Origin of the sequence: Methanothermobacter thermautotrophicus (assembly GCF_014889545.1) — an archaeon.
In the GTDB taxonomy this organism is placed as follows: domain Archaea; phylum Methanobacteriota; class Methanobacteria; order Methanobacteriales; family Methanothermobacteraceae; genus Methanothermobacter; species Methanothermobacter thermautotrophicus_A.
The window spans coordinates 1-53,358 of the sequence record NZ_QKOF01000001.1 but is presented as its reverse complement, the minus strand read 5'-3'; the positions used below and the strand labels follow the sequence as shown (position 1 = coordinate 53,358).

At 49.3% G+C, this 53,358-nt stretch carries 75 protein-coding genes, 2 tRNA genes and 1 pseudogene (1 of these 78 only partly in view); 10 read left to right on the top strand and 68 right to left on the bottom strand.

Features of this window, described 5'->3' with window-relative positions:
* From DNK57_RS00385 to DNK57_RS00145, 49 genes are all read right to left on the bottom strand, one after another.
* On the bottom strand, nt 1-738 hold the 5' portion of the coding sequence (locus DNK57_RS00385) for an isopentenyl phosphate kinase (protein WP_192961088.1). 63 nt of this gene lie to the left of the window's left edge; the window shows 738 of its 801 coding nt (coding positions 1-738); it begins with the start codon at nt 736-738; its stop codon lies off the left edge, out of view.
* A 21-nt stretch (nt 739-759) separates the two neighbouring features.
* Nucleotides 760-1,671, bottom strand: coding sequence for a mevalonate kinase (gene mvk / locus DNK57_RS00380; RefSeq protein WP_192961087.1), 912 nt, complete (start codon nt 1,669-1,671; stop codon nt 760-762).
* Between the two features lie 10 nt (nt 1,672-1,681).
* Entirely contained in the window at nt 1,682-2,521 is an 840-nt protein-coding gene (amrB, locus tag DNK57_RS00375) for an AmmeMemoRadiSam system protein B (RefSeq protein WP_192961086.1), read from the bottom strand.
* Nucleotides 2,522-2,531: 10 nt separating this feature from the next.
* Complete coding sequence (gene rpsB, locus DNK57_RS00370; protein ID WP_010875684.1) at nt 2,532-3,128, bottom strand: 30S ribosomal protein S2; 597 nt, start codon at nt 3,126-3,128, stop codon at nt 2,532-2,534.
* Nucleotides 3,129-3,147: 19 nt separating this feature from the next.
* Complete coding sequence (gene eno, locus DNK57_RS00365) at nt 3,148-4,404, bottom strand: phosphopyruvate hydratase (protein WP_192961085.1); 1,257 nt, start codon at nt 4,402-4,404, stop codon at nt 3,148-3,150.
* Between the two features lie 51 nt (nt 4,405-4,455).
* Nucleotides 4,456-4,635 (bottom strand): DNA-directed RNA polymerase subunit K, encoded by a 180-nt coding sequence (locus DNK57_RS00360; RefSeq protein WP_192961084.1) that lies wholly within the window; start codon nt 4,633-4,635, stop codon nt 4,456-4,458.
* Between the two features lie 57 nt (nt 4,636-4,692).
* A tRNA-Pro gene (locus tag DNK57_RS00355) sits at nt 4,693-4,815 on the bottom strand.
* Nucleotides 4,816-4,983 carry a DNA-directed RNA polymerase subunit N gene (locus tag DNK57_RS00350; RefSeq protein WP_013295349.1) on the bottom strand — a complete coding sequence of 56 codons (168 nt, stop codon included), beginning with the start codon at nt 4,981-4,983 and terminating at the stop codon, nt 4,816-4,818.
* A 58-nt stretch (nt 4,984-5,041) separates the two neighbouring features.
* The gene (locus DNK57_RS00345; protein WP_192961083.1) at nt 5,042-5,443 is read right to left on the bottom strand and encodes a 30S ribosomal protein S9; all 402 of its coding nucleotides are present in this window, start codon (nt 5,441-5,443) and stop codon (nt 5,042-5,044) included.
* Nucleotides 5,444-5,458: 15 nt separating this feature from the next.
* On the bottom strand, nt 5,459-5,881 hold the full coding sequence (locus tag DNK57_RS00340; RefSeq protein WP_192961082.1) for a 50S ribosomal protein L13: 423 nt from the start codon (nt 5,879-5,881) through the stop codon (nt 5,459-5,461).
* A gap of 9 nt (nt 5,882-5,890) precedes the next feature.
* Entirely contained in the window at nt 5,891-6,256 is a 366-nt protein-coding gene (locus DNK57_RS00335) for a 50S ribosomal protein L18e (protein ID WP_192961081.1), read from the bottom strand.
* Nucleotides 6,257-6,258: 2 nt separating this feature from the next.
* Nucleotides 6,259-7,053, bottom strand: coding sequence for a DNA-directed RNA polymerase subunit D (locus tag DNK57_RS00330; RefSeq protein ID WP_192961080.1), 795 nt, complete (start codon nt 7,051-7,053; stop codon nt 6,259-6,261).
* A 1-nt stretch (nt 7,054) separates the two neighbouring features.
* On the bottom strand, nt 7,055-7,447 hold the full coding sequence (locus tag DNK57_RS00325; protein ID WP_192961079.1) for a 30S ribosomal protein S11: 393 nt from the start codon (nt 7,445-7,447) through the stop codon (nt 7,055-7,057).
* A 17-nt stretch (nt 7,448-7,464) separates the two neighbouring features.
* A complete protein-coding gene (rpsD, locus tag DNK57_RS00320) occupies nt 7,465-7,980 on the bottom strand; it encodes a 30S ribosomal protein S4 (RefSeq protein WP_192961078.1) in 516 nt (171 codons plus the stop codon).
* Between the two features lie 16 nt (nt 7,981-7,996).
* On the bottom strand, nt 7,997-8,446 hold the full coding sequence (locus DNK57_RS00315; RefSeq protein WP_013295342.1) for a 30S ribosomal protein S13: 450 nt from the start codon (nt 8,444-8,446) through the stop codon (nt 7,997-7,999).
* A 90-nt stretch (nt 8,447-8,536) separates the two neighbouring features.
* Nucleotides 8,537-8,621: transfer RNA gene (locus DNK57_RS00310), tRNA-Ser, on the bottom strand.
* A 61-nt stretch (nt 8,622-8,682) separates the two neighbouring features.
* The gene (locus DNK57_RS00305) at nt 8,683-9,642 is read right to left on the bottom strand and encodes an RNA-guided pseudouridylation complex pseudouridine synthase subunit Cbf5 (RefSeq protein ID WP_192961171.1); all 960 of its coding nucleotides are present in this window, start codon (nt 9,640-9,642) and stop codon (nt 8,683-8,685) included.
* A 30-nt stretch (nt 9,643-9,672) separates the two neighbouring features.
* A complete protein-coding gene (locus DNK57_RS00300) occupies nt 9,673-9,900 on the bottom strand; it encodes a 50S ribosomal protein L14e (protein ID WP_192961077.1) in 228 nt (75 codons plus the stop codon).
* Complete coding sequence (gene cmk, locus DNK57_RS00295; protein WP_192961076.1) at nt 9,900-10,418, bottom strand: (d)CMP kinase; 519 nt, start codon at nt 10,416-10,418, stop codon at nt 9,900-9,902. Before cmk ends, DNK57_RS00300 begins: the two co-directional genes overlap by 1 nt.
* Nucleotides 10,418-10,684 carry a 50S ribosomal protein L34e gene (locus tag DNK57_RS00290; RefSeq protein WP_013295338.1) on the bottom strand — a complete coding sequence of 89 codons (267 nt, stop codon included), beginning with the start codon at nt 10,682-10,684 and terminating at the stop codon, nt 10,418-10,420. The genes cmk and DNK57_RS00290 overlap by 1 nt, the downstream gene beginning before the upstream one ends.
* 18 nt (nt 10,685-10,702) lie before the next feature.
* On the bottom strand, nt 10,703-11,269 hold the full coding sequence (locus tag DNK57_RS00285) for an EMC3/TMCO1 family protein (RefSeq protein WP_192961075.1): 567 nt from the start codon (nt 11,267-11,269) through the stop codon (nt 10,703-10,705).
* Nucleotides 11,270-11,287: 18 nt separating this feature from the next.
* Nucleotides 11,288-11,845: an adenylate kinase gene (locus DNK57_RS00280; RefSeq protein ID WP_192961074.1), complete on the bottom strand. Its 558-nt coding sequence runs from the start codon at nt 11,843-11,845 to the stop codon at nt 11,288-11,290.
* 21 nt (nt 11,846-11,866) lie between these two features.
* Complete coding sequence (gene secY / locus DNK57_RS00275) at nt 11,867-13,237, bottom strand: preprotein translocase subunit SecY (RefSeq protein ID WP_192961073.1); 1,371 nt, start codon at nt 13,235-13,237, stop codon at nt 11,867-11,869.
* A 15-nt stretch (nt 13,238-13,252) separates the two neighbouring features.
* Nucleotides 13,253-13,693 (bottom strand): uL15m family ribosomal protein, encoded by a 441-nt coding sequence (locus tag DNK57_RS00270; protein WP_192961072.1) that lies wholly within the window; start codon nt 13,691-13,693, stop codon nt 13,253-13,255.
* Nucleotides 13,694-13,706: 13 nt separating this feature from the next.
* Nucleotides 13,707-14,165 (bottom strand): 50S ribosomal protein L30, encoded by a 459-nt coding sequence (gene rpmD, locus DNK57_RS00265; RefSeq protein ID WP_192961071.1) that lies wholly within the window; start codon nt 14,163-14,165, stop codon nt 13,707-13,709.
* 12 nt (nt 14,166-14,177) lie between these two features.
* Nucleotides 14,178-14,822, bottom strand: a complete 645-nt coding sequence (rpsE, locus tag DNK57_RS00260; RefSeq protein ID WP_192961070.1) for a 30S ribosomal protein S5 — start codon at nt 14,820-14,822, stop codon at nt 14,178-14,180.
* Between the two features lie 2 nt (nt 14,823-14,824).
* Nucleotides 14,825-15,403 carry a 50S ribosomal protein L18 gene (locus DNK57_RS00255; RefSeq protein WP_192961069.1) on the bottom strand — a complete coding sequence of 193 codons (579 nt, stop codon included), beginning with the start codon at nt 15,401-15,403 and terminating at the stop codon, nt 14,825-14,827.
* 11 nt (nt 15,404-15,414) lie between these two features.
* A complete protein-coding gene (locus DNK57_RS00250; RefSeq protein ID WP_192961068.1) occupies nt 15,415-15,861 on the bottom strand; it encodes a 50S ribosomal protein L19e in 447 nt (148 codons plus the stop codon).
* A gap of 111 nt (nt 15,862-15,972) precedes the next feature.
* On the bottom strand, nt 15,973-16,299 hold the full coding sequence (locus DNK57_RS00245) for a 50S ribosomal protein L32e (RefSeq protein ID WP_192961067.1): 327 nt from the start codon (nt 16,297-16,299) through the stop codon (nt 15,973-15,975).
* Nucleotides 16,300-16,312: 13 nt separating this feature from the next.
* Complete coding sequence (locus DNK57_RS00240; RefSeq protein ID WP_192961066.1) at nt 16,313-16,846, bottom strand: 50S ribosomal protein L6; 534 nt, start codon at nt 16,844-16,846, stop codon at nt 16,313-16,315.
* 8 nt (nt 16,847-16,854) lie between these two features.
* Complete coding sequence (locus DNK57_RS00235) at nt 16,855-17,247, bottom strand: 30S ribosomal protein S8 (RefSeq protein WP_048060728.1); 393 nt, start codon at nt 17,245-17,247, stop codon at nt 16,855-16,857.
* Nucleotides 17,248-17,261: 14 nt separating this feature from the next.
* Nucleotides 17,262-17,414 (bottom strand): 30S ribosomal protein S14, encoded by a 153-nt coding sequence (locus DNK57_RS00230; protein WP_010875659.1) that lies wholly within the window; start codon nt 17,412-17,414, stop codon nt 17,262-17,264.
* Between the two features lie 2 nt (nt 17,415-17,416).
* Entirely contained in the window at nt 17,417-17,923 is a 507-nt protein-coding gene (locus tag DNK57_RS00225) for a 50S ribosomal protein L5 (protein ID WP_192961065.1), read from the bottom strand.
* A complete protein-coding gene (locus DNK57_RS00220; protein ID WP_192961064.1) occupies nt 17,924-18,652 on the bottom strand; it encodes a 30S ribosomal protein S4e in 729 nt (242 codons plus the stop codon). It lies immediately after the preceding gene.
* 2 nt (nt 18,653-18,654) lie between these two features.
* Nucleotides 18,655-19,008, bottom strand: a complete 354-nt coding sequence (rplX, locus tag DNK57_RS00215) for a 50S ribosomal protein L24 (RefSeq protein ID WP_192961063.1) — start codon at nt 19,006-19,008, stop codon at nt 18,655-18,657.
* A 10-nt stretch (nt 19,009-19,018) separates the two neighbouring features.
* On the bottom strand, nt 19,019-19,417 hold the full coding sequence (locus tag DNK57_RS00210; RefSeq protein ID WP_010875655.1) for a 50S ribosomal protein L14: 399 nt from the start codon (nt 19,415-19,417) through the stop codon (nt 19,019-19,021).
* Nucleotide 19,418: 1 nt separating this feature from the next.
* Complete coding sequence (locus DNK57_RS00205; protein ID WP_192961062.1) at nt 19,419-19,739, bottom strand: 30S ribosomal protein S17; 321 nt, start codon at nt 19,737-19,739, stop codon at nt 19,419-19,421.
* Between the two features lie 10 nt (nt 19,740-19,749).
* Nucleotides 19,750-20,031: a ribonuclease P protein component 1 gene (rnp1, locus tag DNK57_RS00200; protein ID WP_192961061.1), complete on the bottom strand. Its 282-nt coding sequence runs from the start codon at nt 20,029-20,031 to the stop codon at nt 19,750-19,752.
* Nucleotides 20,032-20,039: 8 nt separating this feature from the next.
* Complete coding sequence (gene yciH, locus DNK57_RS00195) at nt 20,040-20,345, bottom strand: stress response translation initiation inhibitor YciH (RefSeq protein ID WP_010875652.1); 306 nt, start codon at nt 20,343-20,345, stop codon at nt 20,040-20,042.
* Between the two features lie 12 nt (nt 20,346-20,357).
* Nucleotides 20,358-20,552 (bottom strand): 50S ribosomal protein L29, encoded by a 195-nt coding sequence (gene rpmC / locus DNK57_RS00190; RefSeq protein WP_010875651.1) that lies wholly within the window; start codon nt 20,550-20,552, stop codon nt 20,358-20,360.
* A gap of 47 nt (nt 20,553-20,599) precedes the next feature.
* Complete coding sequence (locus tag DNK57_RS00185; RefSeq protein ID WP_192961060.1) at nt 20,600-21,367, bottom strand: 30S ribosomal protein S3; 768 nt, start codon at nt 21,365-21,367, stop codon at nt 20,600-20,602.
* Between the two features lie 3 nt (nt 21,368-21,370).
* Nucleotides 21,371-21,832, bottom strand: a complete 462-nt coding sequence (gene rplV, locus DNK57_RS00180; protein ID WP_192961059.1) for a 50S ribosomal protein L22 — start codon at nt 21,830-21,832, stop codon at nt 21,371-21,373.
* A gap of 12 nt (nt 21,833-21,844) precedes the next feature.
* Entirely contained in the window at nt 21,845-22,255 is a 411-nt protein-coding gene (gene rpsS, locus DNK57_RS00175) for a 30S ribosomal protein S19 (RefSeq protein ID WP_115892756.1), read from the bottom strand.
* A gap of 16 nt (nt 22,256-22,271) precedes the next feature.
* Entirely contained in the window at nt 22,272-22,997 is a 726-nt protein-coding gene (locus DNK57_RS00170; protein WP_192961058.1) for a 50S ribosomal protein L2, read from the bottom strand.
* Between the two features lie 22 nt (nt 22,998-23,019).
* On the bottom strand, nt 23,020-23,280 hold the full coding sequence (locus tag DNK57_RS00165; RefSeq protein ID WP_048060727.1) for a 50S ribosomal protein L23: 261 nt from the start codon (nt 23,278-23,280) through the stop codon (nt 23,020-23,022).
* Between the two features lie 22 nt (nt 23,281-23,302).
* Nucleotides 23,303-24,067 (bottom strand): 50S ribosomal protein L4, encoded by a 765-nt coding sequence (gene rpl4p, locus DNK57_RS00160; protein ID WP_192961057.1) that lies wholly within the window; start codon nt 24,065-24,067, stop codon nt 23,303-23,305.
* A gap of 12 nt (nt 24,068-24,079) precedes the next feature.
* Nucleotides 24,080-25,093, bottom strand: coding sequence for a 50S ribosomal protein L3 (rpl3p, locus tag DNK57_RS00155; protein ID WP_192961056.1), 1,014 nt, complete (start codon nt 25,091-25,093; stop codon nt 24,080-24,082).
* Between the two features lie 19 nt (nt 25,094-25,112).
* A complete protein-coding gene (locus DNK57_RS00150) occupies nt 25,113-25,919 on the bottom strand; it encodes a putative RNA uridine N3 methyltransferase (protein WP_192961055.1) in 807 nt (268 codons plus the stop codon).
* Between the two features lie 181 nt (nt 25,920-26,100).
* Entirely contained in the window at nt 26,101-26,721 is a 621-nt protein-coding gene (locus DNK57_RS00145) for an METTL5 family protein (RefSeq protein ID WP_192961054.1), read from the bottom strand.
* Between the two features lie 242 nt (nt 26,722-26,963).
* On the opposite strand from DNK57_RS00145, the gene DNK57_RS00140 reads away from it, so the two are divergent.
* Nucleotides 26,964-28,439 (top strand): acetyl-CoA carboxylase biotin carboxylase subunit, encoded by a 1,476-nt coding sequence (locus DNK57_RS00140; RefSeq protein ID WP_192961053.1) that lies wholly within the window; start codon nt 26,964-26,966, stop codon nt 28,437-28,439.
* A gap of 4 nt (nt 28,440-28,443) precedes the next feature.
* Nucleotides 28,444-29,229: a biotin--[acetyl-CoA-carboxylase] ligase gene (locus tag DNK57_RS00135; RefSeq protein WP_192961052.1), complete on the top strand. Its 786-nt coding sequence runs from the start codon at nt 28,444-28,446 to the stop codon at nt 29,227-29,229.
* An 85-nt stretch (nt 29,230-29,314) separates the two neighbouring features.
* On the opposite strand, the gene rtcA is transcribed toward DNK57_RS00135, so the two are convergent.
* The 6 genes from rtcA to DNK57_RS00105 all read right to left on the bottom strand — a co-directional run bounded on the left by rtcA (nt 29,315) and on the right by DNK57_RS00105 (nt 34,144).
* Nucleotides 29,315-30,328: an RNA 3'-terminal phosphate cyclase gene (gene rtcA, locus DNK57_RS00130; protein ID WP_192961051.1), complete on the bottom strand. Its 1,014-nt coding sequence runs from the start codon at nt 30,326-30,328 to the stop codon at nt 29,315-29,317.
* 37 nt (nt 30,329-30,365) lie between these two features.
* The gene (locus DNK57_RS00125) at nt 30,366-31,496 is read right to left on the bottom strand and encodes a TIGR03576 family pyridoxal phosphate-dependent enzyme (protein ID WP_192961050.1); all 1,131 of its coding nucleotides are present in this window, start codon (nt 31,494-31,496) and stop codon (nt 30,366-30,368) included.
* Nucleotides 31,497-31,514: 18 nt separating this feature from the next.
* Nucleotides 31,515-32,030 (bottom strand): TIGR00288 family NYN domain-containing protein, encoded by a 516-nt coding sequence (locus DNK57_RS00120; RefSeq protein WP_192961049.1) that lies wholly within the window; start codon nt 32,028-32,030, stop codon nt 31,515-31,517.
* A 94-nt stretch (nt 32,031-32,124) separates the two neighbouring features.
* A complete protein-coding gene (locus DNK57_RS00115; protein WP_192961048.1) occupies nt 32,125-32,451 on the bottom strand; it encodes a hypothetical protein in 327 nt (108 codons plus the stop codon).
* 220 nt (nt 32,452-32,671) lie between these two features.
* The gene (locus tag DNK57_RS00110; RefSeq protein WP_226890885.1) at nt 32,672-33,487 is read right to left on the bottom strand and encodes a DUF6282 family protein; all 816 of its coding nucleotides are present in this window, start codon (nt 33,485-33,487) and stop codon (nt 32,672-32,674) included.
* A 60-nt stretch (nt 33,488-33,547) separates the two neighbouring features.
* The gene (locus tag DNK57_RS00105; RefSeq protein ID WP_192961047.1) at nt 33,548-34,144 is read right to left on the bottom strand and encodes a FumA C-terminus/TtdB family hydratase beta subunit; all 597 of its coding nucleotides are present in this window, start codon (nt 34,142-34,144) and stop codon (nt 33,548-33,550) included.
* Between the two features lie 207 nt (nt 34,145-34,351).
* On the opposite strand from DNK57_RS00105, the gene DNK57_RS00100 reads away from it, so the two are divergent.
* The gene (locus DNK57_RS00100; RefSeq protein ID WP_192961046.1) at nt 34,352-36,163 is read left to right on the top strand and encodes a DUF2070 family protein; all 1,812 of its coding nucleotides are present in this window, start codon (nt 34,352-34,354) and stop codon (nt 36,161-36,163) included.
* A gap of 111 nt (nt 36,164-36,274) precedes the next feature.
* Here the strand turns inward: DNK57_RS00100 and DNK57_RS00095 are convergent, their stop codons facing one another.
* On the bottom strand, nt 36,275-36,568 hold the full coding sequence (locus DNK57_RS00095; protein WP_192961045.1) for an EMC6-like membrane protein: 294 nt from the start codon (nt 36,566-36,568) through the stop codon (nt 36,275-36,277).
* A 268-nt stretch (nt 36,569-36,836) separates the two neighbouring features.
* Here DNK57_RS00095 and rqcH point away from each other — a divergent pair, with 268 nt between their 5' ends.
* Nucleotides 36,837-38,795 carry a ribosome rescue protein RqcH gene (gene rqcH, locus DNK57_RS00090; protein ID WP_192961044.1) on the top strand — a complete coding sequence of 653 codons (1,959 nt, stop codon included), beginning with the start codon at nt 36,837-36,839 and terminating at the stop codon, nt 38,793-38,795.
* Nucleotides 38,796-38,853: 58 nt separating this feature from the next.
* On the opposite strand, the gene DNK57_RS00085 is transcribed toward rqcH, so the two are convergent.
* The 5 genes from DNK57_RS00085 to DNK57_RS00065 are packed head-to-tail and all read right to left on the bottom strand — an operon-like array spanning nt 38,854 to nt 42,242.
* On the bottom strand, nt 38,854-39,141 hold the full coding sequence (locus DNK57_RS00085; RefSeq protein WP_192961043.1) for a Zn-ribbon domain-containing protein: 288 nt from the start codon (nt 39,139-39,141) through the stop codon (nt 38,854-38,856).
* Nucleotides 39,125-39,493 (bottom strand): DUF2073 domain-containing protein, encoded by a 369-nt coding sequence (locus DNK57_RS00080; RefSeq protein WP_010877500.1) that lies wholly within the window; start codon nt 39,491-39,493, stop codon nt 39,125-39,127. The genes DNK57_RS00085 and DNK57_RS00080 overlap by 17 nt, the downstream gene beginning before the upstream one ends.
* A gap of 9 nt (nt 39,494-39,502) precedes the next feature.
* A complete protein-coding gene (locus DNK57_RS00075) occupies nt 39,503-40,123 on the bottom strand; it encodes an Era-like GTP-binding protein (RefSeq protein ID WP_192961042.1) in 621 nt (206 codons plus the stop codon).
* 23 nt (nt 40,124-40,146) lie between these two features.
* Nucleotides 40,147-40,839 carry a metal-dependent hydrolase gene (locus DNK57_RS00070; protein WP_192961041.1) on the bottom strand — a complete coding sequence of 231 codons (693 nt, stop codon included), beginning with the start codon at nt 40,837-40,839 and terminating at the stop codon, nt 40,147-40,149.
* Nucleotides 40,839-42,242, bottom strand: coding sequence for a hypothetical protein (locus DNK57_RS00065; RefSeq protein WP_192961040.1), 1,404 nt, complete (start codon nt 42,240-42,242; stop codon nt 40,839-40,841). Before DNK57_RS00065 ends, DNK57_RS00070 begins: the two co-directional genes overlap by 1 nt.
* A 136-nt stretch (nt 42,243-42,378) precedes the next feature.
* Between DNK57_RS00065 and DNK57_RS00060 the strand changes: the two genes are divergently transcribed.
* On the top strand, nt 42,379-42,558 hold the full coding sequence (locus DNK57_RS00060) for a class III signal peptide-containing protein (RefSeq protein WP_192961039.1): 180 nt from the start codon (nt 42,379-42,381) through the stop codon (nt 42,556-42,558).
* A gap of 14 nt (nt 42,559-42,572) precedes the next feature.
* Here the strand turns inward: DNK57_RS00060 and DNK57_RS08925 are convergent, their stop codons facing one another.
* Nucleotides 42,573-42,722, bottom strand: coding sequence for a hypothetical protein (locus DNK57_RS08925; RefSeq protein ID WP_226890878.1), 150 nt, complete (start codon nt 42,720-42,722; stop codon nt 42,573-42,575).
* A complete protein-coding gene (locus tag DNK57_RS00055; RefSeq protein WP_226890876.1) occupies nt 42,719-43,120 on the bottom strand; it encodes a hypothetical protein in 402 nt (133 codons plus the stop codon). The genes DNK57_RS08925 and DNK57_RS00055 overlap by 4 nt, the downstream gene beginning before the upstream one ends.
* 163 nt (nt 43,121-43,283) lie before the next feature.
* Here DNK57_RS00055 and DNK57_RS00050 point away from each other — a divergent pair, with 163 nt between their 5' ends.
* Together DNK57_RS00050 and DNK57_RS00045 are read left to right on the top strand one after the other, a co-directional pair.
* A complete protein-coding gene (locus DNK57_RS00050) occupies nt 43,284-43,469 on the top strand; it encodes a class III signal peptide-containing protein (protein ID WP_192961038.1) in 186 nt (61 codons plus the stop codon).
* A gap of 12 nt (nt 43,470-43,481) precedes the next feature.
* Nucleotides 43,482-43,655 (top strand): class III signal peptide-containing protein, encoded by a 174-nt coding sequence (locus DNK57_RS00045; protein WP_192961037.1) that lies wholly within the window; start codon nt 43,482-43,484, stop codon nt 43,653-43,655.
* Nucleotides 43,656-43,663: 8 nt separating this feature from the next.
* On the opposite strand, the gene DNK57_RS00040 is transcribed toward DNK57_RS00045, so the two are convergent.
* From DNK57_RS00040 to DNK57_RS00025, 4 genes are all read right to left on the bottom strand, one after another.
* Complete coding sequence (locus tag DNK57_RS00040; protein ID WP_192961036.1) at nt 43,664-45,685, bottom strand: STT3 domain-containing protein; 2,022 nt, start codon at nt 45,683-45,685, stop codon at nt 43,664-43,666.
* On the bottom strand, nt 45,682-47,766 hold the full coding sequence (locus DNK57_RS00035) for an STT3 domain-containing protein (RefSeq protein WP_192961035.1): 2,085 nt from the start codon (nt 47,764-47,766) through the stop codon (nt 45,682-45,684). Before DNK57_RS00035 ends, DNK57_RS00040 begins: the two co-directional genes overlap by 4 nt.
* A gap of 11 nt (nt 47,767-47,777) precedes the next feature.
* Nucleotides 47,778-48,305 carry an inosine/xanthosine triphosphatase gene (gene yjjX / locus DNK57_RS00030; protein ID WP_192961034.1) on the bottom strand — a complete coding sequence of 176 codons (528 nt, stop codon included), beginning with the start codon at nt 48,303-48,305 and terminating at the stop codon, nt 47,778-47,780.
* A gap of 82 nt (nt 48,306-48,387) precedes the next feature.
* The gene (locus DNK57_RS00025) at nt 48,388-48,882 is read right to left on the bottom strand and encodes a phosphopantetheine adenylyltransferase (RefSeq protein ID WP_192961033.1); all 495 of its coding nucleotides are present in this window, start codon (nt 48,880-48,882) and stop codon (nt 48,388-48,390) included.
* 134 nt (nt 48,883-49,016) lie between these two features.
* Here DNK57_RS00025 and DNK57_RS00020 point away from each other — a divergent pair, with 134 nt between their 5' ends.
* The 3 genes from DNK57_RS00020 to DNK57_RS00010 are packed head-to-tail and all read left to right on the top strand — an operon-like array spanning nt 49,017 to nt 52,634.
* The gene (locus DNK57_RS00020; RefSeq protein WP_192961032.1) at nt 49,017-50,573 is read left to right on the top strand and encodes a radical SAM protein; all 1,557 of its coding nucleotides are present in this window, start codon (nt 49,017-49,019) and stop codon (nt 50,571-50,573) included.
* A 38-nt stretch (nt 50,574-50,611) separates the two neighbouring features.
* Complete coding sequence (gene gntC / locus DNK57_RS00015; protein WP_192961031.1) at nt 50,612-51,736, top strand: guanitoxin biosynthesis PLP-dependent (S)-gamma-hydroxy-L-arginine cyclodehydratase GntC; 1,125 nt, start codon at nt 50,612-50,614, stop codon at nt 51,734-51,736.
* Nucleotides 51,729-52,634, top strand: a complete 906-nt coding sequence (locus DNK57_RS00010) for a cation diffusion facilitator family transporter (protein WP_320056824.1) — start codon at nt 51,729-51,731, stop codon at nt 52,632-52,634. The genes gntC and DNK57_RS00010 overlap by 8 nt, the downstream gene beginning before the upstream one ends.
* A gap of 115 nt (nt 52,635-52,749) precedes the next feature.
* Here DNK57_RS00010 and DNK57_RS09335 read toward each other — a convergent pair.
* Nucleotides 52,750-53,120: pseudogene (locus tag DNK57_RS09335) on the bottom strand (DUF6790 family protein).
* Between the last annotated feature and the right edge of the window lie 238 nt (nt 53,121-53,358).

The following is a 53,358-nucleotide window of genomic DNA, read 5'->3' as shown; positions in this document are numbered from 1 at the left end:
TCCTGGCACTGCAGCATTAATTATCTCAGATTCCACACCCTTCTCTGCAAGCAGAAGGAGTTCCCTTATCTTACCAACCATTCCACCAGTGACGTCGGTGTTCAGTGTCCCGTCCAGGGATTCCAGGTCATCGATGGATTTTATAACATCAAGGAGCCTTGCATCGGGGTGCTTCTTCGGGTTCCTTGTGTAGACACCATCCACATCTGTTCCAAGTATGACCCTCTCAGGCATCAGCCTCATGGAGAAGTGGTTTATCAGCTGGTCCCCTGATATCACTGAAAATTTCACCCTGCTGTCTGTGTCAAGTACAACGTCCCCATAGACCACTGGAACCATACCCTCATGGAGGTATGATCTGATCATTGAGATATCAGCATCGCTTATGCGGCCACCATGGGCCCTTATGAAGGCTGATGGCTGCATTGAAACTGCTGGAATTCCCTCAGCAAGGAGCGCGTCGCATACATGACTGTTGAGCTTTTTAACCCAGTTCTGGGTCAGTGCAAATCCAAACCGTCGGCGTTTGAGGTCCTCTTCATTCTCTATCTCTGAGCCTATCCTGTACTCCCCTGCAAAGGGGTGGCCGAAGGATCCTGCGCCGTGCACTATCATCAATGATGATGGTGAAGCGTTAGCTATCTCTGAGGCTATCCTCTCAAGGTTATCCCTGTCTATTGCAGGTTCCTCAGAGTCCTTCCTGGTAATTACACTTCCACCAAGCTTGAGAATGATCATTACATATGCACCCTGTGAATATTAGATGAGTCCCTCAGGTGAAAAACTGGCCTTCATGGCCTTCCAGTTCCTGTTAAGGGCCCTGACAACATCATCCATGCATCCGGGGCAGTGGGCTATTATGCTCCCGCCACCGCCGGCACCCGTGATCTTTGAACCCGCTGCCCCTGCATTCCTTGCCTCATAGACCATCATTGAAAGTTCACGTGTGGATACGCCCATGGAGTCCAGCAGCCCCTGGTTGAGGTTCATGAGCTCCCCAATGGGCTCTGTGTTGTTCCTGAGGAGTTCCCTGTATGCTGTGTTGGTGATGTCCTCAACTGTGTCCATTATCCGCCCCATGATATCCGGAAATCTCCTGAACCTCTCTGCCACCCCGGCAACCATCCTGGCTGTTTCCCCGGAGTAGTCAAGGTGGGCTATGACAAGGTCCCCCAGGTCGGCCTCAAACTTATTCACCCTCCTCTGGCTGTCAAGGTACACCAGGCCCCCATAGGTGCTGATGGCCGTGTCAAGGGGGCTTGCGGCTCCCTGTACATCAACCTCCACCCTGTGGGCCCTGGCGGCTGTCTCCCCGGGTCCATGGTCCCTTCCATGGTACCTGTCGAGGGCGCCTATCATTGCAACGGTGAGTGCAGCCGACGATCCAAGGCCTGAACCTGCGGGTATCTCCATCTCCACGAGTATATCAAGGGGTGATGAGTCATGGTAAAGCTCGAGGCACCTCCCGATGTAGTCCAGGATGCCACCGGCTGGTCTATCTGAAATGTGTTCTATACCAAGGGAGGGGATGGTTACATGGGTGCTGCTGGATTCACTTACGGTTACAGTCACCCTGCGGTCTATGGCAGCTGCAATTGCCGGTTTGCCGTAGACCACCGCGTGTTCACCAAAAAGAATGGCCTTGGCAGGTGCGGATGCCGACGACTTCAATTTTTCACCTTTATCTCAGGACAAGTGAGGCGTAGCCCACCACCGAACTGCGGTCACCGGTAACATCCCCGCTTGTTGCATAGCTCAGCAGGTTGCATTCTGTGGCTCCAAGAATCCTTGAGGCTATTATGGTGGCCGCCACAGGCCCATAACCGCACATGGTTGCGTTTAGTTCAGTGATAACACCGTACATGCCTGTATCATCCATGGCAGTTATCCTTTCAATGATTCTCCTGTCGGTGGCCTCAGCAAGGTCCTGTGGACTGTAGTGTGTGAAGTCTGTGCTTGCGATGATGGCTGCATCCCTTCCGGTCTCCCTGATGGCTGATGCGACTGCATGTCCAACATCAGCAGCCGTCTCATGGTCCTGCATCCACATGGTAACCGGTACTATTCTGAAATCACCTGTGAAGTACTGGACGAAGGGTACATGAACCTCACAGCTGTGCTCGGCGAGGTGTGCTGTCTCATCCGGGTCGATGATCCCTGATTCCCCTACAATTGCCCCTGCAAGCTCTGAGTCGATCTCCACTGTACCTAGGGGCGTCTCCCATGCACCCCTGTGCATAAGCGATACACCTGACCCCATCCCTGTGTGGTTAGGGCAGAGTATCACGAGGGTCTCGGATATCCCATCGGATACCAGCTCATGGTAGGCGTGGGCTGCCACGGGTCCCGAATACATGTAACCTGCGTGGGGGGCGATCACCCCCTTTATCATCCTTGCGGACCCCATCACCGGGAGGGTGCCGGGGCCAAGTTCATGTTTAAAGCACCACTCGATGCGCCTTCTGAGGGCCCCTGGGTCCCGTTCATAGAAAGCTCCCGCCACTGCAGGTCTCCTTATCATGTGATCACTTCTAGATCTTCAGTTCAAACTCCGTTGGAGGTATGTCCAGGTCCTCATCCTCCTTGAGTATTCCCTTCTCACGGAGGAACTGCCTTGCCAGTAACCAGTAAACCAGTGCTATGGCCTTACGTCCCTTGTTGTTGACGGGTATTGCTATGTCTACATTCCCGAGGAGGTTTTCAGTGTCACAGAGGGCCACCACAGGTATGCCTATCTGTTTGGCCTCGATTATTGCCTGTGAATCGGATCTTGGATCTGTGGCGACCAGGACCTCAGGTTCAATGAACTTTGCATAGTTGGGGTTTGTGAGTGTGCCTGGTATGAACCTTCCAGGTATGGTCCTTGCACCTGTAACTTCACCGAATTTCCTCACAGGTTCCTGTCCATACTGCCTTGTTGAAACGGCGAGGATGTCATCAGGTTCATACTTTGAAAGGAACTTGGAAGCTGCGATTACCCTGTCATTGGTCTTCCTTATGTCGAGGACGTAGAGTCCGTCTGATCTCACGCGGTAAATGTACTTCTCCATATCAGCTGTTTTCTGCTGTGTTCCAATGTGCAGTCCTGCTGCAAGGTATTTGTCCAGTGGTATTAGTAGTTCTGACAATCTATCACCTCAAATAAGTTTAATCTTGAAATGGCAGGTCAGCCATCCTTGAATATGGAATCTCTTCCTGTATGCGTATGAGTTCGTTGAGTTTGGCTATCCTCTCACCGCCTATTGCACCGGTCTTTATGAGGGGTGCTCCGAAGGCCACTGCAAGGTGGGCTATTGTATCATCAGTTGTCTCACCGGACCTGTGTGAAACCACAGGGGTGTACCTGTTCTCGAGGGCCAGTTTGACTGTGAGGTAGGTGTCTGTGAGGGTGCCTATCTGGTTGGGCTTGATGATTATGGCATTGGCTGCGCCCATCTCTATGCCCTCCCTGAGTATCTCCCTGTTGGTCACGAAGACATCGTCACCACATATTATGCAGCGATCACCGACCAGGGATGTTAGCTCGGCGAAGCCCTCGAGGTCTCCCTCATGGATGGGGTCCTCAATGAAGTACATGTTATATGTTTCAATTATCTCCCTGACAAACTCTATCTGTTCACCGGTGTCCCTCTGGATGTTCTCCTGCATGTAGACGTACTTCTCGATTTCAGGGTCCCAGAATTCGCTGGCTGCAAAGTCCAGTGAGGGTCTCACCTCAACACCGAGTTCATCTGTGACCTCCTCACAGGCCGTGGTCTGTATCTCCAGTGCGTCAATGTTTGACAGGCTGGGCACCCATCCGCCCTCATCGCCCTTACCGCCTGCAAAGGATGGGTCCTTCTTCTGTATGAGCTCCCTTATCCTTTTATGTACTGCTGCATTTGTGAAAACAGCCTCTGTTATGTCCTCAGCACCCACAGGTACAACAAGGAACTCCTGTATGTCGGGGGCGTTTTTTCCTGCGTGGGCCCCACCGTTTATCATGTTACCCAGGGGGTAGGGTATGGATGTTGCAAGGTTCCCTCCGAGGAACCTGTAGAGGGGCATGTTGTAGGATGATGCGGCTGCCTTTGCAGTTGCCATTGAAACAGCCACCACAGTGTTACCTCCCAGGGATGAGAGGTTTTCGGTCCCATCAATCTCCTTCAGGACAAGGTCTATGTCCTGGAGGTCCACTGCATCCATTCCTATGAGTTCTGATGAGATTATATCCTCAACCTCTGTTATTATCTCATCAACCCCCCCTGATGGGAAGGCCGCGACTTCCCTGGAACCTGTACTTGCACCGCTGGGGGCTGCAGCCCTTCCAAAGCCGTTCCAGGTTATAACATCAACCTCAACCGTGGGGTTTCCCCTGCTGTCAAGAATTTTTCTCACTCTAACATCTTCAATAATACTTTCCATTAAAACACCTCACAATAAACTCCAGACTGAAAAATAGTGGTTTATTAGAGTTTATTTGTCTCTTCTAACATCCAGTGGCATAACCTTCTTTTCAAGTTCCTTTCTGGCTATGTCAACAGGGTCCAGTGACTCCCTGATCTCAACGAGTGGCCTTGCGCCCATCGATATCTGGAGTGCTCTGGCACCTATCAGCCTAGCCCTTTCAAAACGTGTGAGTTTTTTTGACGCCATATGCATATGCCTCCAAGAAAAACTTAAAATAGAGGTTCTTGGATTTTTTTGGTTTGATGGGACCGCCGAGATTTGAACTCGGGTCTCCAGCGTTCCGGTGCTGACCATCCCCGTTCCAGTTGAAAAGTCCGGAAACTTCTTCAATGGCTGGGAGGATGGACCAAGCTACCCTACGGTCCCCTACCATGTCTCAACATGTGAAATTAACATCCGTCTGCAGCAGTACCTCTTGAGGCCCAGGTCATCAAGCACGTCCTTGGGGTCCTCTCCATCAGCCACTCTCTTCTGATACTCATTGAAATAGGCTGATACCGGTTTTCCGCAGCTTAAACATCTTACTGGAATCATACTGAATCATTCTACTCTTTAGTTTATAAAATAAAAATATATAAAGTTATCGATTGATCTACCTGTAACTCTTCTGTCTCCTTGCACGGGCGCCGCGGCCACCGTACTTCTTGGGCTCTGAACGTCTGGGGTCTCCCACCAGCATTGTTCTGTCGTACTGTACAAACTTCTCCTTGAGGTCCATGTCGCTGGTCCAGTCCACGAGTCCCCTGGCGATGACCATCCTTGCAGCCTCTGCCTGTCCAACGATGCCTCCACCAACGACCCTGACGTTTATGTCAACATCATTTACAATGTCGCCGGCAAGCTTCAGTGGTTCCATGATCTTGAGCCTTGCAAGTTCAGGTGTGTAGAGTTCAACAGGGACCCTGTTGATCCTCACTCTACCCTTACCTTCCCTGATGGTCCCCCTTGCAATGGCGGTTTTCCTTTTGCCGCTTGTGTGAATAACCTTCTTCATGATTACACTCCCTATCTAGAATTTAGCACCCAGAAGTTCTGAGATCTCTCCAAGTTCCATGCCCTTCTTTATGTTTCCTGCCTTTGCATCGGGTATTTCAATCATTTCCTCGTCCTTGAATTCGCGGGGAATACCCACATAGGCCTTCAGGCCCTTGAAGGCTTCTCTTCCCTTCGATTTCTTGTAGGGTAACATGCCCCTGACTGTCCTTCTGAATATGTCATCGGGCCTTCTGGGGTACTTGGGACCCATCCTCCGGGGGTTGGATATGCTGGCCCTGTCGATCCTCTGCTTGTACTTGCTGTATGCCCATTCCTTTGAACCTGTGATTACGATTTTCTCGGCATTTAAGACAATCACTTCCTCCCCCTCAAGGAGCTTCTTGCTGACGACACTTGCCAGTCTTCCAAGGATATGTCCTTCTCCATTGATGATCATGAGCAACACCTATTCTATTATCTTTATGTTCTTAATGGCCGGGGTCTCTTCAACAATTTTTCCGAGTGTCAGGCACTCTCCGCCGGCCCTCTCGATCTTATCCCTTGCTGTCTGTGAGAATGACAGGGCAACAACCTGGACCCTGTGGTCAAGGTTCCCGCTTCCAAGGACCTTTCCAGGCACTAGAACCGTTTCATCCTCATCTGAGTGCCTGTTTATCTTTGAAATATTGACTGCGGCCCTGTTCCTTGTGGGCCTCTCGAGTCTCCTTGCAACATCCTTCCAGATTGCTGCGCCCTCCTGGGATGATTTTTTCCTGAGATTACGTATGAGTTTTATAAGATTGGGATTCGTCTTGGTAATCTTCCTTACCATGGTTAGCCTCCTTCACAAAATGTTATTACCCGCTCTGCCTTGTCCCTGAGGATGTCACATGCCTTGAGGAGGACATCCCTTGGGTCAACTGATCCGTCGGTCTCTATCCTGAATATGAACTTGCCTTCCTCGTATCCCACATCTATGGCCCTCTTATCACATGCCCTGACACAGCTCTTACACATCGAGCAGTTCTCAACGTCAATAACCATTGGCTTACCTGACTCCTCTCCAAGAACATCCCTCGGACATGCCTCGATGCATTCAAGGCACTCGTCACAGTCTTCAGTGAACTCTATCTTCGGGTAGTACTTGTATGCGCATGCTGTTGTGGGCTCCCATTTCGCATGTTCCATTCCCACACCCAGCTGTGCGACAGCCTCCAGTTCAAGCTCGTCATCATCTTCAAGCTTCACAAGGGGGATGTCAGGGTAAACCGGTTTAACTGCGGGTGTCTCTGAGACAAGGTCACCTGAGTAAACAACACCCGGGCCCTCCTTCCTGAGGGTGAGGGATACACTGCACTCTGAGCAGTACTCCTCACAATCGCACTCCTCAGGCATTTTAAGGGATTCAGCAAATTCAGGGTCAGCTGCAAGGGGTACAAGTCCCAGTCTGTGGGCCAGTACCTCATCGAACATCTTGGCGTCGTTCCGGTACATGTTAACGTATTCAATCGCCAGTTTGGGGACCTCCATCATGCAGATCCTCCTTATGGCATTTATGAATGGAACTGTGACGCCGCTGACCACAAAGACCATTTCGGTATCAGTTTTTTCCTTAAGAGCAATATCCATTTTAGACCCTTCTTCCCCTCTTACCTCCAGGCCTGCCTGTTCCATCGTGAGGTATGGGAGTTACATCCTCAATTTTACCTATCCTCATTCCAGCCCTTGCCAGCGCCCTTATGGCTGCCTGTGCACCAGGTCCAGGTGTCCTTGGACCGTTTCCACCAGGAGCCCTGACCTTTATGTGGAGTCCAGTGATGCCCTTCTCCTTTGCATCGTCAGCTGCCCTCGTTGCAGCCTCCATTGCAGCGAAGGGTGAGGACTCCTGACGGTCCGCCCTCACGACCTTACCACCGGACCACTGTGTTATGGTCTCTGCACCGGTTATGTCTGTTATGGTGATTATCGTGTTGTTGAATGATGAGTAAATGTTTGCAATTCCCCATTTTTCCTTCTCAGCCATGTTATCTCTCCCTGAAATTATTCAGCGTCCTGGGCTGCTTCGATCTGTTTTTTCATTGGGGATGATGGGTAGAACCCTATCTTATCCTCTTCTCCCCTTTTAACTATGTATCCAGGGGCGTCGATTTTCCTTCCGTCAAGGGCTATGTGGCCGTGGATGACCATCTGTCTGGCCTCCTTCACGGTCCTTGCAAGTCCCCTCTTGTGGACCAGTGTCTGGAGTCTCCTCCTGAGAACGTCCTCCACTGTCAGGTCAAGGACGTCCTCAAGTTTGGCGCCCTCGTTGAGTATTCCTGTTCTGACCAGGTGACCCAGGAGCTGTTCCCTCTCCTTTTTGGTGTGTTCACTGGCCATACCGAGGAGGTACCTTGCGTCCCTCCTGTATCTCCTCACCATTGTCTCTGCTTTCCAGACTTCCTTCTTGTTCTTGAGGCCGTACTTTGCCACGAGCCTGTTTTCTTCCTTTATCCTTTCAGCGTTCCATGGGTGAGGTGGAGTATCATACTTTTTCCTTGCCTTACGTGGGTGTCCCATTTTAACATCTCCTTAACTATCTCTTCTTCCTTCTCACACCAACTGAGGAGCCTTTCCTGAATGTTGACTTTGTCCTCTGTCCCCTGACAGGTAGTCCAAGTTCGTGTCTTCTTCCCTTGTAGCTCCTTGTTTTCCTCATCCTGTTGAGATCCTCTCTGAGGCACATGTCAAGGTCAGATTCTATGAGGTGCTTGTCCTCGCCTGTCTCGTAATCGTTACGCCTGTTAATCATCCATGATGGGATGTTGTACTTTGCGGGGTTCTTTATTGCCTCTTCAAGCCTCTCTATTTCTTCATCGGAGAGGTAGCCTATTCTCTGATTGAGATCGTATCCTGCTGACATGATTATTGCCCTTGAAAGAGCCTTGCCAACGCCCTTTATACTTGTAAGGGCATTTTCCATGGTCTTATTACCATCAATGTCCTTTCTGGCAATACGAACCATATGTTTGAATTCTTCTTCCATTCATTAACCTCCAGTAAGAGTGAATTCGCGGGACGGGGGTTTGCGAATTCTTCATAAGAGTCGTAGGTGCAACAGGGTTGCATTAACCGACGCCGGGACTGGGATTTGAACCCAGGAGGAGCAAAGCTCCACAAGATTTCCAGTCTTGCGCCTTACCTGGCTAGGCTATCCCGGCACACGATGTATCATATAACTGTATATTATGACATCTATTTAAGTATTGCTGCCGTCAGTTTCTAGCGCCACATCCTCGGGTAGGTCCCCGGTTCCATGAAGACCTTGCGGGTTTCAATAACAAGACCTCCATCTGCAGCTGCAATATCCAGTGCAGACATGGATGCCTCGCCAACACCCACCAGTTCACCCTTGAGGGTCATGATGGCGACTGTGTCCCCCCTTGCTATGCTGTCATCAAGGCCGGCTATGCCGCCACGTGCAAGATCAGCGCCATGGCATATGGCGTCAACCGCCGAGTCCATGATAACCACGCGGGGTAGGTGACCCACGGCAAACTCCATGGGCAGGATGCACTCCCTCAGGAATGTTTCATCTCCATCCTCAACCCAGAACTGGTAGGCGTCCTTGAGGTCATGGAGTGTCACAAGGCCCCCCTCTGTGAAGGGTCCCACGACTGTGCGTCTGAGTTCAGCCATGTGGGCGCCCACACCAAGGGCCTCGCCAACATCGTGGCAGTACTTCCTCACATAGGTCCCTGCCTCACAGGCTATCCTGAAAAGGACATCCTGACCATCCACCTCCAGTATATCCACACGGTAGATGGTTCTGACACGGAGATCCCTTTTAACCGCTGATTTCAGTGGGGGTATCTGGAATATCTTTCCCTGAAATTCCCCGATGACCTCCCTTATCCTTTCCTCATCCACCTCCCTGTGGACCCTCATGAGGCAAACGTACTCCTTAGGAGCCTCCAGGAGGAGCTGCATGACCCTTGTGGCCCTGTCTATTCCCAGGGGGAGCACACCCGTGACCTTCGGGTCGAGTGTGCCGCCGTGTCCCACCTTCTCCACGTGGAGCATGTCCCTGACCCATGAATCAACCTGATGGGATGTGGGACCCGATGGTTTATCAAGGTTCACAACACCCATGGATATGTGGGTCTCCATGTCCCGCTCATCCGGTGGGCACCCGTATTCAGGGTTTGTGGTGGTCTCCTTTAGTTCAATGAAGTTTGCCATGAGGGATACCTGCAAAAAAAAGAGGTGGATTTATTCAAGGGATTCGAGTTCCTTCTTTATCTCCTCAAGATCATCCGACTTGATTTCTATCTTATTCTCTGTGGGTTCCAGGTGGTTAACGTTGCACCTTCTGTTTTTAACGTTAACACCCACAACTTCCACGAAGTTTTTGTCGATGATATCGAGTATCACGCATTTCTCACCGGCTTCTCTTCCTGCGGTTTTTACACATACTCTTCCAACTTCTATTGCTGCCATTAAATCACCTCAGTAACTTTTAGTATGATGTCAGCCACGCCCTCGGCGTCAAAACGGCTGGTGTTTATCACAATGTCATATACCTCGAGGTCATCCACGTCTATTCCATGAATCTCCCTGTACCTCTGGGCCTCGCTCCTCTCACGTATCCGGATTTCCTCCTTAACTGTTTCAATGTCCTTGGATTCCCGGACACCTATGCGCTGGGCCCTCACATCAAAGGGTGCTATGAGTAGCACCTTGAGGTCGGCCCTTGCGAAGTGTGCAGATAGTCTGCCCTCAAGTATGAGGTCATCGTGTTCATCTGCAAGTCTGGCCTGTCTCCTGTCAATTTCAATGTCAATTTCAGGGTTTTCCTCTGCAATCCTGCTGAACTCGAGGATGTCAAGTTTCCTCTCAGCAGCCATCTGCCTGAAGACGTCTCCAGCAGATACACATGGAATACCCGTCCTCTCGGAGAGGATCCTGGCAACTGTTGTTGTGCCGGTCCCGGCCAGACCACCGATGGTTATGATCATTATGACCTTGCCTCTTTCTTAAAGACTTTGCGTGCGCAGCTTGAGCAGTAGTAACCACCGTATGGTCGGTTGGGCCTCTTCTTGGATTTTGAGAGTTTTCTTATTTCGTAGGGTCTTCCTCTTGGAACACCGTGGAGTGGCTTTCCGCAGCCAGCACATACATGCTTTGATGGCTTCTTTCTGCGGTAATGGATAACTGTTCTTCCTCCGGGTGTTCTCTTGAAGATTCTCTTATATGATCTGGATCTGTATCTTAACTCTGGCATTTCTATCTCTCCATAACCTTACATTCCACCTTTAAGTCCCATGAACTTCCTGAATATCTGGGACATGGCAAAGGAGCATAATATGTACCATCCAAGCCATCCTATGGCATAGGATGGGGCGTTTGGTGGCATGCCATAGAACATGTGCCACAGGGGGACGAGGAGGACATAGTATGCGACCTGGGGTAGTATGACCAGGGTCTTGACTATGTGTGGCTCCTGTCCCATCCAGTAGAAGACAAGGATTATAGGTATGAATGTGACTATCATCGGCTTGAATGACATGGTCATCATTTCACGCTGCTTATCCATGAACTCCATCTGTTTCTTCTGGATCTCCTCCAGCGCAGCCATGTCATTCTTCTTCCTTGCCTCCATCATCTCCTGCTGGAATTCCTGCATTTCAACCTTGAGCTCCTCCAGTCTCTCCTGGTCCACAAGGAGCTTGTTGGCCAGGGTTATTACGAAGGCCACTATGGTCGATATCAGGAACACCGTTAAGATGGGGTTCTGTGGATTCGGGTCCATTGCAATGAAAGGACCGAACACAGCATTCAGCGCCCCGTAAATAATTTCAAGCACCATTTTATTTTCCTCTTTACCTTACTCCAGCACGCTTTTCATCTCACTGACTGCAGACTCAAGCTGGTTGTTGTGGTTCTTAACAATCTTGACCGTTGCACCTGTGAGTGTTGCATAGGCCATGGCAGCGGCCCTGTTCATCTGCTGATGGAGGTCAATCTCCTGCAGGGACTCCACATCCCTGTCCCTTGTTTTGTCACTTATTCTCCTTGTGAAGATCTCCTCTGCATCGGCTTCAATAAGCACAAACATGTCAGGTTCCAGTTCCTCAAGGACCCATACTGGAAGACCTGGCAGAAAACCAGCGGGCGTCTTTATGGTGCAGTGTGTGTCGACGATTATATTATTCTCCAGTGACCTTTCTCTTATACTTTTCGCAGCAGCCCTCTGTATATCCTTCTGGACCTCTGGTGGGAGTGTCCTCATCTGATCCCTGTTTTCAACAAGGCCCCTCTCAACTGCTATCCCAAGCATGACGTCCCCGTAGTTCACATTAAGATAGTCAAGCTCCTTAAGGGTGTTCTCAAGGACCGTTGTGCTTCCTGAACCAGGTATTCCTGCAACTACAACAACCTTCATGGTACCACTTCCAATTTAGTTCTAATCACCCAGGAAGCTTCGAAGTATCGGGTGCATGTCCATGAGCTGTTCCTGGGCTATCTCCTCATAGAGTCTGTAAACTATACCCACAGTGAGAAGTACACCTGTTCCTCCGCCAAGTGAACCCGTGAGGTCGGCCACGAATGCAAGGAGCCCCACAAATGCCCCGCCAAGTATGGTTATGGTGGGTATGTAGCGTTTAAGTATCTTCTCAAACTGGCTCCTGCTGCTCCTGAAGCCAGGTATCTGCATACCCATCTGATAGAGCTGGTTTGCAACATGCCTCGGGCCGATGTTACTTATCTCAACCCACAGCCAGGCGAAGAGGACGCAGAGACCGATGAATACAACTGCATAGAATATAACCTTGAAGGGGTCGAGTATGAGGGCGTCTATTGATCTGGGAGCTGTCAGGAGATATGCCAGCCCGTCAACTGCCTGTCCATTGCTGACGGTACCCAGTATGGGGTATCCAAGTTTCTGGAAGACTGTGGCCATGAGCTGGACGTTGAGGAGGAGGGCGCTTGTGAGTATAACTGGCATGTTACTCGCATAGATAAACCTGAGGGGATACTTTCCAACAGCACCCCTTGATAGCCTCTTACCTCCACCCATGGATATGGGTATCTCAACACGCATACTCTCTGCATATACAACCACCAGGAACACACCTATGAGGGCCAGCACAGGTAGCACATAGTACTGGAAGTCCGGTGACTGTCCTGTGAACAGCAGGTAGAGGAAACCTGTTATTCTACCCGCAGGCACCCCTGGCTGGGTGGGTGCTGAGAGCGGGTTGAAGGCACCCACTATTATCTCCTGGGATACACCCGCTGCAATGAAGAGTCCAACACCACTGCCGAATCCCCACTTAGAAACCACCTCATCAAGGAATATTATGAGTATACCTCCGATGGTGAGCTGGAGTATGAGGATCCAGGCAAACTGTGGAGCTGATGGTGCCAGTGACCCTGTGAGTACAAATATCAGGGCCTCGAAGAATGTGAATACCATGGCAAGGAGCTTCTGCAGTCCCTGGAAAAACGCCTTATCCTCATGCCTTGAAAGGTCAAGTTTAAGGATCTTACCCCCTACCAGGAGCTGAAGTATGATTGATGCTGATACTATTGGACCTATACCAAGTGTGAGTATTGAACCAAAGTTTCCTGCGAGCACTGCCCTTAGCTGGGCGAACTGGTCCACAGCATTTGCACTCAAACCATAGAGGGGTATCTGGGCCAGGAAGAAATACAGTACGAGGATTATACCCGTCCATTTGAGTTTCTCCCTGAAGGGTACCCTGTAACCAGGTGACTTTACCTGGGGGAGGACTGAGAATAGGGGTTCAAATTTTTCCTTCAACTGCTCCACTCCTTGTCAGCCGGTTTACTCTATGACTTCAGCCTTTCCTCCAGCCTCTTCGATCTTCTCGGTTGCGCTCCTGGAGAACTCGTATGCCTTCAGATGGACGGGCCTTGTGATCCTCCCGCTTCCAAGGACCTTCTCGAATCCAAGGTCGCGAACATCCAGTAACACCATTCCATCCTTCTCAGATGCAACTCCCTTCTCAAGGAGTTCAGGTATCATTTCATCCAGGCAGGCCAGGTTAACTGTTTCCAGCCTCTTTATGAGTTTCTGGGGCCTCTTGAAGCCATATTTACCGAAGTGTTTTGGGTCATACTTGACTATCCATGTCCAGTGGTGTTTGTGCCCACCTGCCTGTCCTCTACCACCGCGGTGACCTGCTCCCCTCCTCTTCTTGGAGCATCCTCCACCGACGGTGCGTGAGCCCCTCATCCTTGTGATCTTTCGTCTTTTCCTGATCATGAGTGATTCCTCCCTAGATCATCCTCTTCAAAAGGTCATTTATCTTTTCGCCGCGGTATCCGAGGCTTCCACCCTCATTGAAGGCCTTTTTCACACCTTCATATCCCTTTCTTGGGGGGTGCAGTCTGAATACAGGTTTTATTCCTGCTTCCTCAAGTTTAATCTCGCCTTTGAAGACGGCTGCAGCGAACTCATCAATTGAACCGTAAGCGGTTTTCTCATTTATGTACTCATCGGTTATCCTCTCTCCCCCGACGAGTCTTCCCCTCTTCCTTATCATGGCTGTCAGGGTTTCCTGGTCGACTTCACCCCAGGTTATGTAGTCCTTGGCCTTCTGGAGCATGCCAAGGTAGCTGGGTGTGTCCTCAACCAGGACGGCGTGGTTTATCCTGTTGAGTCTTAACATTTCCATGGTGTCAGCTATGTCCCTTCGAACACCTGCTGATCCCCTTACCCTTACTACTGCGAACATCTAGAATCACCTTCAGGTACTGCAAACACCGAGGTTCTTAAGGTCCTTCTCGCTTGCCTTTACTTTGCTCAGCTGTTTGAGGGCGTCGAAGGTTGCCCTGGCGAAGTTAACTGTGGTCTGTGTCTGTCCGCGTGTATGTGACCATACATCGTCTATACCCGCAAGTCTCATTATGGTCTTGCCCACGTCACCTATTGCAAGTCCAACACCACCCGGTGCTGGTATGAGGGTCACGCGGACACTTCCGCTCTTACCGGAGACCTTGAAGGGTACAGTGTGTTCCCTTCCACAGACACATCCCCAGTCACCGCATCCTCTTCTGACCTTTATTATGTTGAACTTTGCATCGTCAACTGCCTTCCTGATGGCAGGGCCAACCTCCCTTGCCTTACCCTGTCCAAGTCCAACGTATCCATCCTTGTTACCAACTGCAACTATAACCCTGAAGTTAACCTTTCTCCCTGACTTGTGCATCCTCTGGACAAGGTTGACGTCGATGACCTCCTCCTCAAGGTCAGGAAGCAGTGCATCGATTATCTCAAGTTCCATTATGGGGTGTCCCTCTTCGAAGATCTCATCGATGCTTGTTATGACACCCTCCTTTACAAGGCGTCCCAGCTGTGTCCTTGGCTCCCATTCCTCCATGTTGAAGTTCATAATCATACCTCTTCATCTATTCTCTTTTTGATTTCATCAAAGTGTTCCGGCAGATCCACAGGGGAAAGACCCCTTTCAAGGTACTTTGAAAACCTCTTCCTGAGTTCTTCCTCATCAAGGGATTCTGCGTACTCCCTTATGTGTTCTCCCCTGATTCTTGATTCATCGGGCAGCACTGATTCACCGTGCGGTATACTGAGTCCTGCGTCAACAGCCCCCTTGAGTGCAGCGAATACCTTTGAGCCCCTGATGGCTGGTCTTAGTCCTATGTCGAGGACTGCCTCATCTATACCCTCCTTCAGGGCCCTCTTACCGCACAGGTAACCTGTGAGGTAGGCTGCTGCTGTGTTGCTTGTGCCTCCAAGCCATCCCATCTTCTGGAGCTGTTTTGAGTGGGCTGAGACAAGTGTCTCATCTCCGTCCCTGCCCACGTTGATTATCTGTGCAATGACATGATATGTCGTTATCCTGACGACGAACCTTGATTTACCTGTTTCTACCATTTTGTAGCGGGCCCGGTAATCAGTTTTACCTTCCCTTCTTCTTCTAAATGCCAGCTTGTATCTTGGTCCATGTGCCAATCAAATCCCTCCTACCTGAGCATGTCGTGGTCCCGGGCATAGGTCTTCATGTAAGATTTGCTCTTAAAGGCTCCGCCCTTGGCCATCTTGTATAGTTTACGGTAGGTGCTCTTGTTTATTTCGCGGTTGTCCCTCATCTCCTTGAGGTCCTTTCTCAGTGCCCTTATGGTGGTCATCCACTCATCCTTCTTGGGTCTTCTGGCACCCTTCGCACCCTTTATACTTCCAGGTCCCCTTCTTCGTCCCTTCTTCTTCTGCTGGGCTATCTTCTTTGACCTGTAGCTGCTTATGCCCTTCTTGGGTTTGGCCTTTATTGCGCCATCCTTTATTAGCTGCTTCACACTGTCCCTTGTTATTGCCCTTGAAACCTCATCTATCCTTTCAGGGTCTATCCATATCCTGTTAACCCCTACCTTGAGTATATCTGCAGCTAATCTCTTCTGAGTAGTAAGATTCATTCAAGAAACCTCCTTGTATTCAGCATTTGCTGATAAACCCGAAAAATTCCGGGCATCCCCTTAAAAAGTTTTTTCGCTGGACTGGAAAATAAGGCCCCTTCCAGTCCTCCTCTACGGGTTGAGAACCTTGATGCCAAGTTCCCTTGCCTTCTCAAGCATCAGGTTTTTCTTTCTGGTACCCACTGCTGAAGCTATTCTTGCAGCCTGTTTTTCAGGGTCCAGTGCCTCAAGTTCCTCCATGTTGGAAACCAGGACATCCTCGTATCCTGATGGGTGGAGACCCCTGACTTCCCTTGGTTTCCTGTAGCCGATTGCAGGCATCGCAGGTTTACCCTTCTCGTACCTCCTCATCTTGCTTGTTCTGCCCTTGGGCCTCCTCCATTTTTCCCCTAATTTCTTGTATCGGGCGTATTCCTGTCTTTTAAATTTTTTCCTCATCGAATCACCGTCCCTATTCCTTGCTCACAAGGTATATGCCGTCCTGGAAAACCCTTGGGTCCCTTCCCTTGATTCTGGTGGCCTGTTCGATGTTGGCCATGGTCTGTCCCACGTGCTCCTTGTTGATACCTGTTATCTCAACCTCGTCGCCCTTGACCTGGACCTTTGTGTCACCAACGATCCTTGCGGTCCTGGGGTGGCGTTCACCGAGGAAGTTCTCAATGACAACCTTATCCCCTGCCACCTTCACACTCATCGGGAAGTGGGCATAAACGATCTTCATGCGGTATCTGAAGCCCTCGGTAACACCTGTTATCATGTTGCTTATGTGGGCCCTGACAGTTCCTATCATGGCCTTATCCTTCTTTTTCGGGAATTTAACCTCGAGGACCACCTTATCGTCTTCAACAGCCATCGATATCTCTGAATGGTTGAATTTTCGGGAAAGTTCGCCCTTGGGGCCCTTAACTGTGACGCCACCATCGATGGTGACATCCACACCATCAGGGATGGGTATCTCTTCCCGGATTAGAGCTGCTAGAACCATGTTATCACCTAGTAGACGTATGCCAGCAGTCTACCGCCAATACCCCTGTCCTTGGCCTCTTTATGGGTCATTATCCCCTCAGGGGTTGATACTATTATTATCCCGAAGTTCTTAGCTGGCAAGTATCTCTTTTCAAATTTCTCGAATTCGTCCTTCTTAACAGCGTGCCTGGGTTTTATAACTCCGCAGTGATTTATGTTTCCCTCAAGTTCAACTATGAACTTCCCGGCCCTGCCGTCGTCAACGTATTCGAATTCACCGATGTATCCTTCCTTCTGCATTGTCCTTAACACTCGCCCTATAAGCTTTGAGGCGGGGGTTATCCTGCACTTAACGTTACCCCTTATCTCATTGTTCCTTATGTTGGTCAGGGCGTTTGCAAGAGGATCCATAAGAGTCACAGTAAACACCTCTTTTAGTTGTACTTTTTAAACCCTATTTTAGGTGCGAGTTCCCTGAAGCACTGCCTGCAGAGCATTAACCCGTATCTCCTGACGAGGGCAGAGTGATCCCCGCATCTTGAGCATTTCCTTGATGCCTTTCCATATTTCCTTGGCAATACAATCACCTTCAGACTATTTTAACCTGGAATTTTTCCTTCATGAATTCGATTGCCTCTTCGCGGCTGACCCTGTGCTTCTGGGGAACCTTCCTGCGCTGTATCCTTCGCCTGCTTATCCTGTGGCCTGGCTTCTCAAAGGTGACAGAAAGGTTCATACCGAAGATCCCTATCTCAGGGTCGTATTTCATTCCAGGTATGTCTATGTGTTCATCTATACCCATCGAAACGTTACCATACTCATCGAACTGGCTGGCCTTTAACCTGTTACCTATTCCCTCAAGGAACATTTTGAGTACCTTCTCGGCCCTTTCACCACGGAGGGTGACCTTGCATGCGATGGGCTGTTTCTTCCTTATACCGAATTCAGGGTTGGTGACCTTTGAGTGTGTCCTCACTGGTTTCTGGCCGCTCATCTCTTCAAGGAGCCTCTCGGCCCTTGCAAGCTTTTCACCGCCTTCACCAACACCTATGTTGAGGGTGACCTTGAATATCCGTACTTCCTCCATCGGGTTCATCTATTTCCCTCCTGGAAGTGAGATCACTGACTCGTCCTTTCCTATGACGAAAACGTAGTCCTTGAGTGTCAGGAATGTTTTTCCTGCGCCTGTCTCGATGACAGCTGTGTTTGGCATTGAAGACCTTGTTATGTTTATCTTCTTGATCCTGCCTATTTCACCGGTGTGCCGTCCTCCTGTAACAAGGCCGAGGCTGTCCTTCTCAAAGGGTATCCTCTCAAGGATTTCCTGTTCAGGTATTGAGAGCTTTACAACGTCTCCCACCCTGAATTCATCCTCTGAGAGATAGTTACGGCCGTCATGGAGGTTGAGCTGGGTCCTGCCACCCTTAATGGTTGTCTTGTTCACTATCTTGCAGAGCTTGAAGCCTGCGTTTTCCTCGTCTATGGGGTGCAGAACCAGCCTTCCCCTTTCATCGGGGAGCACCCTGTAGACGTCTCCTGTCCTGGGTATGCTGACAACGTCCATGAATCCGACCGGGAACTTGTAGTTCTTCCTTGGCCTTCCATCCACCAGGACATCTCCACTGTTTATTATCTTCCTGGCTTCCCTTGCATTGTCTGCAATCTTCAGGATGTCCCTCACAATTATCATGAGTGGCAGTGATTTCTCAATTGCGTGGGGACCTGGAGATGGTTTAACGGTCCATTTGTATTCCTTGGGATGAATTGGCCAGTGAACCGGTGATTTGAAACGTTTAAGATGTTTTCTTGATGCCATTATTGCCATTTTTATCCCTTCCGTTCTAAGATTTTAATTCTCTTCTCATCATCAAGGTTGAGGTCAACTATTCTCAGGTTTGATGGGTGTAGCGGGAAGTAGACTGTTGTCCCATCAACCTTCTGTATTGTGGCCCCTTCCACGTAGACCCTGTACCTCTTGAGGTCCACCCTTTCGACCTTACCTTCATGTCCCTTGAAGTCACCCCTCAGAATCTCAACCTTGTCTCCCTTCCTTATTGGCAGGGACCTTCTACCATATTCTTCCCTGAGTTCCCTGCTGAGATTTGCGCTCATCATCTTTCGACGAGCGTGTAATGGTGCTTCATAAATGTACTTCCTCTGCTTTCTGGGCTGTTTTGACATTCTATCACCCTTACACTATTATGCTTGCTGCGCTTCCCACACTGGGCCACCTGTCAGCAGCTTCCTTTGCAACAGGACCCCTTATCTCGGAACCCTTGAGGACTCCCTCAGGGCTCACTATAACTGCAGCGTTATCCTCGAATTTCACCCTCAATCCGTCGGGCCTTCTGTATTCCTTTTTCTGCCTTACAATAACAGCGTTGAGGACCTCTCTCCTCATGTCAACTGTTCCCTTCTTCACGGAGACAACGACCATGTCGCCAACACCTGCTGCTGCAAGTCTCCTGCGCACACCCTTGTATCCCCTGACTGATATTATCTCGACTTCCCTTGCACCGGTGTTGTCGACGCACTGGAGTCTGGCCCCTACAGGTAATGCCCTGGTAACCTTGGATGCTATTGCCTTCATCTTACTCTTCCCCCTTCACCTCGACAACCACGAAGTTCTTGGTCTTGCTGAGGGGTCTGCATTCAGCAATTTTCACTGTATCCCCTACCCTGACGTCTATGCAGTCAGGTTTGTGGGCCTTTATCTTGGATTTCCTCTTCTCGTATCGTTCATATTTGCGTATAAATTTGTAGAAACTCCTTTCAACAGTCACTGTCCTTTCTGCCTTGTCACTGACTACGGTTCCTTCCAGTATCTGACCCCTGATGGGGAGGTCACCGTGGAAAGGACAGTTAGGATCACTACATTTAGATTTAGGTTCTGGAACATCAATGCCGACCATTCTATCACCACTATGGTTTTCTAAATTTCTTCTTTATTCTTTCCTCAGGACGAGCCACCAGAGCTCTACCATCAATCTCAACAAGTTCACCCTGCGGTGTTCTGAAATGGAAGACGGCTATTCCCTTTGGAACCGTTATTTCCCGTCCGTCATCCATTTCGATTCTAAGGGTATTCCTGGTTTCATCCACGACTCTTCCTGATATTCCCTGAATGTCCCTGTGAACACTCCTGGTTATTCTCACAGAAAGGCCAATAAGCTCATGCCTGAAAATATTCCGGGGGGTTATCAAGGTAACCCCTACCTTATCTCGATTGTATCTGATGAAAAGCCCATATCCGCCAGAACTTCCTTGACCTTCTTCTTATGATCCCCTTGAAGTTCTATCTGGCCTTTCTTGGCTGTGCCTCCGCAGGCACATCTTGCCTTCAGTATCTTAGTGAGCTCCTTTATGTCTATATCGTGTTCATCGATGCCCTCAATGATGGTCATCACTTTACCGAATCTTCGCCTCACTGTGTAGACCTTTAGTGTCTGAACTTCGCGTGCTATTTCCTCACAGACGCAAAGTTCTTCCGGAAGACCACATACATCGCAGATTTTCATTTATTTCTCCTTCTATTTTTCATTCATGATGGTGAGAACACGGGCTATTGTTCTTCGGATTTCCCTCATCTTACCGGGGTTCTCATGGATCCCGGCAGCAGCGCTCTTGGAAATGTATCGGGCGTATTCTGCCTTGAGTTCATCCAGTTTCTTCTGGAGTTCCTCCCCATCCATTTCCCTTATCTCTTCGCTCCTAAGTATCGCCATTTCAATCCCTTTCTATTATTCACTGATATGAATCAGGTCCATATATATTATTTTTCAGATTCTTCACCATCTGCGTCCTTCTTCTCTGCCTCAGTGTCTTCCAGGTCCTCAACCTCCTCGAGATCCTCGACCTCCTCAAGGTCTTCAATCTCTTCCAGATCTTCAAGGTCCTCAACAACCTCTGAGGCTTCGGAGGTTTCCTCTGCAGGAGTTTCAGTGACCCTTGGGGCCTCTATTTCAACCTTGTCAGGCAGAACAACATCAGGAGGCATTATACGTACATACACTCCGAGAACACCGGGTTTGAGCTGTACAGTGGCAAATCCTTCCCGGACATGCTTGACTGAGGGTTCACCACATTTCTTTATGTAACCATCAGTGAACTTTGCTGTGGCTGAACGGGCACCCCTTATCTTACCTGAAATGGTGACCTCGACACCCTGGGCACCTGCAGCCATTATCCTCCTCATTGTGGTGTAGGCAACCCTCCTGAAGTGCATGCCCCTCTGGAGCATTGCAGCTATCTTGTGGGCCATTATCTTGGGGTTGAGTTCAGGGACATCAACCTCCTTGACCTCAACCTGGGGGTTTTCAAGGTCAAACTTGTTTTTTAGTTTCTGTGTTATGGCCCTCACTGTCTTACCGCCGCGTCCGATGACCATACCTGGCCTCTCAGCGTAGACCACAACCATTGTACCCATCGGTGTGACCTGGACATCCATGCCACCGTATCCTGCCCTCTCAAGTTCCTTTTCGAGGAATTCGTCTATCCTTGTCCTTCTGAGACCTTCAACGACAAAATCTTTCTCTATCAAAATTTATGCCTCCCCCAGAACTATCTGAACGTGTGTTGTTGGTGTGTTGAATGGTGTGGCCCTTCCAAAGGCCCTTGGAATCCAGCCCCTTATAACTGGCCCCCGGTGACTGGATATGTGGATTATCCTGAGTTTCTCGGTGTCGAGTCCCTTGTACTCTGCGTTGGCCTCTGCGTTCTCAAGGACCTTAAGTATCTGACCTGCTGCCTTCACAGGGTAACGACCGCTGGCCCAGCCATTGAGGCCCTTCCTGTGGCCAACCTTCCTGTTGTATCTCTTGAAGGCAACTGGCCTGTCCATCCTGATGACCTCTTCAAGGTAGTTCTTGGCCTTTTCGAGTTCCATTCCCCTGATCTCCCTGCAGATCTCCACTGCGTGCTTTGGTGATATCTTGAGGTGAGTCGCTGATGCCCTGGCTGTTCTTGACCTGTCTTCCTCTTTATAAGCGTATTTAACCTTAGCCATTGTCTAGTCTCCTTATTTAAGAGGCACGAACATTGATGATCTTGTAGCTCCCATACCGGGATCTCCGTGCTCAACCTTCTTCCTTGTGGGTGCGAATTCACCGAAGTAGCAGCCGATCATTTCGGGCTGGATCTTGACCTCCACAAATTCCTTACCATTGTGGATACCGAAGGTCATTCCAACCATCTCAGGAAGCACTATCATGTCCCTGCAGTGTGTCCTGATGACCGGTGGCCTTCCCTCAGTCTTCCCCTCTTTCTTTATTTTCCTTATCTTCTCGAGTACCTTCTTCTGCCTTGGTAGGAATCCCCTTTTGAGGGATCTTCTCTGCCTTGATGGGAACAACTTGATTACATCGTCAAGTGGCATCTCCTGCAGTTCTTCCAAGGTGTAGCCGCGATACCTAAACTCTTTACGTGCCAATAGGTCACCTCCTTATTTATCTCCTTTTCCCTGTTCTTCTGGCAGCTATTGAACCGACCTTTCTTCCTGGAGGAGCATGCCTTGATACGGTTGTTGGCCTTCCAGGATGCTGTCTGTTTCCACCACCGTGTGGGTGATCAACGGCGTTCATTGCAACACCCCTGACTGTGACGGACTTCTTACCCTTTGCCCTGAGGGCATGGTACTTCTTACCAGCCTTGAGGAATGGTTTCTCCCTTCTACCTCCTCCAGCAACAACGCCAACAGTGGCCCTGCACTGTGGGTTGAGTGCCTTCAGTTCACCTGATGGGAGTTCAATAACTGCCTTGTCAGCATCATGGGTGATTAGAGAAGCGTATGTTCCAGAGGACCTTACGAGTTTTCCTCCGTCTCCTGGTCTGTTTTCGATGTTGAATATGGGTGTCCCCTCTGGAATCTCACTGAGTGGCAGTGAGTTCCCTGGTTTAACCCTTGCCTTCACTCCGCATTCAACCTCTTCGTTGAGCATTAAAGCTTCAGGCGCCAGTATCAGGCGTTCCTCACCGTTTTCAAATTTAACGCGGGCAACCGGCGCTGTTCTTCCAGGGTCGTGCATTATGTCAACGACCTTACCCTTGAGGGAGCCTTCACTCTCGATGGAGTCATAGGCGCGGTATTTTATTTTGCCCTTGAAACGGTGAGATGCACTTCTGTATGTGGGAGTTCCCCTTCCTCTCCTCTGTGATATTAACCTTTTTCCCATCCGAATATCCTCCTGGTTATTTTTAGAATACTCCCAGTTTAACCGCTATGTCCTCTGCACTGTGTTCCTTGGCCAGCTTTATGTAGGCTATCTTCTGGCCCCTGGGAGTTACCTGTGTGTTGACCCTCTCAACCTTAACTGCGAAGAGCTCCTCAAAGGCCCTCCTCACATCCTTCTTTGTGCTTTTCCTCATAACCACAAATGCCAGTTCATTGTTCTGATCTATAAGGTTCATGCTCTTCTCTGTGACATGTGGCTTCATGATAACAGCATATGGATCCATAATATACACCGTCACTCCTTCTTTACTGGAATAGTCCATCAAGTTTTTCTATTGCTGATCTTGTGAAGACTGTCAGTCTTCCAGGATGTGTTCCCGGGGCGAGTAGCTCTGCGTTGAGGTTTTCCACAGTTACCACGTCAACGCCGGGGTGGTTCCTTGCACCCCTTGTTATACCCCTGTCGTCTCCAACTACTATGAGTGGGCCCCTGGGTGTCCTGTACTTCCTGCCCCTCATTTTTCCCTTTCCTGCGCGTATCTTTTTGCCTTCCTTCGCCCTCACAATGTCGTCCATGATTCCAAGTTTCCTGAAGACTTCCCTTGTATCGGCTGTCCTTTTAATCCTGGAGAGTTCATCGTCAACCACCAGTGGCAGCTGGGGTACGTTCTCTATCCTGTGACCCCTTGCCTCCACGAGGTCCTTCCTGGCTGTAGCTGCAACTGCTGACCTTATTGCAAGTCTCCTTTCCTTCCTGTTTATCCTCTCATGGTAGTTCTTCTGGGGCCTTGGGGGGTGAGCCCTTCTACCGCCCACTGCCTGTGGAACAAAGGCGGCCCTTGAACCATTCTTTATACGTGGAACCATTGCAACGCCGCGTCCAGCACCATAGGACTGTGCAGAGGTCCTCTTACCTGCCATTGGATCTGGACCCCATGGCTGTACCCTTGCTGTCTGTGCGGACAGGACAGCCCTCTTTATGACGTCGGGTCTGAATTCTTCATTGAAAATTTCAGGAAGTTCCATCTCATCTATGGCTTCACCTTCTAGGGAATAAACCTTAATCTTCATTTTGAACCACTCTTATACTCCTTGTTTTGATGCTGTGCTGATGTAGTTTATCTGGGGTGCTTCTTCCTGTTTACCTGCAGCCCTTATGGCCTTCCTGAGAACCACAAGCCTCTTTGTTGGGCCTGGAACTGACCCCTTAATCATGACGTAATCGTTCCTGACTAGCCCGTACCTTACAAAGCCGCCGTCAGGGTTTACAAGGTCAGCCTCACTGGCGTCACCGATCTTGAGTATCTGTTTGTTGTACTCGGTCCTCCTGTGGTAGCCCATCTGACCTGCCTGGGGTACGGTCCACATGGTCCTTGACGGTGTCCATGGACCAAGTGACCCTATGTGTCTTCCCTTACTGCTCCTTGCAGCCTTACCGTACTGTATCCTTATACCCCACCTCTTGACGGGACCCTGGAATCCCTTACCCTTTGTCACTGCTATTGCATCAACAAAGGCGCCCTCGGAGAATATCTCTGATGCCCTGACATCCTTTCCAAGGACCTCAAGGGCGTATTCAAATTTCTCCTCAGGGGTCTTGCCACCAAGTCCACACTCGAATACCTCTGGTTTCTTTTTGGGAACACTTGCAAGTCTTGGGTTTGTGTGGACTATAACCCTCACATCTGCAACGTACTCCATGTTTGATCTTATTTTCTCAATTGCGGCTTCCTGGTCGTAGTCATCTGCGGGTGGGGTGAGCTTCCTTCTGAGGTCATCCTTCGTCTCTGTTGCCAGGACCTCACCGAGGGTTCTGAGTCCCCTGCTGGTCTTCTCATAGGCCCTTACAGCCATCACTGTCAGGGGTGGAACCTCGAGAATTGTGACTGGAGTCGAGACCTCCATTCCCTCGGTGGGGGAATTCTTCTGGTTATCGACCATTATGACATGCGTCATCCCTGCCTTGTAACCTGCGAGGGCAAGGAGTCCGGGCTCATCCACCTGGGGCCAGGACTTGACCCTCGGGGTTTCCCTTGCCGCCCTTTTCCTTGGACTGAATGCAACTGATCCTTTTCTTGGTTGATGATGTCTAGCCATTTAACTTTACCTCCTTACATCATTCATCTTTTTCATCAATCTGAGTTAGCATGTTAAATACTGAAAGAGTAGCTAAAACAGCCTCCTCAGTCCTTACAGTTTCAGTACACTGACCTGGAAGGGTATTAACCCATATATCCGCTTTGATCTCTGGTAATCCCTTGTAAGGACCGCCAAAGAGGATGGCCGCCTCGCGGGCCTTCCTCATCCTCGATTTTACTTCATCCAGAATAGAAGTAATGGGCGAAGCATTCCTGGATGTTGCAACGACAACATCGGCACCTACTGTTTTAAGGCTATCTGTGAGGTTTCTCCGGGTATCCAGTACCTCGTATCCCCAGTATATGTCGTCTGGTTCATCGGGCTCTATCAGTATTTCCTTACCCAACCGGGCGACCCTGAAACTCATTATCCTATTTACTGTCAGTTTTTCCCTGCACAGTGCAAGTTTATCTGCGCCAATATCCACAAGAGTTCCTTTCTTTACCCTTTTAACTGTCAGTCCCTGCCTGTATTCACCAGCAACGGGTTTTCCAGTTGGGTGATGGGGAGTTCTCAGAGGTGGGAGTATCCCCACATGCTTCAACTCCCTCATTATCGGGAAAACCTTCCTGCGAAGGTATTGAGGTGTATCCATATACGTCAGGATATCCCTAATAAACCTTGCCTCTCCATCTGCATCATCGTGATAGATCACTATACGCTTAACCCCGAATATCGAAGCGGCCCTTGCAATGAGACCCACCTTGTAGGTCTTTATTTTGAGATCCCCTGTCTCAGCCGTCAGTGAATCCGGGATAAAGATGGACAAATCTACTCTATTCATCTATTAATATCTGTCCGGATCTATTTATAAATATTTCCACAATGCAGACTGGGCAAGTAAACCACAGACCACATCGTATATCACGGTATACAATGTGAGCGGATCCACCGCAGATTGCAATAGGTACTAAAAATTGTATGGTATCCATATTTAAACTTTCCGCTGATTCGGTAAGAGAACATCAGAACACAACCCGCAGAATGACCACACCTACAGAGGCAACGTCCATCCTGTGGAAGCTGTAGGTCCGGGGTATGGGAAACTCAACCCTGAGCCTGTGTGTCACCTTTCCCCCGAGTTTAGTGTAGTAGCTCCTTACAAAGTCCTCGGAACCGGCCATGTGAAAGGAGTAAACTGTCCTGGCAGTGGCTGCCGCTGCATCCATAAAAATTCTGTCAGCACCCCTCTCTGCCCTCTCCTGGGAACCGAAGGGGGGGTTCTGAACCACCGTATCGACCACTGGTAAAGAATCATGGTGCCTTATGTCCGCCTCAATGAACTTGATGTTGCCGAGTCCCAGTTCCTCAGCAGCAGAGCGCCCGACCTCAAGGGCCCCTGAATCAATGTCAATGCAGTAGACCATCTCTGAGCCCAGCAGGGCTGCTCCAATACCCAGGATACCTGTACCGCACCCAAGGTCAGCCACCGTCTTTCCCTCTATGTCACCCATTGCCCTGGCTGCCCAGAGGACCTCTGCAGCAATCCCTGGTGGGGTGAGGTACTGTTCAAGGGTCGGATCCGGGTCCGGGTGGCCTGGAACCCTCTCAAGCAGCATCTCAAGATGTCTCTTTCTCCTTATCATGTTACCTCCAAGAAGCACCTCAAGGCGTCCCTGTGTCCCCGGATATCCCCATTCCTCTATCTCTGGAAAATATCCATCCTAACATAATCCATCAAACCCATCAGAAAATTTCCACCCAAGATCCCTAACTGAAACCCAGTCTACCCAAACCATCAAACCCTCATGTAACTCAAGTGGTATGCTTAAAAATAGGTTCATTCAATAGTATATAATAATCTGTTAAAAGTTCAAGGTGCAGTTAGATGTTCAGTAAAATCCTTGTTGCAAATCGTGGTGAAATAGCAATAAGAGTCATGCGTGCCTGCAGGGAGCTTGGAATAAAGAGTGTGGCTGTTTACTCTGAAGCAGACAAAAACGCCCTCTTCACAAGATACGCCGATGAGGCATACGAGATAGGAAAACCAGCCCCATCACAGAGCTACCTCAGGATCGACAGGATACTGGAGGTGGCCGAGAAGGCAGGTGCCGAAGCCATCCACCCCGGCTACGGTTTCCTTGCAGAGAACCCCCGCCTCGGAGAGGAATGTGAAAAAGAGGGAATCAAACTCATAGGCCCCAAGGGCTCAGTTATAGAGGCCATGGGGGATAAGATAACCTCAAAGAAGCTCATGAAGAAGGCAGGTGTGCCTGTGATACCCGGCACAGATCAGGGCGTCAGTGACCCCGATGAAGCCGCCAGGATAGCTGATTCAATAGGGTACCCCGTCATCATAAAGGCATCTGCAGGTGGTGGCGGAATCGGCATGAGGGCAGTCTATGAGGAGGATGAACTTATAAGGGCCATGGAGTCCACCCAGTCTGTGGCTGCATCAGCCTTCGGGGACCCCACAGTGTACATCGAGAAGTACCTTGAAAGGCCACGGCACATCGAATTCCAGGTCATGGCAGATGAATCAAGCAACGTGATACACCTTGCAGACAGGGAGTGTTCGATACAGAGGAGGCACCAGAAACTGATAGAGGAGGCCCCATCCCCAATAATGACACCTGAACTCAGGGATAAGATGGGATCCGCGGCAGTTAAGGCCGCTGAATATATAGGTTATGAAAACGCAGGTACAGTTGAGTTCCTATACTCCGACGGGGAATTCTACTTCCTTGAGATGAACACCAGAATCCAGGTGGAACACCCGATAACAGAGGTTATCACCGGAGTTGACCTTGTCAAGGAACAGATAAGGGTAGCTTACGGAGAGGAACTCCGCTTCGCTCAGGAGGATATAAAAATCCGGGGGCATGCCATCGAGTGCCGTATAAACGCCGAGAACCCCCTTGCAGACTTCGCACCAAACCCTGGTAAGATCACCGGTTACAGGTCCCCCGGCGGTATAGGTGTGAGGGTTGACAGCGGCGTTTACATGAACTATGAGATACCCCCATTCTATGATTCCATGATATCAAAACTCATAGTATGGGGCATGGACCGGCAGGAGGCCATAAACCGGATGAAGAGGGCCCTCAGCGAATACATAATACTGGGGGTTAAAACCACCATCCCCTTCCACAAGGCCATAATGAGGAACGAGGCATTCAGGCGGGGTGAGCTCCACACACACTTCGTTGATGAATACAGAAGGGGTATAGACGCCGAGATGCAGAAGATCGTTAAGGAGGACCAGGAGATGGTTGAACGTCTCCATTCAACATTTCTCCCATCAAAGAAGGTTGCCGCCATATCAGCGGCGATAGGCACATACATGCATTCAAGGAGGGGGTGATGGCATGGTTGAAGATTATGATCCATGTGATGTTAAGGTGGACACAGAGTACATAGGCTGTGAGATAAAATGCTTTGATGAGGTTGACTCAACAAACAACGTCGCAAAGAGGATGGCTGAGGAGGGCGCCCCTGAGGGCACCGTCGTCATTGCAAAGACCCAGTCCCGTGGAAGGGGAAGAAGGGGTAAACCCTGGATATCCCCCCAGGGGGGAATATGGATGTCGATCATCCTGAGACCCGATGTGCACCCATCAAGGGCACCCCTTCTAACACTCGTGGCAGGCGTTGCAGTTGCCAGGACACTTAAGGAGGAGTGCGGCCTCGACGTGGGGATAAAATGGCCCAATGACATACTTATAGGGGATAAAAAGGTATGCGGGATACTCACAGAGGCCCACGCCCGGTTCAACACCCTTGAGTACGTTGTTGTTGGTGTGGGGATAGACACCAACGTTGATATCAGCCACTTCCCTGATGACCTCAGAGCGGGAGCAACCTCCATTAAAAATGAACTCAAAAGAGACATAAAATCCAGTGAACTCATAGCAAGATTCCTGAGGAACTTTGAGGAGATATATAACTCCTTCAAGGACGGGGAGATGGATGGAATCCTTACGGAATGGAGGAAACTCTCAAAGACCATCGGTAGGCGTGTTGAGATAAGAAAACAGCTGGGTGAAATCGTCCATGGCGAGGCTGTTGGTATAAACAGTGAGGGTGCACTCATCCTCGAACTTGATGACGGCACACTGCGCAAGGTCATCTCTGGGGAGTGCATCCACCGATAATTTGTTCTCGGCTTGTATTTCCTTCAGTATTTCTTTTTTCCCTGATTGCAGGACCCATGTCTTCACCTAAACCTGCAGGACATAATTAAAGGGCCTCAATGGTTGCCGGACCTCCACGTTCACCCTCAACCCGGAACCTTCTACCTGTTATTTTCTCTGAGAGAAGTATATTGGTCTCGGCGTGGAGTGTCAGCTCAGATGTCCTGACCCTTGAATCCCCGGTGAGGGCCATGTAGGGGATTATCTGGTCGCCCATGTATTTATCGAGGGGGCTTCCCGATTCTATGAACCCTATGAGTTCCTCTGCAGCCTCAGAACCGACCTTCTCAGCCCTCTTACCCGGCTTTCCAAGGGATACCGCACCAAGGCGGGTTTTGCCCTCCGTCCAGAGGGTTATGCCAGAACCCCTCCCCACCGGGCCTGATGCATCCTCCACCCTTATATCAACATCGAGGCCCGTCTCCCTGAGTATCCTCCTGGCTGATTCGGCCTGTCTCTCTGCCACATGTATTGGGAGGTTTCTTGAATGTGATACGCCCCTTACAGCATGGATCTCTGACTCCTCAAGGGTGATGGGGCTGAGCTCAGATGGTTCGATCATCGCATGAACCATGCCACCACCCTCAGGGTAGTAGCCCCTCCTGATGATCTCGATCCTTGCCCTGTAGCCCATCATCTCCAGGATAGGGAGTGTTACCTCCCTGAGGTAGTCACAGGTGGGAGCCCAGAGTACATCGGTTCCACCTGAGACAGTTACATCAATTTCACCGTCTGATGCTGCAGCAGCTATCATGATGGCCTGCAGGACCAGACCCGTGCTTCCAGCAGTTTTAACATCGAAGTTAAATGTCCCACCCTTCACCCTGCCCGGTGAGAATTCCAGTTCCATTGACCCCAGCTCATCACCCCTGAGGTTCCCGTTGCTTATCCTGGCAACGGCCCTCACTGCTGTGAGGTGCTGATGTGATAATCCCTTCCTGGGCCTCCTGGCCCTGATATTGTATATCCTTAACCTCCTGGAGGTCACCGCGGCGAGGGCAGTTGATACCCTTACAACAGCCCCCCCACCCTCACCCCTTGATCCATCTATGACCACCAACCAGACACCACCCTACTGGTTCAAAGAGCTCCATGGCTTATCCAAGGATAAGTCTGCGCATTTTCTCATCATCAGGGATGATCCCTGAAAGCTTCTCGATTGCATCATGGATGGCCGCCTGGAGGGATGAAACTTCAAGCCTTCCAGCGTCCCGGGCTGCAAGATCAAACCTCAGGGTCTTTGAGGCTCCGGGCATTCCAACAGCGGGTATGGTTACTATGCCATGCTCTGATAGGAGTAGCATGGATATTGCCGTTGAAATCTCATCCTCAGTATATCCTGAACCATTGAGGCCCTCAACTGATGATGGTCTTATCATGAACCCAGTTGGTGTCTCCTCAACCCCAGGTCTGAAATCCCTTAAGAACTCCTCCTTCCTTTTAAGGGCATCCATGATTTCTGATGGCTCGAAATTCTCAAGGGCCCGGGCCATTGCAGCGATCAGGGGTGGCTGAGCCTCCAATCCAAACTGGTAGGCCTTTGACTTAACCACCTCGATGAGTTCTGCTCTTCCCGCCATCAGCCCACCCCTGGGGCCGTGCATCAGTTTATCTGTGCTTGTAACTGCAAGGTCCGCGCCAAGGTCACAGGCCCTCCTCTGGCCAAAGAGGACCGTCCTCAGCCTTGCACCTGATGCATCATCCACGAGGACCGGGACGCCGGCATCATGGGCCATTTCAATGACCCTGACAAGATCAGACTCCTCAACAACCCGGTGGTCCATGGTTGACCCTGTTACAACAACGAGGCTCGTATCAGCCGGGGGATTCTCTGTGAAGTCCTCTGTTTCATGGTAGCCTGCCGATGCAAGCTGAGCGCTTCTTGGGACTGATGGGTGTGATGGGAGCTCGGGGAGGTAGTGAAAAACTGTGGAGCCGGGCTCTGTGAGTGCCAGTACCGCTGAAAGAATGGCGCTGCTTGTCCTGTTGAATGCTGCAACCATCTCACCGCCCATATGCTCTCTTCCAGCTCCCTGAAGCTTCTCCTCAAATATAGCCGGGCCAACATAGGTTTCAAGGAGGTCCATATCCTCCTCTTCAAGTGGAAAGCCTCCTGAAAGACCTGTGAGGTCATAGATTCCGTCCCTTCCATGTTCCTCCATCCTCTCCCATATAATTCGGAGGGCATGTTCTCTGCGTTTAACCTCATTGAGGGGGTCCTCAAGCATGGATTCACCTTTTCATAATTATTCGGCAGGAGGCCTTTTTTTCCTTGGCTTGCTGTTTTCTGGTTTGAGTATTATGGCATGGTCTGCGGAATTCTGCAGCGCAGCGCTGAAACCTGGCTCTGCACCTATCACGATGGTGTCCTTCCCGTTCTCCTTTGCCTTGTTTATTATTGGCAAAAAATCAGCGTCACGTGTCATTAGGGCTATTATATCAATATTAGGGTTGTATATCAGTTCCATGGCCTCAACAGCCATGTAAACATCGGTGTCCCCTGCCACAACGATTGGTGTAAAGCCCTGATTAACAATTGCCTCTATGAGTTTATCTGATGCGTACTGGTTGAGAAGGACCTTACCAACACGCATATTACCATATTCTGACATTATCTGCCTTACAAGATCCAGGTTGAGGCTGAATTCCTTTCTGAGCATGTTCGGTCCATCAACCAGGAGGCCTATATTTTTTTCCCCACCCTCCTTCTTCTTGATGGGAATGTATTCCTTGAGGGAAGTTAGTTTCTCAAAACTTCGCATGGTATTGAATCCTCCAGTTAAAAAATTTAATCATAATAATTATTTGAGTTATTATAAATAAACTTTCTTAATGGTTATATGTGTCCCCACCAGTTCATTCTATCTCAAGGGACAGTTCATCCTCAAAGAGATCCCTCACAACCTCCAGGGAGTCTCCCTCAAGCTTTGTGATGGCCCCCTTACCCCCCTCATTGTAGTAGTACTCTGCACTTACGATCTTGCCCTCATCGTTGAGGTAAAGAAAGAGTCCATCGTAGTACTTTTCCGGATTCCCTGATGGTAGAAATATTTCGATTCTTACAAGAATTTCAGAGCCGCATATGCTGTTATAGAAGCTTTCACGTTCCTCATCATTCTTTAAAAGTTTTTTAAATTGATTTATCCTCTTCTTAAGTTCCTTATCTATCTTCTCAGCAGACATTATATCACTCGCACAGTTATCTGAAGAACAAGTTGTTCACCCTTGATCCAATTCCCAATATATAATTTTGCATGTTCTGGATTCCTGGCTCTGACTGTGGCGGCAGTCTATGAATCACATTATTTGGATTTCTGATCCCTGCCCTCTCTGGCTCATTAAAGAGGGTTATGATATGAGCTTGAAGGGAAGATCCCACAGACTCCTCACCTAAATGGAATAGCTATGATATGAGCCTGAGGGGGTTCTCCCGGCACATTATCCTCAGATCCTCATCAGTGAATCCATGCTGCCTCATGAGGTATATGAAATGTTTCATCCCCAGAATGGGTGATGGGTTGTGGCCCTGCCCGAAATCAGTTGCCAGTATGCACCGCCTCACACCAACATGCCTTACAGCCTCTGCTATTGATTCAAAGTCAAGGCCGTCATGGAGTGGCATGCAGGCTACGAGGCAGTGCTCAAGGTAGGCCCTCCTGGACATCTCCCTCTGCTCCTCGAGTGTCGCCCCAACGACTCCAGTCAGCGGGTGGTTGATGATGATCCTCCTGACCCCATGTTCAGCTGCAAGGTCAAGTACCCTGAATATCTCATCTGGTTTAAGGTGACCCGTCCCGAGGACCATCTCATGCTCACCAACAGCTGAAAGTACAGCTTCAAGGTCTCCATCTGCACTGCCCGCAGATGTGGTGGGTAACCAGACAAATTTTCCACCCATTAAAGCCGTGGCCTCCACGGCATCAGGGTTGAGGCCGCCCACAGAAGTGTTGAGGGTAACACCCCCTATAACCCTCATACCAGTGACCTCCGATGCCAGTCCTGCCCTCCCGGCGGTGGGTTCAGTGTGGCTCTTTATCACAACGGCCTCCATTCCCTCATCAAGTGCAGCGTATGCAAGTTCGATGTCGTTCATTATCCTCTTCTTCACATCAGGGGCCGTGTGCACATGGGTGTCCACGAGGCCAGAAAGTTCAATGTCCGCTGATAGGCTGAAATCAAAGGTCATTCCACTGCCTCCACCACAGAAATACTCACTCATCAAATGATAAACCATCAGTTCACTTTCTCCAGTACCGGGGACTTCATCAACCATTAAATACTAGTCGAGCAGTTTCTGGACCTCAAGGTCATGGCTGGCCTCCTCCACATTATAGAGGCTGCGGCCACTGGAGTCCATTGCAACTATCAGGGGTCCGAATTCCTCTACCTCAAGCTCCCAGATCGCCTCTGGAACCCCCAGATCAAGCCAGTGCACTGCCCTTATGGCCCTAACGGCTGATCCATAGAGGGCTGCGCAGCCCCCGACAGCGGCAAGGTAAACTGCCCCATGCCTCTTAAGGGCTGAAAGTGTTCGATCATCCATACCCCCCTTACCTATAACTGCCCTGACACCAAGCCCCAGGACCTCTGGCTGGAAGGGGTTCATCCTGCCACTGGTGGTGGGCCCCACAACAACCAGTTCCGCCTTCGGGTCCTGGATGGATTCCCTGCTGGGGTCTGGTTCACCATCAAACCTTATTATGGGCCCCGCATGGAATATCACAGAACCCTCAATGTCAAAGGGGGCTCCCCTCTCAAGGATCCTCTTATGGGCCCTGTCACGGGCTGTGAATATCCTTCCACTTATATAGACCACGTCACCCACACTGAGTTGAGTTACCTCCTCAGAGAGTGGTGTTTCAAGTTTAATCTCCATGAAAAACATCTCCTGCACGCATAATGGGCTATGCACCTGTTGCACCGGGACACTGGATCATGACCATGCCATCGAACAGATTTAACGGGGATCAGATTTTTGAATCATGACCCGTGCCATTGAATAAAATTTAATAGGGATCAGATTTTTAAATATCTTTCTCCAGTATACTGGCTGATTGCCAGAGAGATCAGTATGAGGTAGAATATGTCAAGTACAAAGAATGTGACCGACCTTTCAAAGTACATCATGACACTCCCTGAAACCGAGATATCCCTCCTCTCAATGGTATTCATTAGTTTCATTGCGGGTGCCCTCGGGTTTCTCATAGACCTTGTGCCTGGACAGAGCCCCCTCCATGACATCCTCTATGGAGGTACAAACGGCGTCCTTGTACTCGGATTCGCGTCCATAATGGCCGGTGCAATCACACAGCCCTGGGTCAATTCACTGGGCGGAAGGAAGATGAAGATGAAGCAGTCCATGTTCCTTGCCTTTTTCTCAATGATGATATTCTCAGTTATCTACCTGGGGGGATGCCTGGCTTCATCCATCCTGAACACTGACCTCATACTGGACTCAATAATAATTGCATCTGCAGTGATATTTGCGTTCCGCCTTCTGGTGATCTGGGGAACCTCAAACATAAGTTTCACAAATTCCGTGCTGATATCATCTGTCCAGCCCCTCCTGATTGTGAGCATGAACGTGGTTGTGGCGGTTCTGAGCCTCACAAGCAATGTCGGTTACTTCAGTGTCATAGGATTCTTCCTGAAGATGCTGGTGGCCTCTGTCATACTGATACTCGCCATCTACTCCTTCGTAATGGTGGTTGAGTCTCCGATGCGAAAAAATCTTGGTGTGGGGTCCCTGGAATTCCTCAGCCTCTTTCTCTCCCATATAACCGAGGACTCCCCTGAACTTGAGAACATCTTCAGTGAGATCGGGGAACCCGTTGACACCCTTGTTGGGGTTGTGGCCTTCAGGAGGGGTTCCGATGTGAAGGCCATCCTCATAAGCCCCTCAGTGCACCCGGGCCCCATAGGTACTATCGGTGGGGGTAACATGCCCACCCTAATCTCACGGCGATTCAGTGAATTCACCATGGTCGCCCATGGCCCATCAACCCATGACTTCAACCCTGTCTCTGTTAAGGAACTTGAAAAGGTGGAGGCTGCTGTGAGGGAGGCCCTGGATGATATGGAATACCATGATACTGCCAGTGAGTTCAGGAGGTACACGAGAAAAAATGCCACCATCGGTGTGCAGTTCTTTGGAGAGGATATGCTTATGCTTGCAACGCTGGCCCCTGAGGGCTTTGATGATATAGAATTCGGGGTGGGGCTCTCCATGATGAACCTGGCAAGGAGTAAATGCGGGTCAGAAAACGTTGTGGTGGTGGACTGCCACAACTCCTTCAAGGGGGAAACAGGCAGGATACTCGCAGGTAACCCTGAAATGTTTGACCTGCTTGATGCAGTTGAGTCAGTTGAATGCCCATCATCCTACCACAGGCTAAGGGTCGGATGCGCCAGGAGAACCGGTAACTTCTCAAAGGAGGATGGTGTGGGTGAGAGTGGAGTTATGGCCATGGTTGTTGAAGCTGGAGACCAGAAAACAGCCTACGTCCTCCTTGACTCCAACAACATGGTGATGGGCTTCAGGGATGAAATCAGGGAAGAGCTCATGAAACTGGACTTAGATGATGCAGAGGTCATGACAACAGACACCCACTTTGTAAACACCCTATCAGGGGGCCATAATCCTGTGGGTAAACAGAAAAGAGATGAAATCAAAAATGAGATCATCATGACGGTATCGGATGCACTGGACGACCTTGAGGAGGTCAGTGCCGGTTGCAGGGTCGTCAGGATAAGGGGCCTCCACACACTTGGACCCACCAACTCCACTGAACTCGTATCAACCATAAGCTCAATTGTTGCAGTTAGCCGGTTGATAGCGCCCCTGATATTCGTCCTGGCAATCATATTCGTATTTGCCTGGGTATTATGGACCTAAGGGATCGTGAAAGAGGATTTGAACTGGATTAGTTACCGGGAACTCACCCATCGCCACATAGGGAGTTAGATCCCTGAAATTCCTAACTTTCTGCTCTTCCAGAAAAAACTTTTATGGAGTTATTGTTGTTGAGGTGATGAGCATCGCCCATACAACAGACCATACAAAGAAGAATGGCACTATACCGCTCCAGAGCCACCCCTTAAATCCTCCAACTTCCTCCTTACCGAACAGCCTTTCAGCAATGTTCCCTACAATTAGAAGTATCACAAGACCCGCAAAGGTCCCAAGAGCCTGATTTTTGCCTAAAACTGCTATTGAACCATTAGAAAGATAGAATGACACTATTGCAGCAACTATCCCTGCAGGAACGTGAATAGCTGTCATTTTAGCCTCGATATCCATTTAAGAACCTCCAGATATATTTTCTGTATCTGGTTTAAATCAAACCATACAGAAGATATTATTGGTCCATGGTTAATATACTTAAACCCGTCGCTGATCCCGTATCATGGACTTTGGTAGGATGCATGTTCATGGTTTCCTACCGTAGTGGACCCATTTAAAGAATGTGAAACCCACTCCATAAATGTGAATATACTTAAACAGCCGGAGACAGAGAGGTATACAGACCCAATTTTATGGCCACTGCTTTTCCCATGAGGTGTTGTATATGAAGACAATGTCAAACGTTGATGTTTTTGCAGTTACCAGTGAACTGAATGAGATGCTCAGGGGTGCCAGGGTAGACAAGGCCTACCAGCCCCTAAAGGATACCGTGATCATAAGGTTCCATGTGCCGGGTGAGGGGAGGGTTGACGTGGTCATGCAGGCCGGTGCGAGGATCCACCGGACAAACTATCCGCCACAGAACCCCAAGGTCCCGCCCTCATTTCCCATGCTACTGAGAAAGCACCTCCGGGGAGGTATAGTGAGGGAGGTAAGACAGCACGGATTCGACAGGATAGTGGAGATAACCGTTGAGAAGGACCAGGAGTACACCCTCATTGTTGAACTCTTCGCGAAGGGCAACATAATACTCCTGAACCAGGACAGGGAGATAATACTGCCCCTGAAAAGGAAAACCTGGAGTGACCGGAGGATAGCATCACGTGAAATATATGAGTACCCCCCATCAAGGGGTATCAACCCCCTGGACTATGAACCCTCAGAGCTTGAAGAGATACTGATGAGCTCCGATGCTGACCTGATAAGGACACTTGCAAGGAGCGGCTTCGGGGGCCTCTATGCTGAGGAGATAGTCCTCAGGGCGGGCCTTGACAAGAACACGCCATGCAGCAATCTCAGCATGGAAGATGTAGAGAGGATTAATGCTGCAATAGGAGAAACCTTCAAAGACCTCCGGGGACTTGATCTGAAACCGCAAATCATAGGGGACGGTGAAGACGTCCTCCCCATTGAACTCATGGTATACCAGGGCAGGAAGAAAAAATACTTTGAAAGCTTCAATGACGCTGCAGACGAGTTCTTCAGCTCCATCTTCAGGGAAGAGATACGGAGGGCCCATGAGGAGGAATGGGAAAGGGAAGTTGACAGGTTCCGGAAGAGGCTCCGGATTCAGAGGGAGACCCTTGAAAAATTCAAAAAAACCATAGAGGTTTCAACAAGGCGGGGTGACCTCCTCTATGCAAACTATTCCCTGGTGGAGGATGTGCTCGCCACCATAAGGAAAGCCCGTGAAAAATACTCGTGGGATGAGATCAAAAATATAATAGCTGATGCACGTAAAAGAGGCCTCCCGGAGGCCAGAAACATAACCGAAATCGACAGGATGGGAAACCTGACCCTCCTCCTTGATGGGGAGCCAGTAAGGATTGATTCAAAGCTTGGGGTCCCCGAGAATGCAGAGGTGTACTATGAGAAGGCCAAGAAGGCTAAGAGAAAGATAAATGGTGTTATGACCGCCATTGAGAGGACTGAGAAGGAAATTGAAAGGATTGAAAGAAAGAGGGACGACGCCCTAAGGAACATCATGGTGCCCAGGAGGAGGGTTAAAAGGAAACTGCGATGGTTTGAGAAGTTCCGGTGGTTCGTATCCTCTGACGGCTTCCTTGTGATCGGTGGAAGAGACGCCGGCACCAATGAGATTGTTGTGAAGAAACATATGGAACCAAGGGACATATACCTCCACTCAGACATCCATGGGGCCCCATCCGTCGTTATAAAGAGTGGGGGGCGGGATATTCCAGAGACAACAATACAGGAGGCTGCAGTTTTCGCGGCCTCATTCTCAAGTGCCTGGACCCGCGGATTCACATCACTGGACGTATACTGGGTCCACCCGGAGCAGGTCACAAAGACACCAAAATCCGGAGAATTCGTTGCACGCGGTGCCTTCATCATAAGGGGACCCAGGAACTACCTGAGGGGTGTTCCCCTAAAGATAGCCATCGGGGTGGTTGACTATGAGGGTGAGAGGGTTATGAGCGGTCCTCCCTCTGCTGTTAAAAGGATGGCAGAAAAGTTTGTGACCGTGAAACCAGGTTACACCAAAAAGGAGGCCCTTGCAAAGGCCATAAAGTCAAGGGTTGATGATGAAAATCTATTCCCCCTTGAGGACTTCATAAGGAATCTTCCACCGGGAAAGGGGGACATAGTTGAGGAGGACTGAAGTCCCCAGCATGTAAAGCCCTGAACACCATAAAAGCCAAAAATAATATCTCAGGAGCCTACTTAACCTTCCTCTTAAGATTCTTTTTAAGCAGAAAGTTCAGGTCAATGAAGTACTTACCCTCCTCATCTGAAACAATTATTGAGTCATCCTCAAGGAGGGAGGTCAGGTTAACCTCATATATTCCATTCTTCCTTACCATTATTGTCTCAATGGGCTCCCCTTTGGGTTCAGGATCCTTCCGTTCAGCCACATACCTGAAGTATCTGCTTCCACACTTCGGACAGCCATTCATGAGCTCCTCTGAGGACCTGAACTTAGCACCGCACTTAATGCACTGATGCACCCGAATCACCGATCTCTGCAATCATTGAAAGGAAGTTGGACTTCCTTTTGACCGTCTTCATAACATTGGCGGGGCCTATTATGGTTAGCCCCACTGTCCTCCTCTTTGAAAGGCCCATGAATGCCTTCTCATCCTTTTCAAGTGTGTATATGTCTATACCAACGAAGTTCTCGACGTCGATCTCCCTCATGGTCGTCTCTATGAGTTCTGCCTCCTCCGAGGGCGAGAGGCTGCCCTCAAGTACCAGTATGTCCCCATCCTTTACACGGTCTATGATCATTGAGATCTTTTCCATGCTGCTTTTATCTTCAAGAGCCTTTGATGAAAGAAAATCCATTTTTAAGCCATCCATTTTGAACCCTCATCTGAATTTTTTAACCATTTCCATGTAAAGGTCCTCTGTATTCTCACCGTGCAGTGCGGATATAGGGACAACGGTGTGCTGGGGGAAGACCGATACTATCCTCTCAGGTGATGAATCCGGGAGGTCTATCTTATTGGCAACTATAAGGAATGGTATCTTCCTTGCCTCCAGGTTCCCTATTATGGTTATGTTCGCCTGTGTCAGGGGATCTTGTGATGAGTCCATGACAAGCAGAACCCCTGTTACGTCATCGAGCCATTTTATGGCCTCTATTATCCCCTTTGTGGCCTCCTTTGCCCTTTCCTTGGCCTCTGGTTCTGATAATCCAAACTCCAGAAAGTTCTTGTAGTCGACCTTGGTGGCTATCCCCGGTGTGTCGATGATGTCAAAGTCAAGTTCAGCACCATCCTTCCTTATGGTTATCTTCTCCTTCTTGTAAACAGTCCTTGTCTCATGGGGTATCTCTGATGTTAAGCCCAGTGGTTTTCCAAGCCAGTCCTCACACATCCTGTTGGCCAGGGTTGTTTTACCTGAATTTGGGTGTCCATAGAGTCCTATCTTAAGTTTCTTGTTCCTTCCAAGCAGTTTATCCATGAAGTTTGTGAAAAAATTTGCCATCCTACCACTCTTTCCTTGATTAATCAGCATTCATGGAATCCGCCGACATCCAGTATGACAACCTCCGTACCGGGGGATGTCCTCTCAACGAGCTCAGCGAATACCTGGGGGTTCTGTTCGATTACAGGGAAGGTATTGTAGTGCATCGGGAGAACCTTTTCAGGTTTTATCCAGCCCACTGCAGCTGCAGCATCATCAGGGCCCATGGTGTACCTGTCACCTATAGGTAAGAGTGCAATTTCAGGCCTGTAAATCTCACCTATAACATCCCTCATATCTGCAAAGAGTCCAGTATCACCGGCATGATACACCTTACCCTCCTGGGTCTCAATTATGAAGCCGCAGGCGCTGCCTCCTGATGTAACATCCTCTGTAAAGTCTATATCAGATGAGTGCCTTGCATCAACCATCCTTATATCTATACCATCAATGGAAACCTTTCCGCCGATGTTCATCCCGTTACTTTCAAGGCCCTGCCCTGAGAAAAAAACAGATAGTTCATGGTTAGCTATTAGGAGCGCACCAGTCCTCTCAGCGATCTCCATCGCATCACCGAGATGGTCAGCATGTCCATGGGTGACGCAGATCACATCTGGCTCCAATTCCTCAACTGCAGTGCTGCAGACCGGGTTGTTACTTATGAAAGGGTCAAGGAGTATCCTTGTATCAGAGGATGTTATCTCAAATGCTGAATGTCCAAACCACTGAATTCTCATTAAACTCCCTCCAGATTGATTTCATTGGAAAGTTCCCATGCCTCCTCAAAGAGTTTTTTGATCTCAGAGATTGATTTTTTATCCTTGTAGATGACACCAACCTCAAAACTCTCATATATGGGATCTGTTGATATTATAAGACCGTTTTTATCATCTGCGACTGCTGCAACCGTGTGTATGTGAGGCATTGTCCTTATCTGAACATTGTTATCCACCAGGACCTTTATCAGCTCCACAGAGGCCTCATCATCCAGGCTTGCCTCCTGTATTATGAGTCGGCTCTCTGTATCCATGAACTTCTTGAGGACTGAGACATCTATATTACGTATCCAGGGGTACATGAGGACTACGCTTTCCTCTGCCGCCGTAATGGTCTCCCTCATAGCATCTTGAACGTCTGAAGCATCGAATGACCATATTATGCTTGGCTCCCTCGTTTCAGCCCTTATCCTGTTTATTGCACCCTTGAAGGAGTCCAGGCGGTCCTCGAGGAGATCCTCGACGTCATCAACGTTTTCAATGTACTCCTGTTTGAGTCTCTGGAGCCTCTCTGTAACGTAGCTGTTGTCTGCTGGTTTCCTGGCGGGGCCCGGCTTTGGAGGTGCTGGAGTCTCTTTTCTGGGAGGCTTCACGGTGGACGGTTTTCTGGTTTCCTCTTTCTCCTTACCCCTCCTGATCTTTGGCAAGCTGAGAAACTTCCTTTTTGGGGCCTCTTCGTCCTTAGATGGTGGGACCTCTGATTTTTTTCTGATCTCCCTCTCCGGCGCTGACCTCATGGGTCTTATGGGGGCTGGCTTTATGGGAGGTTTTTCAGTCACCCGAGTAGTTTTATGGGATTCATCAGGCTTTTCAGCCAATTCACCCCGTATTTCCTCTGAGACTCTTGAAGGTTTAATTCTGGGAGTGGTGGAGGCTTCTGATCCTTTAACCTCTAACTTTTTATCGGCTGTCTCTGCAACTTTAATAGACCCTGTTTTTTCTTCATGTTCATGTTTTACCCTTACAGGTCCAACCGGCCCTTGTTTCCTTTCAGGTGCCTCCCGGGTTGATTTTATGGTTTCTGTAGCCCCTGTTTTTTCTCCGCCCTTAATCATTTCAGGTACCCTTCTGGGCCTTCCGGATTCTGCGGCTGAAGTTTTTCCGGTGACTTTACTCTTAACAGGAGGCCTGGCCGTTTCCGTCTTAATCCTTTTTTCACCTTTTCTGGCCCCCGAATCAGTTTTAATTGACTTCAGGTCTACCTTTCCAGCGAATAGAAGGGTTATTATTAGGCCCGGCACAAAGAGAATGAGTCCCAGAAAGAACATGAAGATATCAGGGGGTGTTGCAAAACCAAGGGACATGAAGTAAAGGCCGGCGAATATCATGAGTATTCCAGCAAGTGTGATAATCAAATATATCATTTAATGCCTCCCGCTCCCAAGAGTAACTGTAACTGGTTATCTATTTCTGCATTCCTTTATAAAAGGTTTTTTAAAGTGAAGTTTTATATAATCCTGTTTCCATATGGTGATCTAAAATTAAATGGGGTGGATTTCATTGATAATAGTTTTTGATGAACGCGGCCAGGGAGCCGCTGAGTATATACTGCTATTTGGTGGTGTGATCATGATTGCGATAGCAACTCTCCTGATTTACAGCCAGTACATAAAAACAACGAATCCACTGAACGTGGCTGATGACCTCAATAATGTGAGAGAAAGTGTGAACACCGGTTAAACTCAAAAAAGGGACTAAAGGTTCCCTGCTCGAATCTCAAAGTATGTGATGAGGTGCCTGAGCTGTTCAGGGGCATCCTCCTCATCACTGAGGGCATAGGCAAGTTTCTGTGTTATAACCCTCTTCTGGTCAGAACCCAGCGATAGGATCTCATTAACTATCAAGGAAAATATACCCTCAGCATCAACCCCAAGATCCCCTGTTTTTGCCATGAAAATTTTTTTGAGCTTGTTAAGGCTGATTCTGATTCATGTAGGTTCTCAGACTCAAGTCTTCTTATGAGGAGGTTGATCTCAAGGGGATCCCTCTCCAAAAGGCCGAATACTATGCCATCTGGTTTGAGGGACTGGACCCTCTCAACACCGTTGTATATGCTGAGGTCGTAGCCTGTGACCGTTATCCTGCTGGCCTTGAGTAGCTTGAAGATGGCCTCATTTATTGTCTTGTCGGTGACAGCAAAGCCGGTCTTAGACCTTACCCTCTCCCCAAGTTCAACACGGCTGAGGTCACCATCCTGCAGAACTTCAAGTATCACCCTGTCGATATTGTACTTCCTTGGCATCACATCACCCTTTGTGATACTATGAACAAAACACCTTAAATATGTTGATATGGATGTGATGGCAAGAATGTAACTGAGAGTGTTATCCGCTAAATTTATAAGCGGATAAATACATAGTAGGTAGCAAGCCAGAACTGGTGAATATTGATGGAGGTGTAAGAATATGAAGTTTTTAAAGGATGAAGCCGGACAGGGTGCAGCTGAATACATACTGCTCTTTGGTGGTGTCATAGTAATAGCAATAGTCGCACTACTGATTTACAGGGCATACTTCAGCAAATCAAACCTCAACGCGGCACAGGACATAAACAACGTAAGAACAAACGTCAACACAGGCGCAGGAATCTAAGAGTAGATTAAAGTGTTAATCGAGGAAGAGGCCCAGATAAGCGCTGAAATGATACTAATCGTAGGAGCCCTCCTTGTGATAGTCATAGCAGTGGGCTCCTACATTTTCAACATTTCCAGCTCAATAGCAGGAAACATAAGCGAAGTAATCAACACCGCCCGTGACTCCACGATTAACAAACTCTAAACCTTTTTTTAGCTTTTTATAAGATAAACCTTTATCTGCCTATTTCTGTAGATGAGTGAAAAATCTTCATCCTTAACTCCCAGGATGAGTTTTAAAAGCAGTGAATTCCTGTATTTTCTATTCATCCAGTATGATCCATAAGGTGTTTCAAGAACTGTGATGTTACCTGAAGAATTTATTATCTTCTCCTCAATCACCCCATCCTTAAACCTGATCACAGAGTAGGTCCCGGCCGGCATATCACCTGAACCCTCAGAGGCTATCATGGTTATCATCTGCTGAGGGACTACAACCACTATTTTCCTTGAATCATCAGGATGTGTCCTGGCCAGTATCTGGAGGGCATCTGGCCCTGAAAATCCATACCTGTTCATCAGGACATCCATGGCCGCCCTCCTGTCCAGTCCAAGAATCTCATTCATTATCCGGTATGCTGCCATCCGGCTGCCTGTCTGATTTTTAAGGAGTATGTAAGCATCATCCCCCGAGTTTGCCAGCATCCGCAGTATGTTTAAGGAGAGGGTCCGGTTCCCTGATGAGAGTGCAAGGTTTATCCAGTAGTCCCTTGCCGTTGTAGGTATCTCCGGGTCCATTGATGATGCATACCACACGCTCCTGGCCGGTAGAGTCTCGATGTATGCCAGTCTCCCGTCATAGAGGACAGGTCTGTCAGCCTCAGATGCATAGAAGTGGCCATAACTCCAGTCAGTTACTATAACTGTATCCCGGGGAGTGTTCTCAGCTATCCATTGGGCTGATTCCTCAAAGTAATCATTGTACCCGGGCTTTAAAGCTGTTACCATGCCAGCTGATACTACAAGCTGTGCAGATACCGTGAGGACAATGAGAATGAATGATACCCCCCTAATCCACCGGAACCTGGATTCAGCGGAGTATTCAAGAACAGCTCCCACGAAGATCCCTGCAGATACTGCTAGAGGTGCTATGAGCATCATTATAAATCTGACACCCTCAATGAGCGTCAGTGCACCGGCAAGAGTCCAGACTGATAGAAAGGTTACAGGAAGCCTGGAAGAGCCAGTTCTCCGGCAAATCATATGGGCTGCTGGTATTCCAGAAGCTCCCATCAAAAGCAGTACCGGTGAGACATACCTCAGAACCCTGTCCATGGATGCTGGCTGAAGCTCAGCCACACTGGTATACGAGTCCGGCCACGGATACCAGTGGGATTTATAAATGAGATCCTGCAGATGGAAGGGGGTCATGATCATTTTAATAAGTTCAAGGTGATTGAAAAGGATGAGGAGGATGAAAAGAGCCATGAAGGCAGGTAAGAATGTTTCCAGGACATCCCTCAGGGGTCTTCCTGAGCGTGAAGTCAGTGCTAAAATGATGAACGTCACAAGAGTCACATAAAACATTACCTGCCATCCGCTCCATGTGATTGAAAATAAAAACAGGGCAAAACCCCCTGTGGCCGATAGAAGCACCCTGTTCCTTTCACTGGCATCAGCTTCAATGAAAAGGAAGAAGACCGTCAGAGACACCGTCAGAATCAGCATGTCAGTATCATAGAATCCGTATACAGTTTTTATGAGATAAAATGGCGCCGATACCAGGAGCAAGGCACCCATGAATGCGGGGATGTCCCCCTTAAACCTTTTTACAGTGAAAAAGCATATCACACCCGCAAGTGGAGCCATAAGGGCAGGTAGTATGAGGCATATGGACCTTAGACTCACCGGTGCAATAACACCAAGGATAACATGCAGGGTTAAGGCTACCAGTGGGAGTAATGGAGGATAATCCAGAGGCACGCCTGGAGGGTAATATGAGTGCAGGTCCCACACCTTACCTCCAATTACAGCGTCACCCATGATCCCATGCAGTGCCAGATTCTCTGTGAGCCTGTAGTTATAGTATGAATCGCTCTCCTGAAAGTACTGGAGTCCCTCATCATCATTGTAGAGGGGATCATCATATCCTGCGTTTAACATCCTGATGGAAAACCCGATGGCGAATATCACTGCAACCAGGAGGACTGTCCTCATATGCTGCCTCAAGATCATCTAACCCCCCAGACAGTTACAGATCCATCCCGGTATAACTTTCTGTAGTGCTGGGTGTCCTCGCCAAGCAGGACCAGTCGCACAAACATGGATTCATCATGGCCCCTGTCGGTTACCACTGCAAGGTTATAATCCACGAGGAATATTACAGAGAAGTTACCTGATCTATTCACATCAATGAACCTCACTGAGTCCCCATCCCTAACTATGAACCTGAAGGGCTTCTTACCCATCCACAGGCCGCTCCGCAGGGCGCCTTCAACATCTGATTTCCGGACATCCTTCACCACATATAAGGCACTGGAATTGCCTGAAGTGAAATTCCAGGAGCCATAGTATAGGTACCAGTAGCCTATGTAAATCATGCCATCGGTTGTGAGAACCGTGAAGTTACCCCTCCTCTCCGGGTGAGTGTATCTCAGGAGCTCACCTGCAAATTCTCCCCCCAACCCATACTTATCAGAGAGTATCCTTGCTGCAGTGGACCTTTCAACTCCAAGGATGTCGTTCAGTATCCTTACCGTGAGTTCAGTATCCCCTGTCCTCTTCTCCAGCAGTGTGACAGCATTATCCCCTGAGGAGGTCAGCATTGTAAATATGCCCTCTGATAGGCTTTCATTATCTGTTTCAAATGCCCTGAATATCCAGTAGGCCCTCTGCGTATTCTGGGATCCCCCATCAAATAGCACCGGCCTGTTCGCTGCTGCTGTTATGTAATGGCCATAGCTCCACTCGGTAACCACAACTGTGCCTGGAGAGGTCTCATTAATCAAAAACTCCATTGCATCTGCGAAGTCATCATTAATGAAAGGAACCCTGCTGATCTCCGATGCCTCCAGGACAGCCACAGATAGTATCATTATGAGAACCACCAGCACAGCAAAATATCTCACCCTTAAAGGGATTTTATCAGCTGCAGAGTCCATATAGGAGAAAAGAACCCCGAGAAATACCCCTGATAAAAATGTTAAGGGTGGTATGGCCAGAATTCCGAAGCGGATGCTCAGATAATATGCTGCGAGTGTAGAGAGCATCCACACCATTGACAGAATGAAGATGAATGGTGTGAATGGCTTAAGGTGTCTCCTGCGCATCTCATCCCTGAGCAATATGCTGACAATTACCAGGGCCCCCAGAACACCAAAGCCAAGGTTAAGGGGCCCCACAGCTGATAAAAAGGCTGCAGGTGAAGGACTCTCCAGCTCAGAGACAGATTCATAGATATCTGGCCACGGGCCGCCTGAAGCCACCGGAGCCTGGAGGTTAAGGGGATTCAGTGCATATGAGAGCTGACCCCAATTAAAGAGACCTATTAATATAACCGCCATTAAAAGTGGGAAGAAGATTCTTTTTAAGGAAACTCTCCTCCAGAATATCAAAGAGTAAATGATGGCTGATGCTCCGGTAACATAGAATATGAAGGGCCACCCTGTCCATGTGAAGGAGAATATCAGAATTGAAATTGCATAGAGAACCCCTGCAATAATACCTCCCCCTTCATCGGATTCAACAGCCAAAGCGAAGAAGAATACTGCAAGAACCGGTAAAAGACAGTTAAACATGTCAGTGTCAAAAAATCCAGGGACTGTTCTTGCAAAGTATAGGGGTGCCGTGACCGTTAAAATGGCTCCAGTGAATCCTGACAGATCCCCGGAGTACCTTCTGATGAGGAAGAACATTGCAATTCCTGCAAAGGGTGCGATGAGTGCTGGAAGCCAGAAACAGATCTCATAGAGTGTTATGTCAGTGAATATGGCCAGAAACCAATAAAGGGCCACAGATATCCATGCTATCATCGGCGGGTAAACCGCGGGCCTGCCCGGAGGGTAATATGAATGCAGATCCCAGGGGACGCCACCACTTATTGTATCACCTGCGTGCCCGTTTTTCATATAGTTCAGGGCGATACGGTAATTGTAGTAGGAGTCAAGCTCATACATGTAGGGAAGTCCCTGGTCGTCTGTGAGGTAAGCCCTCTCCTCCGGATCAACCCCATGGAGATGGACTGTATCAACCCTGAGGATGAATCCAGTGAAGAATATCAGGAGCATCAGAAGGAAAATCCTCAGCCTCTCATCCAATACACCACCACCTATTCCAGACCATAGAGGGATGGGTTCATGCGGGGTATCATTGCCATTAAAACGCACTGCTCCGTGTTACCGGTCCTGTCAAGTAGTCCCCCTGAAAGGAAACTCACCGCACCCCTCTCCCTGCCAAGTTCATCCACACCTGTGAGTTCATCCATCACATCACCCACCTCCCTCCCGGCGAGGACCTCCTCAACCACCATTGGAGGGTACTCAAATCCGGCGCTGACACCAAGTGTTATGCGTTCACCATCATAGATTGCACACCACTGAAGATCAACAAAACCCGTGATTGTCTCTGGAACCCTGTGGAGTCCTGACTCGATACCAACACTGAGTTCACAGTCACTGAAGGCCCTTCTGGCACGGTTCACCGCCCCCCTGACAGTTTCATCGAGGCCCACTGGCTGATCAGGGACCCCTGATTCCACTTCAATGCCCCTGACCTCAACTTCACCGTATATCAACCTGAGGACGTTCTCTGTTGCCCTCACCTTAACAGGATTTTCTGAGCCGACATTGACCCTCATATAAACACCGCCGGAACAGTTTTAATGGATTATATGGCTCCTGATATTCAACCACAGAACTCTCCAGAACTCAAGAGGCCATTCACTCCTTCCTCCTTCTAAGGGCCCCGCGTATCCTCCTTATTATGTGGCCCATGCGGTCTATCTCACCCCTCCTTATCCTGGTGGATGATATTGGCAAACCATCATCAGCCTTAACCATGTCGATTGTTATGATGTCCAGTTCCCTGAACCCCCTCTCCCTCCTTATTTCATTGATCTCATGGGCAACGGGTTCTGTCTCCCTGCTCACGACTATCGCCTCAAAGGCCTCCTCTGTGACTGTGGTCCCATAGGGATCATCGAGTCTCATGACATGATAATCGGCGTCCTTATCCTTCAGGTACTCCTCAAGGTTCTTCATGCGGACGCTGCAGGGCTCAATACCCTCGCCCTTTGCAGCTGCAAATTCATCGGAGGTCACACCGATCATCACAGTCTCCCCAACACGGAATGCCTCATCAAGGAGTCTTCTGTGGCCCTTATGGAACCTGTCAAAGGTACCTCCAACTGCAACCAGTGAATACTTCCTCTTCATGGTATCATCTTTAAAAGTCAATAACCCATAGGGCATCGGGATTTATAAATCATGCCTAATAACCGGATGGATAAACTCCAGCATCCTCATTCTGAAGGAGCAGTTTAAGTGCATGACCCTACCAATATAATCTCATGGAACTCAGGGAGTACAATGTCATCGTCAAGAACCCCCGACGGGTTGACCTGAGGGTTGCCTCATGCTACCCCAGCCCATACTCCACTGCCATGTCATCACTTGGTTATCATATTATTTACCACTTTCTCAACTCAAGGGATGACACATGGTGTGAGAGGGTCATACACCCCCACAGCCGCAGCTTTGAATCAGGGAGCCCCCTGAGGGACTTCGATGTTGTGAGCTTCACCATCCACTACGAGGAGGACTACCTCAGGGTCCCAGGCATGCTGAGGGATGGTGGCCTGCCACCCAGGAGGGATGAACGCACAGGGCCCCTTGTCATAGCAGGCGGCCCCTGCATCACCTCCAACCCTCTTCCCCTCGCAGATTTCATCGACCTCTTCATAATAGGTGAAGCAGAACCCGTCCTCGACATGGTTATGGACAGATGCCTTGAACTGGATGACCCCCGGAATGAACTCGATGAGTTCAGGAACATAAAGGGCGTATATGTGCCCGACAGCCCTGCGGAGAGGGTGATCGTTGAGGACATGGATCAGGCATGCCACCCCGTGAGGCAGATAGTCCCTGTTACCGGTGACAGGTCCCTGACACCATCCCTGGGAAGGTCATACCTCCTCGGAGTTTCAAGGGGCTGTTCAAGGGGCTGCAGGTTCTGCATGTCAGGTTACCTCTACCGCCCTAAACGTGAAACATCACTAAGGAAACTCATTGACCTCTCAGAGAGGGGTTGCGAGGCCACAGGTTACAATAAGGTTTCCCTAATAGGTGCAGCGGCCTCCGACTACTCCCGTATAGAGGAACTCTGCAGTGAACTTGTGGAGATGGGGCTCCTGGTTTCCATGCCCTCCCTGAGGATAGAATCTGTTACCCCTGAACTCATGGAGTCACTCATCAGGGGAGGTCTCAGGACAATAACAATGGCGCCCGAATCAACCATGAAGCTTAGAAACAGACTAAACAAGCCCATAAGTGACGACATGGTCTTTGAGAAGACCAGGAAGGCCCTTGAAATGGGGCTGCGTGTCAAGATGTACTTCCTGATAGGAGCACCCGGTGAGACCCGTGAGGACCTTGAAGAACTGGCGATGCTCATGAGGGATCTTTCAGGGATCAGGAGGGGGCGGGTGAGCTTCAGTGTAAATCCCCTCATCCCGAAACCACACACACCCCTTCAGTGGGAGGGCTATGACCCGCGTGAGATGAAGCAGAAGATAAGGTTCCTTGGCAGACTGGTTAGGGGGCTTCCCGTAAGGATGGGGAGTCCGCGGGCCGGTCTCATACAGCACGTCCTATCCACTGGGGGTCCTGAAATAGGGGAGCTCATAGAAAGGGCATCCATATCAGGGGTTCCGCTGAGGGAGTGGGAGGCTTATGCTGGACCCAGGACCCCGGGTGAGATGCTGCCATGGCACAATATCAATGTGGGTTTGAGGGAGGACTTCCTGATGGAAGAATACATTAAGATGAAGGATAACAGATTAACACCATGGTGTGAAGAATCAGGCTGCTATGGTTGCATGGATAGCTGCCCCTCACTCAAACATTGAGAAAGTGTTCTGAGATCCAATTAACATAACTAAAGGCGATGATCATGAAGAAATTTGCCTCCCGTGTGAAGGATATACAGCTTTCTGAGATAAGGAAGATCTTTGATGTTGCAGGCGAGGATACAATAAACCTTGGCATAGGTGAACCAGATTTCAGTGTCCCTGATCATGTCAGGGAGGCTGTTAAGGATGCTGTTGATGAGGGCCTGACCCATTACACCTCCAACATGGGGATGGAGGAGCTGAGGGAAGCCATAGCAGATAAACTCAAAAGGGAAAACAGGGTTCATGCTGAACCAGAATCAATAATAGTGACGGTTGGTGCCAGTGAGGCCATATTCATGTGCACCCACGCCCTCCTTGAAGAGGGTGACCATGCCCTCATACCTGACCCGGGGTTTCTCTCATATGATGCCTGTGTCAGGCTCTCAGGGGCGGTGAGCATACCTGTGCCCCTCAGCATGGATGAAGGGTTCTCAATGAGCCCGGAAAGGGTTGAATCACTCATCACAGAGGATACACGTGTCATAATAATGAATTCCCCATCAAACCCCACCGGGAGCGTCATGGGAAAGGATGACGTGAGGGGGATTGCTGAGATCGCAGAGGACAATGATCTGATAATAATATCAGATGAGATCTATGAGAAGATACTCTATGATGGAGAACACTACAGCCCGGCGCGGTTCACAGATAACGCCCTCATAATCAACGGGTTTTCAAAGACCTATGCAATGACGGGTCTCAGGATCGGTTACGTTGCCGGGTGCGAGGATATAATCGAGGAGCTCCTGAAGGTCCACCAGTACAACACTGCATGTGCACCCTCCATATCTCAGTGCGCAGCCCTTGCAGCCCTCAGGGGACCCCAGGACTGTGTCAAGGATATGGTGGACGAGTTTAGAAGGAGGCGGGATCTTATGTTCAGTTCCCTCACGGATATGGGCCTTGAGTGTGTCCTGCCGGGGGGTGCATTCTACATGTTCCCCCATGTTGGTGATTCAGAGGAATTCTCAAGGCTTTCACTTGAAGCAGGAGTTGCAGTTGTCCCTGGATCCGCCTTCGGGGATGAAGGAAAAGGTTACGTGAGGATGTCCTATGCAACATCCTATGAACTCATCGAGGAGGCCATGGAACGACTTAGAACTGTATGTGGTGTTTGATTTGGAGGAATCTGAAAGGATACGTCTTGGAAGACGCGCTGCCTTTGCTGGTATAGGTGGTAATGTAGTGCTGACATCCCTCAATTTTCTGGTCGGTGTATCATCGGGGAGTGTTGCGCTTGTTGCTGAGGCAGCCCACACACTCTCTGATGTACTGACATCTGTGATAACCTATATAGGCTTCAGGATAGGGCAGCGCCCCCCTGACAGGCAGCACCCCTACGGTCATGGACGGGCTGAGGCCCTTGTCGGGCTTGTTGTTGTGGTCTTTCTTGGTATAATATCCTATGAGATACTTTTGGAGGCCTACCGTAAGCTCTTCACTGAACTGGCGCCGCCAGATTACACTGCGGCCCTGATGGCTGGTTTCGGGATAATCGCAAACATTGCAATGACCACCTACATTGGGCGTATCGGCAGAAGGATAAATAGTCCAGCAATTGTTGCAGATGCCCAGCACCAGAAGGTTGACATATTCTCCTGTATCGCGATAATGGTCGGGGTTGCAGGTTCACATCTGGGATTCAGATTCCTTGACCCCCTTGTTGCTGTGGTCATAGCGGTCCTTGTTCTGAAGACCGCCTTTGATGTTGGACGTGAGAACGTTAACAACATACTGGGGGCGGTCCCATCCCCTGAGATCATGGAGGAGATAGAAAAATCAGCCATGTCGGTGGATGGGGTTATGGGACTGCACGAGGTCCGCATAAACTACTTTGGGCCCTACGCCTCTGTTGATCTGCACATTGAGGTTGACGGGGATATGCTTCTCAGGGATGCCCACATGATAGCCCATGATGTTGAAAGGAGAGTCATAGAGGATATCGATATAATAAAGATTGTCAATGTCCATGTCTGCCCTGTGGGAGAGAAGTCCCGGTGCCTTGAATGGTCATAGATCCTTGATGAGACTTCATCGGCAGATTAAAAAACAGGAAGTACCATCTTCTGAATAGTGGTTGTAGTCCCTCAGAAGATGATAACCATAAAGAAAAATAATCAAAGGATTAAGATTAACAGATTAACCCTGACTTTTCCTGAGAAATTATTCTATGGTAAACCATGAGCAGAATCAGCAGAAGTGGGATGACTATATCAATGTATAGGGGGGCGCCGACATTTCCCGGAGAATAGTTAAGGTTAATTAAAGCATCCATGATGTGCCCTAGGCAGCTCCAAGGTAAAATACGCTGAAACCGATTATGGTTGCCATCCAGAATTCTCCACGAAACTTCCAGGATAGTAGGCCCAGCACACCAAATGATAGGTTCGCAAAGGCAACTTCAAGCTGGAATGGACTTCCGGTGGGCCATCCTATATACGTTGCAATTATATCCAGCATAAAGGCATGCCCAAGGAAGGCCCATAGTGAACCCAGTCCCACCTGCACCGTTAGAATTAAGAGAAGAGCTATTTCAGCAAACTTTTCAGAATCCAGGATGATCTGTTACGATAAGATGACCAGAAATGGTAAGGATCGTTAATATTGGAGTATGTTTCCATTTTCCACACCTGCATTTAAGTCTATGCAGCTCTGTGGAATATAATTTTCAGTTATTTTTCAATTATGAGTATGAGGGTGGTCTGGCAGTGAAGTGGGCTTCCCACAGCAAAAAACCGCA

What these genes read in the sequence shown, in the direction of transcription:
- amrB (WP_192961086.1), bottom strand. Translation starts at nt 2,521, where the DNA reads ATGATAAGGAGACCTGCAGTGGCGGGAGCTTTCTATGAACGGGACCCA.
- eno (WP_192961085.1), bottom strand. Translation starts at nt 4,404, where the DNA reads ATGGAAAGTATTATTGAAGATGTTAGAGTGAGAAAAATTCTTGACAGC.
- DNK57_RS00360 (WP_192961084.1), bottom strand. Translation starts at nt 4,635, where the DNA reads ATGGCGTCAAAAAAACTCACACGTTTTGAAAGGGCTAGGCTGATAGGT.
- DNK57_RS00350 (WP_013295349.1), bottom strand. Translation starts at nt 4,983, where the DNA reads ATGATTCCAGTAAGATGTTTAAGCTGCGGAAAACCGGTATCAGCCTAT.
- DNK57_RS00345 (WP_192961083.1), bottom strand. Translation starts at nt 5,443, where the DNA reads ATGAAGAAGGTTATTCACACAAGCGGCAAAAGGAAAACCGCCATTGCA.
- DNK57_RS00340 (WP_192961082.1), bottom strand. Translation starts at nt 5,881, where the DNA reads ATGATCATCAATGGAGAAGGACATATCCTTGGAAGACTGGCAAGTGTC.
- DNK57_RS00335 (WP_192961081.1), bottom strand. Translation starts at nt 6,256, where the DNA reads ATGGTAAGGAAGATTACCAAGACGAATCCCAATCTTATAAAACTCATA.
- DNK57_RS00330 (WP_192961080.1), bottom strand. Translation starts at nt 7,053, where the DNA reads ATGGATATTGCTCTTAAGGAAAAAACTGATACCGAAATGGTCTTTGTG.
- DNK57_RS00325 (WP_192961079.1), bottom strand. Translation starts at nt 7,447, where the DNA reads ATGGCTGAGAAGGAAAAATGGGGAATTGCAAACATTTACTCATCATTC.
- rpsD (WP_192961078.1), bottom strand. Translation starts at nt 7,980, where the DNA reads ATGGGACACCCACGTAAGGCAAGGAAAAAGTATGATACTCCACCTCAC.
- DNK57_RS00315 (WP_013295342.1), bottom strand. Translation starts at nt 8,446, where the DNA reads ATGGAAGAAGAATTCAAACATATGGTTCGTATTGCCAGAAAGGACATT.
- DNK57_RS00305 (WP_192961171.1), bottom strand. Translation starts at nt 9,642, where the DNA reads ATGGCAAACTTCATTGAACTAAAGGAGACCACCACAAACCCTGAATAC.
- DNK57_RS00300 (WP_192961077.1), bottom strand. Translation starts at nt 9,900, where the DNA reads ATGGCAGCAATAGAAGTTGGAAGAGTATGTGTAAAAACCGCAGGAAGA.
- cmk (WP_192961076.1), bottom strand. Translation starts at nt 10,418, where the DNA reads ATGATCATAACCATCGGTGGTCTGGCCGGGACCGGCACAACAACAGTT.
- DNK57_RS00290 (WP_013295338.1), bottom strand. Translation starts at nt 10,684, where the DNA reads ATGCCAGAGTTAAGATACAGATCCAGATCATATAAGAGAATCTTCAAG.
- DNK57_RS00285 (WP_192961075.1), bottom strand. Translation starts at nt 11,269, where the DNA reads ATGGTGCTTGAAATTATTTACGGGGCGCTGAATGCTGTGTTCGGTCCT.
- DNK57_RS00280 (WP_192961074.1), bottom strand. Translation starts at nt 11,845, where the DNA reads ATGAAGGTTGTTGTAGTTGCAGGAATACCTGGTTCAGGAAGCACAACG.
- DNK57_RS00270 (WP_192961072.1), bottom strand. Translation starts at nt 13,693, where the DNA reads ATGATCAGGAAAAGACGAAAGATCACAAGGATGAGGGGCTCACGCACC.
- rpmD (WP_192961071.1), bottom strand. Translation starts at nt 14,165, where the DNA reads ATGTTCGCAGTAGTAAGGGTAAGGGGATCAGCAGGTGTTCGAAGGGAC.
- rpsE (WP_192961070.1), bottom strand. Translation starts at nt 14,822, where the DNA reads ATGAACTTCAACATGGAGGAATGGGAGCCAAGGACACAGCTGGGACGC.
- DNK57_RS00250 (WP_192961068.1), bottom strand. Translation starts at nt 15,861, where the DNA reads ATGAATCTTACTACTCAGAAGAGATTAGCTGCAGATATACTCAAGGTA.
- DNK57_RS00245 (WP_192961067.1), bottom strand. Translation starts at nt 16,299, where the DNA reads ATGAGGAAAAAATTTAAAAGACAGGAATACGCCCGATACAAGAAATTA.
- DNK57_RS00240 (WP_192961066.1), bottom strand. Translation starts at nt 16,846, where the DNA reads ATGGTTCTAGCAGCTCTAATCCGGGAAGAGATACCCATCCCTGATGGT.
- DNK57_RS00225 (WP_192961065.1), bottom strand. Translation starts at nt 17,923, where the DNA reads ATGAACCCGATGGAGGAAGTACGGATATTCAAGGTCACCCTCAACATA.
- DNK57_RS00220 (WP_192961064.1), bottom strand. Translation starts at nt 18,652, where the DNA reads ATGGCAATAATGGCATCAAGAAAACATCTTAAACGTTTCAAATCACCG.
- rplX (WP_192961063.1), bottom strand. Translation starts at nt 19,008, where the DNA reads ATGTCAAAACAGCCCAGAAAGCAGAGGAAGTACATTTATGAAGCACCA.
- DNK57_RS00210 (WP_010875655.1), bottom strand. Translation starts at nt 19,417, where the DNA reads ATGAAGGCAATAGCATCCAAGGTTACCAGGGCATTACCTGTAGGGGCC.
- DNK57_RS00205 (WP_192961062.1), bottom strand. Translation starts at nt 19,739, where the DNA reads ATGGTCGGCATTGATGTTCCAGAACCTAAATCTAAATGTAGTGATCCT.
- yciH (WP_010875652.1), bottom strand. Translation starts at nt 20,345, where the DNA reads ATGAAAATCTGCGATGTATGTGGTCTTCCGGAAGAACTTTGCGTCTGT.
- rpmC (WP_010875651.1), bottom strand. Translation starts at nt 20,552, where the DNA reads ATGGCGATACTTAGGAGCGAAGAGATAAGGGAAATGGATGGGGAGGAA.
- rplV (WP_192961059.1), bottom strand. Translation starts at nt 21,832, where the DNA reads ATGGCTAAGGTTAAATACGCTTATAAAGAGGAAGACAGGTCAAGAACA.
- DNK57_RS00170 (WP_192961058.1), bottom strand. Translation starts at nt 22,997, where the DNA reads ATGGGAAAAAGGTTAATATCACAGAGGAGAGGAAGGGGAACTCCCACA.
- DNK57_RS00165 (WP_048060727.1), bottom strand. Translation starts at nt 23,280, where the DNA reads ATGGATCCATATGCTGTTATCATGAAGCCACATGTCACAGAGAAGAGC.
- rpl4p (WP_192961057.1), bottom strand. Translation starts at nt 24,067, where the DNA reads ATGAAGATTAAGGTTTATTCCCTAGAAGGTGAAGCCATAGATGAGATG.
- rpl3p (WP_192961056.1), bottom strand. Translation starts at nt 25,093, where the DNA reads ATGGCTAGACATCATCAACCAAGAAAAGGATCAGTTGCATTCAGTCCA.
- DNK57_RS00150 (WP_192961055.1), bottom strand. Translation starts at nt 25,919, where the DNA reads ATGAATAGAGTAGATTTGTCCATCTTTATCCCGGATTCACTGACGGCT.
- DNK57_RS00145 (WP_192961054.1), bottom strand. Translation starts at nt 26,721, where the DNA reads ATGATAAGGAGAAAGAGACATCTTGAGATGCTGCTTGAGAGGGTTCCA.
- DNK57_RS00140 (WP_192961053.1), top strand. Translation starts at nt 26,964, where the DNA reads ATGTTCAGTAAAATCCTTGTTGCAAATCGTGGTGAAATAGCAATAAGA.
- DNK57_RS00135 (WP_192961052.1), top strand. Translation starts at nt 28,444, where the DNA reads ATGGTTGAAGATTATGATCCATGTGATGTTAAGGTGGACACAGAGTAC.
- DNK57_RS00125 (WP_192961050.1), bottom strand. Translation starts at nt 31,496, where the DNA reads ATGCTTGAGGACCCCCTCAATGAGGTTAAACGCAGAGAACATGCCCTC.
- DNK57_RS00120 (WP_192961049.1), bottom strand. Translation starts at nt 32,030, where the DNA reads ATGCGAAGTTTTGAGAAACTAACTTCCCTCAAGGAATACATTCCCATC.
- DNK57_RS00115 (WP_192961048.1), bottom strand. Translation starts at nt 32,451, where the DNA reads ATGTCTGCTGAGAAGATAGATAAGGAACTTAAGAAGAGGATAAATCAA.
- DNK57_RS00110 (WP_226890885.1), bottom strand. Translation starts at nt 33,487, where the DNA reads ATGAGTGAGTATTTCTGTGGTGGAGGCAGTGGAATGACCTTTGATTTC.
- DNK57_RS00105 (WP_192961047.1), bottom strand. Translation starts at nt 34,144, where the DNA reads ATGGAGATTAAACTTGAAACACCACTCTCTGAGGAGGTAACTCAACTC.
- DNK57_RS00100 (WP_192961046.1), top strand. Translation starts at nt 34,352, where the DNA reads ATGTCAAGTACAAAGAATGTGACCGACCTTTCAAAGTACATCATGACA.
- DNK57_RS00095 (WP_192961045.1), bottom strand. Translation starts at nt 36,568, where the DNA reads ATGGATATCGAGGCTAAAATGACAGCTATTCACGTTCCTGCAGGGATA.
- rqcH (WP_192961044.1), top strand. Translation starts at nt 36,837, where the DNA reads ATGAAGACAATGTCAAACGTTGATGTTTTTGCAGTTACCAGTGAACTG.
- DNK57_RS00080 (WP_010877500.1), bottom strand. Translation starts at nt 39,493, where the DNA reads ATGGATGGCTTAAAAATGGATTTTCTTTCATCAAAGGCTCTTGAAGAT.
- DNK57_RS00075 (WP_192961042.1), bottom strand. Translation starts at nt 40,123, where the DNA reads ATGGCAAATTTTTTCACAAACTTCATGGATAAACTGCTTGGAAGGAAC.
- DNK57_RS00070 (WP_192961041.1), bottom strand. Translation starts at nt 40,839, where the DNA reads ATGAGAATTCAGTGGTTTGGACATTCAGCATTTGAGATAACATCCTCT.
- DNK57_RS00065 (WP_192961040.1), bottom strand. Translation starts at nt 42,242, where the DNA reads ATGATATATTTGATTATCACACTTGCTGGAATACTCATGATATTCGCC.
- DNK57_RS00055 (WP_226890876.1), bottom strand. Translation starts at nt 43,120, where the DNA reads ATGCCAAGGAAGTACAATATCGACAGGGTGATACTTGAAGTTCTGCAG.
- DNK57_RS00050 (WP_192961038.1), top strand. Translation starts at nt 43,284, where the DNA reads ATGAAGTTTTTAAAGGATGAAGCCGGACAGGGTGCAGCTGAATACATA.
- DNK57_RS00040 (WP_192961036.1), bottom strand. Translation starts at nt 45,685, where the DNA reads ATGATCTTGAGGCAGCATATGAGGACAGTCCTCCTGGTTGCAGTGATA.
- yjjX (WP_192961034.1), bottom strand. Translation starts at nt 48,305, where the DNA reads ATGAGGGTCAATGTCGGCTCAGAAAATCCTGTTAAGGTGAGGGCAACA.
- DNK57_RS00025 (WP_192961033.1), bottom strand. Translation starts at nt 48,882, where the DNA reads ATGAAGAGGAAGTATTCACTGGTTGCAGTTGGAGGTACCTTTGACAGG.
- DNK57_RS00020 (WP_192961032.1), top strand. Translation starts at nt 49,017, where the DNA reads ATGGAACTCAGGGAGTACAATGTCATCGTCAAGAACCCCCGACGGGTT.
- gntC (WP_192961031.1), top strand. Translation starts at nt 50,612, where the DNA reads ATGATCATGAAGAAATTTGCCTCCCGTGTGAAGGATATACAGCTTTCT.